At 67.4% G+C, this 54411-nt stretch carries 58 protein-coding genes, 2 tRNA genes and 1 pseudogene (1 of these 61 running past the window's edge); 24 read left to right on the top strand and 37 right to left on the bottom strand.

Annotation, left to right across the window (positions count from 1 at the left end; all coding sequences use genetic code 11):
- Positions 1–430: 430 nt before the first annotated feature.
- Complete coding sequence (locus LU699_RS11880) at positions 431–1024, bottom strand: hypothetical protein (protein ID WP_232137958.1); 594 nt, start codon at positions 1022–1024, stop codon at positions 431–433.
- Positions 1021–1401 (bottom strand): DUF4398 domain-containing protein, encoded by a 381-nt coding sequence (locus LU699_RS11875; RefSeq protein WP_232137959.1) that lies wholly within the window; start codon positions 1399–1401, stop codon positions 1021–1023. The genes LU699_RS11880 and LU699_RS11875 overlap by 4 nt, the downstream gene beginning before the upstream one ends.
- 94 nt (positions 1402–1495) lie before the next feature.
- Here LU699_RS11875 and LU699_RS11870 point away from each other — a divergent pair, with 94 nt between their 5' ends.
- Positions 1496–2605, top strand: a complete 1110-nt coding sequence (locus LU699_RS11870) for a PilT/PilU family type 4a pilus ATPase (RefSeq protein ID WP_232137960.1) — start codon at positions 1496–1498, stop codon at positions 2603–2605.
- A 7-nt stretch (positions 2606–2612) separates the two neighbouring features.
- Here the strand turns inward: LU699_RS11870 and maiA are convergent, their stop codons facing one another.
- From maiA to rplM, 6 genes are all read right to left on the bottom strand, one after another.
- Positions 2613–3272 carry a maleylacetoacetate isomerase gene (maiA, locus tag LU699_RS11865; RefSeq protein WP_232137962.1) on the bottom strand — a complete coding sequence of 220 codons (660 nt, stop codon included), beginning with the start codon at positions 3270–3272 and terminating at the stop codon, positions 2613–2615.
- A 5-nt stretch (positions 3273–3277) separates the two neighbouring features.
- Positions 3278–4270 (bottom strand): fumarylacetoacetate hydrolase family protein, encoded by a 993-nt coding sequence (locus LU699_RS11860; RefSeq protein WP_232137964.1) that lies wholly within the window; start codon positions 4268–4270, stop codon positions 3278–3280.
- Between the two features lie 61 nt (positions 4271–4331).
- Positions 4332–5066, bottom strand: coding sequence for a 2OG-Fe dioxygenase family protein (locus LU699_RS11855; protein ID WP_232137966.1), 735 nt, complete (start codon positions 5064–5066; stop codon positions 4332–4334).
- A 229-nt stretch (positions 5067–5295) separates the two neighbouring features.
- Positions 5296–5370, bottom strand: a tRNA-Gln gene (locus tag LU699_RS11850).
- An 89-nt stretch (positions 5371–5459) separates the two neighbouring features.
- The gene (gene rpsI / locus LU699_RS11845) at positions 5460–5852 is read right to left on the bottom strand and encodes a 30S ribosomal protein S9 (protein ID WP_232137967.1); all 393 of its coding nucleotides are present in this window, start codon (positions 5850–5852) and stop codon (positions 5460–5462) included.
- A 3-nt stretch (positions 5853–5855) separates the two neighbouring features.
- On the bottom strand, positions 5856–6284 hold the full coding sequence (gene rplM / locus LU699_RS11840) for a 50S ribosomal protein L13 (RefSeq protein WP_159677749.1): 429 nt from the start codon (positions 6282–6284) through the stop codon (positions 5856–5858).
- 222 nt (positions 6285–6506) lie between these two features.
- On the opposite strand from rplM, the gene coq7 reads away from it, so the two are divergent.
- Positions 6507–7154 carry a 2-polyprenyl-3-methyl-6-methoxy-1,4-benzoquinone monooxygenase gene (gene coq7, locus LU699_RS11835; protein ID WP_232137968.1) on the top strand — a complete coding sequence of 216 codons (648 nt, stop codon included), beginning with the start codon at positions 6507–6509 and terminating at the stop codon, positions 7152–7154.
- A gap of 105 nt (positions 7155–7259) precedes the next feature.
- Here the strand turns inward: coq7 and speD are convergent, their stop codons facing one another.
- The gene (gene speD, locus LU699_RS11830) at positions 7260–8051 is read right to left on the bottom strand and encodes an adenosylmethionine decarboxylase (protein ID WP_232137969.1); all 792 of its coding nucleotides are present in this window, start codon (positions 8049–8051) and stop codon (positions 7260–7262) included.
- 194 nt (positions 8052–8245) lie between these two features.
- Here speD and crp point away from each other — a divergent pair, with 194 nt between their 5' ends.
- The 3 genes from crp (at position 8246) to LU699_RS11815 (ending at position 10195) form a co-directional block, all read left to right on the top strand.
- Positions 8246–8881, top strand: a complete 636-nt coding sequence (gene crp, locus LU699_RS11825) for a cAMP-activated global transcriptional regulator CRP (protein WP_232137970.1) — start codon at positions 8246–8248, stop codon at positions 8879–8881.
- Positions 8882–8891: 10 nt separating this feature from the next.
- Complete coding sequence (locus LU699_RS11820) at positions 8892–9365, top strand: GNAT family N-acetyltransferase (RefSeq protein ID WP_232137971.1); 474 nt, start codon at positions 8892–8894, stop codon at positions 9363–9365.
- Between the two features lie 80 nt (positions 9366–9445).
- Positions 9446–10195 carry a sulfite exporter TauE/SafE family protein gene (locus tag LU699_RS11815; RefSeq protein WP_232137972.1) on the top strand — a complete coding sequence of 250 codons (750 nt, stop codon included), beginning with the start codon at positions 9446–9448 and terminating at the stop codon, positions 10193–10195.
- Between the two features lie 72 nt (positions 10196–10267).
- On the opposite strand, the gene LU699_RS11810 is transcribed toward LU699_RS11815, so the two are convergent.
- The 9 genes and pseudogenes from LU699_RS11810 to rpe form a co-directional block, all read right to left on the bottom strand.
- The gene (locus tag LU699_RS11810; protein WP_232138067.1) at positions 10268–10996 is read right to left on the bottom strand and encodes a haloacid dehalogenase-like hydrolase; all 729 of its coding nucleotides are present in this window, start codon (positions 10994–10996) and stop codon (positions 10268–10270) included.
- Between the two features lie 141 nt (positions 10997–11137).
- Positions 11138–11920, bottom strand: a pseudogene (trpC, locus tag LU699_RS11805) (indole-3-glycerol phosphate synthase TrpC); the annotation flags it as partial.
- Between the two features lie 78 nt (positions 11921–11998).
- The gene (locus LU699_RS11800; protein WP_232137973.1) at positions 11999–12373 is read right to left on the bottom strand and encodes an antibiotic biosynthesis monooxygenase family protein; all 375 of its coding nucleotides are present in this window, start codon (positions 12371–12373) and stop codon (positions 11999–12001) included.
- Positions 12374–12466: 93 nt separating this feature from the next.
- Entirely contained in the window at positions 12467–13504 is a 1038-nt protein-coding gene (gene trpD, locus LU699_RS11795) for an anthranilate phosphoribosyltransferase (RefSeq protein ID WP_232137975.1), read from the bottom strand.
- A 41-nt stretch (positions 13505–13545) separates the two neighbouring features.
- Positions 13546–14124 (bottom strand): anthranilate synthase component II, encoded by a 579-nt coding sequence (locus tag LU699_RS11790; RefSeq protein WP_232137977.1) that lies wholly within the window; start codon positions 14122–14124, stop codon positions 13546–13548.
- Positions 14125–14173: 49 nt separating this feature from the next.
- Complete coding sequence (gene trpE / locus LU699_RS11785) at positions 14174–15658, bottom strand: anthranilate synthase component I (RefSeq protein ID WP_232137978.1); 1485 nt, start codon at positions 15656–15658, stop codon at positions 14174–14176.
- A 147-nt stretch (positions 15659–15805) separates the two neighbouring features.
- The gene (gene yegS / locus LU699_RS11780; RefSeq protein WP_232137979.1) at positions 15806–16753 is read right to left on the bottom strand and encodes a lipid kinase YegS; all 948 of its coding nucleotides are present in this window, start codon (positions 16751–16753) and stop codon (positions 15806–15808) included.
- Between the two features lie 308 nt (positions 16754–17061).
- Complete coding sequence (rraA, locus tag LU699_RS11775) at positions 17062–17547, bottom strand: ribonuclease E activity regulator RraA (RefSeq protein WP_232137980.1); 486 nt, start codon at positions 17545–17547, stop codon at positions 17062–17064.
- On the bottom strand, positions 17544–18227 hold the full coding sequence (gene rpe / locus LU699_RS11770) for a ribulose-phosphate 3-epimerase (protein ID WP_232137981.1): 684 nt from the start codon (positions 18225–18227) through the stop codon (positions 17544–17546). The genes rraA and rpe overlap by 4 nt, the downstream gene beginning before the upstream one ends.
- Before the next feature lie 273 nt (positions 18228–18500).
- Between rpe and LU699_RS11765 the strand changes: the two genes are divergently transcribed.
- Positions 18501–19346, top strand: a complete 846-nt coding sequence (locus LU699_RS11765; protein ID WP_232137982.1) for an outer membrane protein — start codon at positions 18501–18503, stop codon at positions 19344–19346.
- Between the two features lie 280 nt (positions 19347–19626).
- On the opposite strand, the gene LU699_RS11760 is transcribed toward LU699_RS11765, so the two are convergent.
- A complete protein-coding gene (locus LU699_RS11760; RefSeq protein ID WP_232137983.1) occupies positions 19627–19968 on the bottom strand; it encodes a J domain-containing protein in 342 nt (113 codons plus the stop codon).
- 111 nt (positions 19969–20079) lie between these two features.
- Between LU699_RS11760 and LU699_RS11755 the strand changes: the two genes are divergently transcribed.
- From LU699_RS11755 to LU699_RS11740, 4 genes are all read left to right on the top strand, one after another.
- Complete coding sequence (locus LU699_RS11755) at positions 20080–20976, top strand: phosphoribosylaminoimidazolesuccinocarboxamide synthase (RefSeq protein WP_232137984.1); 897 nt, start codon at positions 20080–20082, stop codon at positions 20974–20976.
- Between the two features lie 67 nt (positions 20977–21043).
- Positions 21044–21409 carry a bleomycin resistance protein gene (locus tag LU699_RS11750; protein ID WP_232137985.1) on the top strand — a complete coding sequence of 122 codons (366 nt, stop codon included), beginning with the start codon at positions 21044–21046 and terminating at the stop codon, positions 21407–21409.
- Between the two features lie 37 nt (positions 21410–21446).
- Entirely contained in the window at positions 21447–21941 is a 495-nt protein-coding gene (locus tag LU699_RS11745) for an Mpo1 family 2-hydroxy fatty acid dioxygenase (RefSeq protein ID WP_232137986.1), read from the top strand.
- 190 nt (positions 21942–22131) lie between these two features.
- Positions 22132–23025, top strand: a complete 894-nt coding sequence (locus tag LU699_RS11740; RefSeq protein ID WP_232137988.1) for a DMT family transporter — start codon at positions 22132–22134, stop codon at positions 23023–23025.
- 25 nt (positions 23026–23050) lie between these two features.
- Here the strand turns inward: LU699_RS11740 and LU699_RS11735 are convergent, their stop codons facing one another.
- On the bottom strand, positions 23051–23947 hold the full coding sequence (locus LU699_RS11735) for an NAD-dependent epimerase/dehydratase family protein (RefSeq protein ID WP_232137989.1): 897 nt from the start codon (positions 23945–23947) through the stop codon (positions 23051–23053).
- 113 nt (positions 23948–24060) lie between these two features.
- Between LU699_RS11735 and LU699_RS11730 the strand changes: the two genes are divergently transcribed.
- From LU699_RS11730 to LU699_RS11705, 6 genes are read left to right on the top strand one after another with little or no spacing between them, the layout of a single operon-like run.
- Entirely contained in the window at positions 24061–26838 is a 2778-nt protein-coding gene (locus tag LU699_RS11730; protein ID WP_232137991.1) for a monovalent cation/H+ antiporter subunit A, read from the top strand.
- A complete protein-coding gene (locus LU699_RS11725) occupies positions 26838–27203 on the top strand; it encodes a Na+/H+ antiporter subunit C (protein WP_232137992.1) in 366 nt (121 codons plus the stop codon). Before LU699_RS11730 ends, LU699_RS11725 begins: the two co-directional genes overlap by 1 nt.
- Complete coding sequence (locus LU699_RS11720) at positions 27200–28729, top strand: monovalent cation/H+ antiporter subunit D (RefSeq protein ID WP_232137993.1); 1530 nt, start codon at positions 27200–27202, stop codon at positions 28727–28729. Before LU699_RS11725 ends, LU699_RS11720 begins: the two co-directional genes overlap by 4 nt.
- The gene (locus LU699_RS11715) at positions 28726–29232 is read left to right on the top strand and encodes a Na+/H+ antiporter subunit E (protein ID WP_232137994.1); all 507 of its coding nucleotides are present in this window, start codon (positions 28726–28728) and stop codon (positions 29230–29232) included. The genes LU699_RS11720 and LU699_RS11715 overlap by 4 nt, the downstream gene beginning before the upstream one ends.
- The gene (locus LU699_RS11710; protein WP_232137995.1) at positions 29229–29498 is read left to right on the top strand and encodes a K+/H+ antiporter subunit F; all 270 of its coding nucleotides are present in this window, start codon (positions 29229–29231) and stop codon (positions 29496–29498) included. The genes LU699_RS11715 and LU699_RS11710 overlap by 4 nt, the downstream gene beginning before the upstream one ends.
- Entirely contained in the window at positions 29495–29872 is a 378-nt protein-coding gene (locus LU699_RS11705) for a Na+/H+ antiporter subunit G (protein ID WP_232137996.1), read from the top strand. Before LU699_RS11710 ends, LU699_RS11705 begins: the two co-directional genes overlap by 4 nt.
- 39 nt (positions 29873–29911) lie before the next feature.
- Here the strand turns inward: LU699_RS11705 and LU699_RS11700 are convergent, their stop codons facing one another.
- Complete coding sequence (locus tag LU699_RS11700) at positions 29912–30571, bottom strand: lectin (protein WP_232137997.1); 660 nt, start codon at positions 30569–30571, stop codon at positions 29912–29914.
- A 150-nt stretch (positions 30572–30721) separates the two neighbouring features.
- Between LU699_RS11700 and LU699_RS11695 the strand changes: the two genes are divergently transcribed.
- The gene (locus LU699_RS11695; RefSeq protein WP_232580177.1) at positions 30722–31267 is read left to right on the top strand and encodes a hypothetical protein; all 546 of its coding nucleotides are present in this window, start codon (positions 30722–30724) and stop codon (positions 31265–31267) included.
- A 16-nt stretch (positions 31268–31283) separates the two neighbouring features.
- On the opposite strand, the gene hmgA is transcribed toward LU699_RS11695, so the two are convergent.
- Both hmgA and hppD read right to left on the bottom strand, forming a co-directional pair.
- Positions 31284–32564 carry a homogentisate 1,2-dioxygenase gene (hmgA, locus tag LU699_RS11690; RefSeq protein ID WP_232138068.1) on the bottom strand — a complete coding sequence of 427 codons (1281 nt, stop codon included), beginning with the start codon at positions 32562–32564 and terminating at the stop codon, positions 31284–31286.
- 192 nt (positions 32565–32756) lie between these two features.
- Positions 32757–33824 carry a 4-hydroxyphenylpyruvate dioxygenase gene (hppD, locus tag LU699_RS11685; RefSeq protein WP_425491151.1) on the bottom strand — a complete coding sequence of 356 codons (1068 nt, stop codon included), beginning with the start codon at positions 33822–33824 and terminating at the stop codon, positions 32757–32759.
- A 132-nt stretch (positions 33825–33956) separates the two neighbouring features.
- Here hppD and LU699_RS11680 point away from each other — a divergent pair, with 132 nt between their 5' ends.
- Positions 33957–34457 (top strand): MarR family winged helix-turn-helix transcriptional regulator, encoded by a 501-nt coding sequence (locus LU699_RS11680; protein ID WP_232138000.1) that lies wholly within the window; start codon positions 33957–33959, stop codon positions 34455–34457.
- Positions 34458–34538: 81 nt separating this feature from the next.
- Here LU699_RS11680 and LU699_RS11675 read toward each other — a convergent pair whose 3' ends face one another.
- The 3 genes from LU699_RS11675 to LU699_RS11665 form a co-directional block, all read right to left on the bottom strand.
- Complete coding sequence (locus LU699_RS11675; protein ID WP_232138069.1) at positions 34539–36116, bottom strand: peptide MFS transporter; 1578 nt, start codon at positions 36114–36116, stop codon at positions 34539–34541.
- Positions 36117–36274: 158 nt separating this feature from the next.
- Entirely contained in the window at positions 36275–37855 is a 1581-nt protein-coding gene (locus LU699_RS11670) for an AbgT family transporter (RefSeq protein WP_232138001.1), read from the bottom strand.
- 129 nt (positions 37856–37984) lie between these two features.
- Positions 37985–41545: a Calx-beta domain-containing protein gene (locus LU699_RS11665; RefSeq protein ID WP_232580176.1), complete on the bottom strand. Its 3561-nt coding sequence runs from the start codon at positions 41543–41545 to the stop codon at positions 37985–37987.
- Between the two features lie 145 nt (positions 41546–41690).
- Here LU699_RS11665 and LU699_RS11660 point away from each other — a divergent pair, with 145 nt between their 5' ends.
- From LU699_RS11660 to LU699_RS11650, 3 genes are all read left to right on the top strand, one after another.
- Complete coding sequence (locus tag LU699_RS11660; RefSeq protein WP_232138003.1) at positions 41691–42563, top strand: tryptophan 2,3-dioxygenase; 873 nt, start codon at positions 41691–41693, stop codon at positions 42561–42563.
- A gap of 146 nt (positions 42564–42709) precedes the next feature.
- Positions 42710–43132 (top strand): hypothetical protein, encoded by a 423-nt coding sequence (locus LU699_RS11655; protein WP_232138004.1) that lies wholly within the window; start codon positions 42710–42712, stop codon positions 43130–43132.
- 60 nt (positions 43133–43192) lie between these two features.
- Positions 43193–43579 (top strand): VOC family protein, encoded by a 387-nt coding sequence (locus LU699_RS11650; protein ID WP_232138005.1) that lies wholly within the window; start codon positions 43193–43195, stop codon positions 43577–43579.
- 154 nt (positions 43580–43733) lie between these two features.
- On the opposite strand, the gene LU699_RS11645 is transcribed toward LU699_RS11650, so the two are convergent.
- The 3 genes from LU699_RS11645 to LU699_RS11635 all read right to left on the bottom strand — a co-directional run bounded on the left by LU699_RS11645 (position 43734) and on the right by LU699_RS11635 (position 46378).
- Positions 43734–44672, bottom strand: coding sequence for an MBL fold metallo-hydrolase (locus tag LU699_RS11645; protein WP_232138006.1), 939 nt, complete (start codon positions 44670–44672; stop codon positions 43734–43736).
- A gap of 78 nt (positions 44673–44750) precedes the next feature.
- Positions 44751–45062, bottom strand: coding sequence for a hypothetical protein (locus LU699_RS11640; RefSeq protein ID WP_232138007.1), 312 nt, complete (start codon positions 45060–45062; stop codon positions 44751–44753).
- The gene (locus LU699_RS11635; RefSeq protein ID WP_232138008.1) at positions 45059–46378 is read right to left on the bottom strand and encodes a tryptophan--tRNA ligase; all 1320 of its coding nucleotides are present in this window, start codon (positions 46376–46378) and stop codon (positions 45059–45061) included. Before LU699_RS11635 ends, LU699_RS11640 begins: the two co-directional genes overlap by 4 nt.
- Before the next feature lie 119 nt (positions 46379–46497).
- Between LU699_RS11635 and LU699_RS11630 the strand changes: the two genes are divergently transcribed.
- A complete protein-coding gene (locus LU699_RS11630; RefSeq protein ID WP_232138009.1) occupies positions 46498–47331 on the top strand; it encodes a hypothetical protein in 834 nt (277 codons plus the stop codon).
- A gap of 103 nt (positions 47332–47434) precedes the next feature.
- Here LU699_RS11630 and LU699_RS11625 read toward each other — a convergent pair whose 3' ends face one another.
- The 7 genes from LU699_RS11625 to birA all read right to left on the bottom strand — a co-directional run bounded on the left by LU699_RS11625 (position 47435) and on the right by birA (position 51836).
- A complete protein-coding gene (locus LU699_RS11625; RefSeq protein WP_232138010.1) occupies positions 47435–47638 on the bottom strand; it encodes a CsbD family protein in 204 nt (67 codons plus the stop codon).
- Between the two features lie 213 nt (positions 47639–47851).
- Positions 47852–48010, bottom strand: coding sequence for an entericidin A/B family lipoprotein (locus tag LU699_RS11620; protein WP_232115549.1), 159 nt, complete (start codon positions 48008–48010; stop codon positions 47852–47854).
- Positions 48011–48166: 156 nt separating this feature from the next.
- On the bottom strand, positions 48167–49090 hold the full coding sequence (rocF, locus tag LU699_RS11615) for an arginase (protein ID WP_232138011.1): 924 nt from the start codon (positions 49088–49090) through the stop codon (positions 48167–48169).
- 122 nt (positions 49091–49212) lie between these two features.
- Positions 49213–49288: transfer RNA gene (locus LU699_RS11610), tRNA-Thr, on the bottom strand.
- Positions 49289–49317: 29 nt separating this feature from the next.
- The gene (locus LU699_RS11605; RefSeq protein WP_232138012.1) at positions 49318–50049 is read right to left on the bottom strand and encodes an SPOR domain-containing protein; all 732 of its coding nucleotides are present in this window, start codon (positions 50047–50049) and stop codon (positions 49318–49320) included.
- Positions 50050–50058: 9 nt separating this feature from the next.
- On the bottom strand, positions 50059–50811 hold the full coding sequence (locus LU699_RS11600) for a type III pantothenate kinase (protein WP_232138013.1): 753 nt from the start codon (positions 50809–50811) through the stop codon (positions 50059–50061).
- Positions 50808–51836 (bottom strand): bifunctional biotin--[acetyl-CoA-carboxylase] ligase/biotin operon repressor BirA, encoded by a 1029-nt coding sequence (gene birA / locus LU699_RS11595; RefSeq protein ID WP_232138014.1) that lies wholly within the window; start codon positions 51834–51836, stop codon positions 50808–50810. The genes LU699_RS11600 and birA overlap by 4 nt, the downstream gene beginning before the upstream one ends.
- A gap of 121 nt (positions 51837–51957) precedes the next feature.
- Here birA and LU699_RS11590 point away from each other — a divergent pair, with 121 nt between their 5' ends.
- On the top strand, positions 51958–52233 hold the full coding sequence (locus tag LU699_RS11590) for a hypothetical protein (RefSeq protein WP_232138015.1): 276 nt from the start codon (positions 51958–51960) through the stop codon (positions 52231–52233).
- A 16-nt stretch (positions 52234–52249) separates the two neighbouring features.
- Positions 52250–53011 carry a M90 family metallopeptidase gene (locus LU699_RS11585; RefSeq protein ID WP_327058801.1) on the top strand — a complete coding sequence of 254 codons (762 nt, stop codon included), beginning with the start codon at positions 52250–52252 and terminating at the stop codon, positions 53009–53011.
- On the opposite strand, the gene LU699_RS11580 is transcribed toward LU699_RS11585, so the two are convergent.
- Positions 53008–54411: the 3' portion of an ATP-binding protein gene (locus LU699_RS11580; protein ID WP_232138016.1), read on the bottom strand. 15 nt of this gene lie beyond the right edge of the window; the window shows 1404 of its 1419 coding nt (coding positions 16–1419); its start codon lies off the right edge, out of view; it ends in the stop codon at positions 53008–53010. The two genes, LU699_RS11585 and LU699_RS11580, sit on opposite strands and share 4 nt — an antisense overlap.

Raw genomic sequence — 54411 nt, 5'->3', positions numbered from 1 at the left:
GACGGGCGGGGCGTTACGTGGGCTGCATCCAGGAACGTGGGGCGGACGATCCGATCAGGTCGCCGTCGCCGCCCTGCGGACGGAATACGGGGACCTCGTGGGGGATCATCTCGGTCATCGGCCTGGCTCAGTGACCGGATGGCGGAAGGAATCGGTGCCACCCGGACAACCGACCCTACTCCTCGGATCAGGGGCCTACAAGGGCGAAAAACCCGATTGCGTGTCAGGCGCCCAGTCAAACGCGAAAACGCTTACAGCCGTCTCATCGACGAACCGCGCCACGACGCGGCGCACGGCCGGAAACGCTCTTAAGTGATTGATTTCAATTGGATTCAGTCTGACGAAAAACTAACAACTATTCGTCGGACGGCGCACTGCCGCACGTCGGCGTGCAGTGCGCGGGCGGGCCGGCGCACGCCGGCCACCGCCATCAGGGCTGCTCGAGACTCTTGAGCAGCTCGGCCTCGCGGCGACGCAGTTCGGCATCGCGCTGGCGAGCGGCACGCAGCTTTGCGGCCTCGCCACTGGCCACGCCCTGCAGCACGGTCTCGGCCTGCTGACGGGCGGTGGTTTCTTCCTCGGCCGCCAGACGCAGGCGCGCGGCTTCCTCGATCTGGATCTGCGCCTGGATGCGCAGGCGCTCGGCTTCCTGGCGGGCGCGCACGGCGTCCGCGCGGCTGGCCTCGACGATCAGCGCACTACGCTCGCGCTCGAGCTGGGTGAGCTCGCGACGCGTGGCCTCGGTGCGCGCAGCCAGTTCGGCCGTCTCCACGCGCCACTGCGCGATCTGCAAGGCTGCGGCCCGCTGGTTGCTGCGGACCGTGGTCAGCGCTGCCAGGGACTGGCGTGCTTGCAGCCGCTCATAGGCAGCGGTGCCGGCCGTGTCGGGATTCGAATCGATCGCCTGCAGTCGCTGCTGCAGAAGTGCGGCCTCGCCTTCCGGCGTGGACTGGGCGCTGGCGGCGAACGGCACCAGCAGCGCGAGCGCCAAGGCGTAGGGCGTCATCGATCGCATCGTGCTCATTCCTCCACCTGCAGCCGCTGGCGCAAGTTGGTGATCTCGGCCCGGCGTGCGGACAGTTCAGATTCGGTTTCCGCCTGACGGGCGCGGGCGTGCGCGAGGTCGGCGAGCGCGCTGGCCGACAGCGCCAGCGTGCGTGCTTCGTCGGCGCGGTCCATGCCCATCGCGGCCTGCGCCTGCGACAGCGCGCGACGCGCCTGGGTAATGTCGGTGGGCGCGTACTGGTCGGCATCGGCGTCGCCAGCACGTGCGATCGACAGCTGCGCGGCGGCGAGTTCCTCGGTCGGCGGCGGCGTACTCGCGCAGCCGGTCAGCGCCAGCACACCTGCGAGCGCGAGGCCCTGCAGCATTGGACGGATGTATGCGAAGCTTGTGTTCATCGAGGAATCGTGCCCGGACGCTTTATCCGGATCATTGTGGTCAGCCGCAGCCGGATGCGCAACGCAGACCGGCGGCACGTTGGGGAGTTCGTACATGGATATCGGCTACTTCCTGAAGCTGATGACCGAGAAAAATGCGTCCGACATGTTCCTGAGCACCGGCGCGCCGGTGTACATCAAGGTCGAAGGCAAGCTGTATCCGCTGGGCAGCACGGGCCTGCCGCCCGGCATGGTCCGCAAGATCGCGTATTCGCTGATGGACGAGAGCCAGATCCAGCAGTTCGAGCGCGATTTCGAGCTCAACATGGCCTACTCGCTGCAGGACGCCGGGCGCTTCCGCGTCAACGTGTTCAAGCAGCGCGGCGAGACGGGCATGGTGATCCGCGCGATCCGCAGCAACATCCCGAGCATCGAAGAGCTGCAGCTGCCGCAGGTGCTCAAGGACATCATCATGGCGCCGCGCGGCCTGGTGCTGATCGTCGGTTCCACCGGCTCGGGCAAGTCGACCACGCTGGCCTCGATGATCGACTACCGCAATGCCAGCACCTCGGGCCACATCCTCACCATCGAGGATCCGATCGAGTACCTGCATCGGCACAAGAAATCGCTGGTCAACCAGCGCGAAGTCGGGCTGGACACGCTGACCTTCCACAACGCGCTGAAGAACGCGATGCGCGAGGCGCCGGACGTCATCCTGATCGGCGAGATCCTGGACGCGACGACGATGGAAGCGGCGATCTCCTTCGCCGAGACCGGCCACATCTGCCTGGCGACGCTGCACTCCAACAACGCCGACCAGACCATCGAGCGCATCCTCAACTTCTTCCCCGAAGCCGCGCACAAGAACGTGCTGATGAATCTCGCGCTGAATCTGCGCGCGGTGGTCTCGCAACGTCTGGTGGCCGGCAACGACGGCCGCCGCCTGCCGGCGACCGAGGTCCTGCTCAACACGCCGATGATCCGCGACCTGCTGCGCCGCGGCCAGGTGCACGAGATCAAGCAGGCGATGGAGGATTCGCTGGAGGACGGCGTCGAAACCTTCGACAAGTGCCTGTTCCGGCTGCACCGGGAAGGCCGGATCGATCGCGAGACCGCGCTGCGCGCCGCCGACTCACGCGATGGCCTGGACCTCAAGTTCCGGCTGTCGGAAGGCGGCTCCGGCAGCCACGATCCCTACGCGGACGTATTCGGCACCGACCACTGACGCGCGATCAGACAGGCGGCGCGTCCGCCTGTCGCTCCGGCGCTGCCGCCTCGAAAGCGGGCAATGCGGCGCAGGCCGCTTCGATCCGCCCGATCACCGGATACGGCGCCAGATCGATACCGAAGCGTCGCGCGTTGTAGAGCTGTGGCACCAGCGCGCAATCCGCGATCGTCGGCGCATCGCCGACGCAGAAATCGCCGGCACCGTGCTGCAGCAGCAAGGCCTCGAACGCTTCCAGTCCATCGCGCACCCAGCGCGCGACCCAGCGCGTGCGCGCATCCGGCGGCAGCTGCAGCTCGTGCTCGAGATACTGGAGCACGCGCAGATTGCCGAGCGGATGGATGTCGCAGGCAACCAGTTGCGCGAGCGCGCGGGCACGTTGCCGCGAGAGCGCGTCGCGCGGCAGCAGCGGCACGCCCGGAAACGCTTCGTCGAGATATTCGATGATCGCCAGCGATTGGGTCAGCACGGCGTCGCCGTGCTGCAGCGTCGGCACCAGCCGCTGCGGATTGCGCGCGGCGAACGCCGGCAGGCGCTGTTTGCCGCCGCCCTGCACCAGATGCACCGGCACGCTGTCGAACGCCAGGCCCTTGAGATGCAGGGCGATGCGCACGCGGTACGCCGCACTGGACCGCCAGTAGGTGTGCAGCGTCAGCGCGGCCGTCATCGATGTTACTCCGGCAGCGCCTGGCGTTCGATCACCTGCTCGATCGCGCCGAAGATGCTCACGCCCTCGGCGTCCAGCATTTCGATCCGCACGGTGTCGCCGAACGTCATGAACGGCGTCTTCGGTGCGCCCTGCTCCAGCGTCTCGACGGTGCGCTTCTCGGCGAAGCACGAGGCGCCTTTCGACGTGTCCTCGTTGGCGATCGTGCCCGAGCCGACGATCGTGCCGGCGACCAGCGGCCGCGTCTTCGCCGCGTGCGCGACCAGCTGCGAGAAATCGAATTGCATGTCGACCCCGGCTTCCGGCGCGCCGAACCACTCGCCGTTGATGTGCGTGAGCAGCGGCAAGTGCAGCTTGTTGTCCTGCCAGGCATCGCCCAGCTCATCCGGGGTCACGAACACCGGGCTCAGCGCCGAGCGCGGCTTGGCCTGCAGGAAGCCGAAGCCCTTCGCGAGCTCGCCGGGAATCAGATTGCGCAAGGAGACATCGTTGACCAGACCGATCAGCTGGATGTGGCCGGCGGCCTGCTCGGGCGTCACCGCCATCGGCACGTCGTCGGTGATCACGACGATCTCGGCCTCGAGGTCGATGCCATGGTCTTCGCTGGTCACCTTGACGGTGTCGCGCGGGCCGTAGAAACCGGCGCTGGTCGCCTGGTACATCAGCGGATCGGTGTAGAAGCTCTCCGGCACTTCGGCGCCACGCGCGCGGCGCACGCGCTCGACGTGCGGCAGGTAGGCACTGCCGTCGACGAATTCATAGGCGCGCGGCAGTGGCGCCGCGAGGCGCGCAGCGTCGACATCGAACACGCCATCGGCGTCGCCGGCATTGAGCGATTCGTACAGCGCGTTGAGGCGCGGCGCGGCGTTCGACCAGTCATCCAGCGCCTGCTGCAGTGTCGCGGCGATGCCGGTGGCGCGCACCGCGCGGCCCAGGTCGCGCGACACGACGATCAGGGTGCCGTCGCGGCCGCCCTCCTTCAAAGAACCCAGCTTCATGGCAACTCCGGTTGGCGTCGGCTATCTGTTGCGATTGTAACGAACTCGCGTGCAGCGACGCTCAGTCTTCGCCCTGGAAGGCGCCTGCGCGATACGTCAGCACCAGCGTGTCGCGATGACCGGTGTCGTCGGCCGGCTGGATCGGCGTGGATTCGTGGATCACGCGATGGTCGTCGAGCAGCAGCACCGCCCACGGTTCGGTCAGGGTGAAACGCTGCCCGGCCGGACCGTCGGCCTCGAACACGCGCGTCTCGCCGCCCTTGATGCCACTGCGGCCGACCAGCAGCACCGCCACGAAATCCACACCATCGCGGTGCGCGCCTTCGGGGGTGGGACGGCCGATGCCGTCGGTGGTGTCGATGCGGAACTGGTGCGCTTCGACATGCCAGTCGCCGTCGTCGCGGACCTGCGCGAACACGCGACCGAGTCCGGCGACGAGCTGCGTCCACGCGGGATCGGCAGCGAGTGCCGGCGCCAGCGGTTCGAACCAGCGATGCATGCCGCCGTGCAGGGCGTTGTAATCCTCGGACTGCCAGTGCGCGCGATGCGCGACCTGCGCGAGCGTGTCGCCCTGCTGCACGAAGCAGCCGTGCCGACGCCGGCGATAGCGGCCGCCGTCCTTGAGATAGGCATCGGGCGGCAGATCGTCCCAGCTTGCGCGCCATGCTTCCAGGTCATCGATGCGCACGCCGCACAGCGCGGCGAGCGTCGACGGTGCGAGCACCGCGCAGCCATGCGTGCGCAAGGCGTCGACCACGGTGTCGGGAGCGGTATACGGCGGCGGAAATGCGTTCATCGCGGAATTCTAGAGCCGCATCGATACGCGCGCATCGCGTCGCCATGCGCAGGCGTGGAATGCAGTCGTCCTGCGAACGGCACGTCGTGAATGCAATCGACATGCGTGCGCAAACGCAAAGACGCCGGACGCGACATTCGAGACTGCGACGCCATGGTCTGCAGCGTGCTCGCCAAAGACGACAGACACAAAAAAGCCCGCGTTTCGGCGGGCTTTTTCGTTTTCGATGTGGCAGCCCCGGAAGGATTCGAACCTCCGAATGCCTGAGTCAGAGTCAGGTGCCTTACCGCTTGGCGACGGGGCTATGAACATATTGTAACGCCGAAACCGCAGTGCTCCGCAAGCTTCGGCAGCACCGGATCCACGCATTCGCGCGGATCCGGCAAAGCGCGATCAGCGCTTCGAGAACTGCGTGGCGCGACGTGCCTTGTGCAGGCCGACCTTCTTGCGCTCGACTTCGCGTGCGTCGCGGGTCATGAAGCCCGCCTTGCGCAGCTCGATCTTCAGCGTCTCGTCGTATTCGACCAGCGCGCGCGAGATGCCGAGACGGATCGCACCGGCCTGGCCGGTCGTGCCGCCACCGGAGGTGGTCACCAGGATGTCGAACGTCTCGGTGTTCTGGGTCAGCTCGAGCGGCTGGCGCACGATCATGCGCGCGGTCTCACGGCCGAAGAACTCGTCGAGCGGACGATCGTTGACGGTGATCTTGCCGCTGCCCTTGCGCAGGAACACGCGGGCGACGGAGGACTTGCGACGGCCGGTGCCGTAATTCTGGGTAATTGCCATGACTTAGAGTTCCAGGGGCTGCGGCTGCTGGGCGGCGTGCGGGTGCTCGGCACCCTTGTAGACCTTGAGCTTGCGGTACATGGCGCGGCCGAGGGTGTTCTTCGGCAGCATGCCCTTGACGGCGATCTCGATCACGCGCTCCGGGTGGCGCTCAAGCGCCTGGCCCAGGGTTTCGGTCTTCAGGTTGCCGATGTAGCCCGTGAAACGGTGGTAGAGCTTGTCCGTCATCTTCTTGCCGGTCACAGCGATCTTCTCGGCGTTGACCACAATGATGTAGTCGCCGGTGTCGACGTGCGGGGTGTAGACGGGCTTGTGCTTGCCGCGCAGACGGTGGGCGATTTCCGCGCTCAGGCGGCCCAGGGTCTTGCCGGAAGCGTCGACGAGGTACCAGTCGCGCTGGACGGTCTCGTTCTTGGCAATAAAGGTCTTCATGGGAATACTCGGTGGGTGACTGGTCGGGCTGGTTTCGCCGGTGGCCGGCGGAACGTCGCCTCGCGTTGTAAAGCGTGCAACACAGAAGCGGAATGATAGCCGCCTGCCCTTCACCACGCAAGCTGGCGGGGCGGTACGCAGCCAGACGCTGGCGCGGCATGGGGCAAGGGCCGAGAATGATACGCGACGCGGCCACCTGCCGCGCTGCAGGAATCCGACCCGATGGCCCTCCCCCGGCCCCGCTTCAATCCCGTCGACCACTTGCTGGTCGAAACCCAGCGCGCGCTCGATACGGTGTTCGGCAATCCGCCGGCCACCCGTCCCAATCCCGCTGTCGAGACGCCCGACGTCGTGCTCAATGCCGCCGAGCGCCGCCACGCCGCAGGCCTGATGCGGATCAACCATGTCGGCGAGATCTGCGCGCAAGGTCTGTATTTCGGCCAGGCGGCAGTGGCCCGCGAGGCCGACACGCGCGCGCATCTGCTCGACGCCGCACAGGAAGAAACCGATCACCTGGCCTGGTGCGCGCAGCGCCTGCGCGAACTCGATAGTCGCCCCAGTGTGTTCAACCCGCTGTGGTACGGCGGCAGTTATGCGCTCGGTGTCGTGGCCGGTCTGCGCGGCGACGGCTGGAATCTCGGCTTCGTCGTGGAGACCGAACGCCAGGTCGAGGCACACCTCGACGAGCATCTGCAGACGTTGCCGGAAGCCGACCAGCGCAGCCGCGACATCCTCAAGCAGATGAAGGAAGACGAGGCACGCCACGCCGAACACGCCGAACAGGCCGGCGCGCGCGTGCTGCCATGGCCGGTGCCGTCGCTGATGGCGACCGCGTCGAGCCTGATGAAGGCGGTGGCGTACCGGCTGTAGAGCCGTGAGGACGTCAGAACGGAAGACGTGAGGGTATGAGTCCTCACGCAAACGGAAAAGGCCCCGCAATGCGGGGCCTTTTCGTCGACCGGCAGCGTGCGCCGGTCAGTCGATCAGATTGCGACCGTGATAGAGCTCTTCGATCTCGCGACGCAGGCGCGCTTCGATCTTCATGCGCTCCTTGAACGAGAGATTGCGGGCCTTCTCTTCGAACAGGTACTGGTCGAGATCGAATTCCTTCAGGTGCATCTTCGTGTGGAAGATATTTTCCTGGTAGACGTTCACATCGAGCGCGTCGTAACGCGACTTGATGTTCTTCGCCAGGTAATCCTGGATCGAATTGATCTTGTGGTCGATGTAGTGCTTGCGGCCCTTCACGTCACGGGTGAAGCCGCGCACGCGGTAGTCCATCACCACGATGTCCGACTCGAGACTCTCGATCAGGTAGTTCAGCGCCTTCAGCGGCGAGATCACGCCGCAGGTGGCGACGTCGATGTCGGCGCGGAACGTCGCGATGCCGTTGTCCGGATGGGTTTCCGGATACGTGTGCACCGTGATGTGCGACTTGTCGAGGTGCGCGACGACGGCGTCGGAGATCACGCCCTTCGCGTCTTTGCGGTCGACCACCGGTTCCTCGGAAATGAGGATGGTGACCGACGCGCCCTGCGGGTCGTAATCCTGGCGCGCGACGTTGAGGATGTTCGCGCCGATGATCTCGGCGACATCGGTCAGGATCTGGGTCAGCCTGTCGGCGTTGTACACCTCGTCGATGTACGCGATGTAGCGCTGACGCTCGTCTTCCGACGCGGCGTAGCACACGTCGTAGATGTTGAACGACAGGGCCTTGGTCAGGTTGTTGAAACCCTGGAGCTTCAGGCGCGGGAGCGGTTTGACCACAGCGGTCGACCCTCGGGGGTTGGGCGAAACGGCGATTATGCGGCAAAGCACCCGCGCGCCGCGACCTTGCCGATCACGCGGGTTTGCCCCGGGCAGCCGGAGCGCCTACTCTGCGGCATTCCCCCGATCCGAAGCCCATGACACCAACACCTGTGGCCCTGATCAATCCTCACGCCCCCCGCCCACCGCACCCGATGGCGCCCACGCCGGCCGCCATCGAGCGCTTTCTTGCCCACTGCCACCGCCGCCGCTACCCGCCGCGCAGCGAAGTGTTCCGTCCCGGTGATCCGGCCGGCACGCTGTACTACGTCGTCAGCGGTTCGGTCAGCATCATCACCGAGGAAGACGACGGTCGCGAATTGATCCTCGGCTACTTCGGGACCGGCGAGCTGGTCGGAGAGATGGGCCTGTTCATCGAGTCCGACGTGCGCGAGGTCATCCTGCGCACGCGTACGCAGTGCGAACTGGCCGAGATCAGCTACGAGCGCCTGTACCAGCTGTTCGACGGCGTGCTGGCCAACGACGCGACCTCGATCATGTACGCGATCGGCGCGCAGCTTTCGCGGCGCCTGCTCGACACCAGCCGCAAGGCCGGGCGTCTGGCGTTCCTCGACGTCACCGACCGCATCATCCGCACCCTGCATGACCTGACCCGCGAACCCGAGGCGATGAGCCATCCGCAGGGCACCCAGCTGCGGATCTCGCGGCAGGAGCTGGCGCGGCTGGTCGGCTGCTCGCGCGAGATGGCCGGGCGCGTGCTTAAGAAGCTGCAGGTGGAGAACAAGCTCACCGCCCGCGGCAAGACCATCGTGCTGTTCGGCACGCGCTAGGAGCGCCGGCATGAGCCTCGGACACTTCGGCCCGCGGGGCGACCTGCCCGACGCCGACCTGCGCAGTGCGTCGGTGATCGACGCCGACGACGTGGCCGCGCTGCTGTCGGAAATGGGCTATCCCTGCACCGAGCGCGAGGCCCGCGATCGCATCCGTCTGATCACCGACAACGACCGCCAGGCGCTGGTGGTCGCGCGCAGCGGCGGTCGGGTCTGCGGCCTGATCGCACTCGACTTCATGTACTACTTGCCGCTCGGCTCGACGACCTGCCGCATCACCGCGCTGGTCGTCACCAGCGATTCGCAAGGCAAGGGCCTGGGCCGCGAGCTGCTCAAGGAAGCCGATCGCCGCGCGCGTTTCGCCGGTGCGGCCCGACTGGAACTCGTCAGCGGTTCGCAGCGCGCCGACGCGCATGCGTTCTACAAGGCCTGCGGCTTCTCCGACGGCACCCTGCGTTTCATCAAGCGGCTCGGCGACGCCTGATCTGACCCGCGCACCGTTCGCGGCCACACGCGCCGGTCACGCGTCCATTGCAGACTGCGCGGGTCTTCGGAGTCTGCCGCATGGAACTTGGTGACCAATTCCTGTTCTTCGTGATGGTCGGCCTGGCGGCGCAGCTGATCGACGGCGCGCTGGGCATGGCCTTCGGGCTGGTGTCGTCCTCGGTGCTGCTGAGCATGGGCGTGCCGCCGGCGGCGGTCAGCGCCAGTGTGCATACCGCGGAGGTGTTCACGACCGGCGCTTCGGGTGCCTCGCATCTGGCGATGCGCAACGTCGACAAACGCTTGTTCCTGCGGCTCGCCCTGCCCGGCATGCTCGGCGGCGCGATCGGCGCCTACGTGCTGACGCAACTGCCCGGCGACGTGATCCGGCCTTTCATCTACGCCTACCTGCTGATCCTGTCGATCGTGATCCTGCTGCGCGCGGCGGGCCGGCTGATGCCCAAGGGCGAAGTGCGCCGGGTACCGGTGCTGGGCTTCTTCGCAGGCCTGCTCGATGCCACCGGCGGTGGCGGCTGGGGTCCGGTGGCCACGTCCACCCTGCTCGCCCGCGGCGGCACGGCGCGTACCACGATCGGAACCGTCAACGCGGCCGAATTCCTGGTCACCGTGTCGATCTCGGTGACCTTCTTCCTGACGATGGGCCTGCAGCATCTCGACGTGATCCTCGGCCTGCTGGTCGGCGGCATGATCGCCGCGCCGCTGGCCGCGCTGTTCGTCAAGCACGTCCGCGAGCGCTGGGTGCTGCTCGCGGTCGGCCTGCTGGTGATGGCGATCAGCCTTTATCAGATCGGCCGCACATTGCTGGCCTGAGACCTCAGGAAGGTCCTGCTGCGCTTGTCCGCTGACGCGCGCGGCCGACGGACCCCAAGCAGGTTGCGAACCTCAGGCCGCAGGCGTGGCGATCGGCTCGCCGCCGCGGTCGGCGCAACCCCAATTGAGAACCGGCGTGCCCGGCGGCAAGGCGCGTCGGAACATGTCGACGTTGGCCGCCTTCGGATTCACCACCACCGGCGCCTTTGCGGCCTTGAGCAGCGGCAGGTCGGCCGAGGAATCCGAGTACGCGATGTCGATCGAGCCGTAGCCGCGCTCGCGCAGCATGCGCATCTTTTCCTCGGCATGGCAGTGGCGGGTCGCCACGACCGCACCGAACTTCGGCCCGACCGCGGTGCCGATCACCGGCACGGATTCGTGCGCGACGAACGCGAGAATCGCGCGGGCGAGCTCCGGCGGCGCGCCGGTCGCGATGACCACGTTGTCGCCGGCGACGCGATGCGCGTGCAACACGTCGAGCGCGATCGGCAGCAGCTTGAGCTTGATCTGCGCAGCGTTGTCGGCGACGTAGCGATCGATCAGCCGGTCCAGCACACCGCGGCTGTGCAGGCCGACGGTGCCGATCCACACGAATCCGGAAATGCCGTAACGCCGCGTCGGCAGGGACGCGATCATCGGTCCGAGCACCGGCGCGGCCAGACACGCCAGCGCGGTGCGCCAGACGCTGCGGGTGATCAGCCAGCGGAACAGATGGGTGCCCGAATCGCCGTCGTAGAGCGTGTGATCGAAATCGAAGACCACGGTGCGCACGGTGTCGTTCGCGGCGGTGTCCTTGAGCAACTGGGCGACGACCGGCGTGCCGGTGTCTGCACTGGTGGTGTCCGTTTCCACCGGCGCCGGCGTGGTTGCGGCTGCGATCGCGATTGCCGAGATGTCGGCAACCGGGCGGCCGTCCCTCGTCGCAGGCGCGCCCGGCATCGCGAACAGCGTGCGCAACGCGGTGCCCGGGTCGGGCTCGCGCATGAAGGCTTCGCCGACCAGGAACGCGTCGACCCCGGCCTCGCGCATGCGCGCGACATCGGCGGCGGTATGGATGCCGCTCTCGGTCACCAGACGTCGGTCGCGCGGCACCGCACTGCGCAGGTCCAGCGTGGTGTCGAGCGAGACCTCGAACGAACGCAGGCTGCGGTTGTTGATGCCCAGCAGCGGCGCAGGCACCTGCAGCGCGCGCTCGAGTTCATCGATGTCGTGCACTTCGACCAGCACGTCGAGATCGATCGACATCGCCAGCTCGGCGATCTCGACCAGCTGGCGGTCGTCGAGCGCGGCGACGATCAGCAGCACGCAGTCCGCGCCGAGTGCACGGGCCTCGTAGACCTGCCAGGGATCGACGATGAAATCCTTGCGCAGCACCGGCAACGCGCAGGCTGCGCGCGCCTGCACGAGGTAGTCGTCGGCGCCCTGGAAGAAATCGATGTCGGTCAGCACCGACAGACAGGCCGCGCCGCCGGCCGCGTAGCTGCGCGCGATTTCGGCGGGCTGGAAGTCGGCGCGGATCACACCCTGCGAGGGGCTGGCCTTCTTGACCTCGGCGATCACGGCGGCCTGGCCGGCGGCGATCTTCGCCTCGATCGCGGCCGCGAACCCGCGCACCGGCGGCGCAGCGGCGGCGCGTGCGGCGATATCGGCCAGCGGCAACGCGGCACGACGTGCCGCGACTTCTTCGTGTTTGCGCGCAAGGATGCGCTGCAGGACGTCGTTCAAGATCTGCACCATTGGCCAGCGCGGCGCGCCGGTCTGGAAGGGCCGCCCACGATAACGCAGGCGACGGTGCGCCGACCGTCAGACCGGCAACGCGGTCTCGGATGCTTCCGGATCGTCGGCTTCGTCGCGCGACCACTCGTAGGCGCGTTCGACGCGCGCGATCTGCAGGGCGTAATGCGCGTACCAGCCACGCCGGTCCTTTTCGCGAATCACGCCCTGGTCGTCCTGCGCGCGCCAGGCGCGGATCGAGGCCTCGTCGGTCCAGTAGCTCAAAGTGACGCCGTCACCGCCCTCGCCGTCTACCGACTCCATGCCGAGGAAGCCGGGCTGCAGTTGCGCCATTTCCACCATGTCGCGCAGCGCTTCGTCGTAACCGGCCGCGTCCTCGCCATTGCGGCGGTAGCGGAGGATCGCGACGTGGTAAGGGGGGCGGGGTAATGCGGGATGACGCATGCAGGGATCGCTTCTTCAACCGAAAGGGCAGCATCCATGCGACGTATTCAGCATACGCGCCCGATGGGGCGCGGGGAACCAGAATCTTCCGATTCAGCTGTGCGCGTGCTGCGTCTGTGCGACGAATGCGTCCAGGCGGCGCAGCGCTTCACCCGAAGCGACGGTCGTGCGCGCGAGTACAACGCCATCGGCGATCGAGTCCGACACGCCGGCCACGTACAGCGCCGCGCCCGCATTGAGGCAGACGATGTCCTGGGCCAGCCCGACGGTGCCGTCGAGCGCCTGGCGCACCAGTGTCTTCGACTCATCGGCGTTCTCCACACGCAGGTTACGGCTGGCGGCCATGGCGATGCCGAAGTCCTCGGGGTGGATCTCGTACTCGCGCACCTCGCCGTCGCGCAGTTCGCCGACCAGCGTGCCGGCGCCGAGCGAGATCTCGTCCATGCCGTCGCGCCCCCAGACCACCAGCGCGCGCTGCGCGCCGAGTTCGCGCAGTACGCGCACCTGGATGCCGACGAGATCGGGGTGGAACACGCCCATCAGGATGTTCGGCGCACCGGCCGGATTGGTCAGCGGGCCGAGAATATTGAAGATCGTGCGCACGCCCATTTCGCGGCGCACCGGCGCGACCGCCTGCATCGCCGGGTGATGCACCGGCGCGAACATGAAGCCGATGCCGGTGGCCGCGATGCAGCGCGCGACGTCGTCGGGCTGCAGATCGATGCGCGCGCCGAGTGCTTCGAGCACGTCCGCGCTGCCGGATTTCGACGACACGCTGCGGTTGCCGTGCTTGGCCACCTTCGCGCCTGCCGCGGCGACGACGAACATGCTCGCCGTCGAAATGTTGAACGTGTGCGCGCCGTCGCCACCGGTGCCGACGATGTCCACCAGATGCGCGCGATCCGCATCGGCGACCGGCACCGGCAGCGCGAACTCGCGCATCACCTGCGCCGCACCGGCGATCTCGTCGACGGTCTCCTTCTTGACCCGCAGACCGGACAAGATCGCCGCGGTCATCAGCGGGGACACCTCCCCGCGCATGATCTGGCGCATCAGTTCGACCATCTCGTCGCGGAAGATCTCGCGGTGCTCGATGGTGCGTTGCAGGGCTTCGTGTGGGGTGATGGGCATGGGGAGACCGATGGTTCGTAACAGCGAATCTTGATGATGCGTCAGCGCTCCAGAAAATTCTTCAACAACGCATGCCCATGCTCGGTCAGGATCGACTCGGGATGGAACTGCACGCCTTCGACGGGATGGCTGCGATGGCGCAGCCCCATGATCTCCTCGACGCTGCCGTCCGCGTTTTCGGTCCACGCGGTGACTTCGAGACAGTCCGGCAGCGACGATTGCTCGACGACCAGCGAGTGGTAGCGCGTAGCCTCGTACCCGTCCGGCAGACCGGCGAACACGCCGAGGCCTTCGTGGCGGATCGCCGAGGTCTTGCCGTGCATGATCCGCTGCGCGCGGACCACCTTGCCGCCATAGGCCTGGCCGATGCCCTGATGCCCGAGACACACGCCGAGGATCGGCGTCGTCGCGCCAAGACGCTCGATGATTTCCAGCGATACGCCTGCCTCGTTCGGCGTACACGGGCCGGGCGAGATCACGATGCGCTCGGGCGCGAGCTTCGCGATCGCATCGACCGTCAAGGCGTCGTTGCGCTCCACCCGCACCTCGGCGCCCAGCGTCTGCAGGTACTGCACGAGATTCCAGGTGAAGCTGTCGTAGTTGTCGATCATCAACAGCATCGTGCGGTTCCGGCGGATCGGGTGTTGAAAGAAGAATCGGCGCGCTGCATCACAGCCCCTTCGCCGCCTGCGCGACCGCGCGAAACAATGCGCGGCCCTTGTTCATGGTTTCGGCCCATTCCATTTCGGGATCCGAGTCGTAGACGATGCCGGCGCCGGCCTGCACGTAGAGGCGGCCGTCCTGGATCACTGCGGTGCGGATCGCGATCGCGGTGTCGGCGTCGCCGTGCCAGCCGATGTAGCCGACCGCGCCCGAATAGACGTTGCGCTTGACCGGTTCGAGGCTGCGGATGATCTCCAGCGCGCGTACTTTCGGCGCGCCGCTGACGGTGCCGGCCGGGAACGTCGCGCGCAGCACGTCGGCATAGCTCAACCCGTCCTTCAGGCGGCCGGTGACTTCGCTGACGATGTGCATGACGTGGCTGTAGCGTTCGATGACGAAGCGCTCGCCGACCTCGACCGTGCCCGCGCTCGACACATGGCCGACATCGTTGCGGCCCAGGTCGATCAGCATCAGATGTTCGGCGCGCTCCTTGGGATCGGCCAGCAGCTCGGCTTCAAGCGCCTGGTCCTGCGCGGGCGTCTCGCCGCGCGGACGCGTGCCGGCGATCGGGCGCACGGTGACTTCGCCGTCCTTCAATCGCACAAGGATTTCCGGCGACGAACCGACAACCTGGGTGCCGCCGACATCGAGGAAATACATGTAGGGCGACGGATTCAACGCGCGCAGCGCGCGATAGACGTCGACCGGTCGCGCCTGGAACGGCACCGACATGCGCTGCGACAGCACGACCTGAAAGGCGTCGCCAGCGGCGATGAATTCCTTGGTCTTCGCGACGGCCTCGATGAAGCCCTCGCGGGTGAAGCCGGACACGAAATCGGATTCGTCGAGCGCGGCCGGCTGCAGCGTTTCCGGATACCCGGCGCCGCCCTGACGCAGGCGATGCGTCAGCGCATCGAGACGGCGGTTCGCGCGCAGCCAGGCCTGCGGTTCACGCGTGTCGGCGTGGACCACGAGATACAGGCGGCCCTTGAGATTGTCGAACACCGCGACCTCGGTGCTCAGCATCAGCAGGATGTCGGGCGTACCGAGCTCGTCGCGCACGTCGGCGCGCTGACCGTTGCGCAGACGCGGTTCGATGTACTCGATGCATTCGAAGCCGAACCAGCCGACCAGACCGCCGGTGAAACCCGGCAGTCCTTCGATCTGCGGCACCGAATGCGCGGTGCGCAGACGCTCGACTTCGGCGAACGGATCTTCGACCTCGCGCGTCTCGATGACCTCGCCGTGCTCGCGCACCGTCAGCGTGTGGCCATGGAATGCGTACACGCGTTCGGCAGGCAGACCGATGATCGAATAGCGGCCGAAGCGTTCGCCGCCTTCCACCGATTCGAACAGATAGGTGTGCGGGCCGTCGGCGAGTTTGAGGTAGACCGAGAGCGGCGTATCGAGATCGCTCAGGACCTCGCGGACCACCGGTACGTGGGTGTGGCCTTCAGCGGCGTAGTGCTGGAACTCGGTGTGCGTGATCACGCGGCATTTCCTGGACAGTCGGACGAACGGGGGCAACGGAGGCAGTACGCCACCATCGCCAGCCGGCGTCGAGCAAACGGAAATGCGGGAGGGCAGACGCGTGCATGGCGGCTACTGTAGCGGCTCGGCCGCGAACGCGCGACAGCCTCAGACGGTCGGGTGCGGCGACGCGACGAGCAGCGGACAGTCCTTCGGCAGGTGCAGCCGCAGGCGTCCCGGCTGGCAGGTGATCGCGAAGCGCCGCGCGCGCGCGGGCTCGCCGTCGAGGTTCAGCACCAGGGGTGTGTCGGACTCGACGACCAGCTCGGTCAGCTGCGTGCGCACGGCCACCTGGTCGAGCGCGGCGACCTTGCCCTCGGTCAGCGCGGTGCGCAGCGTGTTGACGAGTTCGCCTTCGAGCTCCGGGACGATGGTGACGTCGATCAGGCCGTCGTCGATGCAGGCATCCGGGCAGAGCGCCTGCCCGCCACCGGCCTGGCGACCGTTGCCGATGCCCAGCGCGATGAAGCCGCCCGCCCAGGCGAAATCCGGACCGGTGATGCGCGCTTCCAGCGGTTCGATGCGGCCGATGCGCGACAGTCCGGTGATGAAATACGCCAGGCCGCCGAGCACCTTCTTCAGGCCGGCATGTGTTTCCACGGTCACCTGCGTGCCGAAGCCGCCGGACCCGAGATTAGCGCACCAATGCACGCCGTCATCGGTCTCGATGCGCAGCACGTCGATCGGCACGGCCGGCCGGTCGAGCGCCAGGGCCAGTGCGTCTTCCGGCAGCACGGGCACTTCGGCGGCCGTCGCGAAATCGTTGGCGGTGCCGAGTGGCAGCAATGCCAGCGACGGCAGCGCATCTGCATCAGCGGACTGCGCGGCCAGCACCGAGACCACAGCGTTGAGAGTGCCGTCGCCACCGGCGGCGACAATCGTGTCGACCGGTTCGGCCAGCGCCTCGGCGGCGTAGCGCTCGGCATCGCCGGCCTCCCAGGTCACCCGGACGTCGACATGGACGCCGCGCGCGCGGACGGCGGCGACTGCCGTGCGCACGGCCTCGTCACCCGCGGATTTGCCATTGAGGATCAGGCGCCAAAGCGGTGCAGGCATGCGGGTGGTCGTGCGGGTGGTGGAGGTGGCGCGGAGCGTAGCGGATGCCTCACGCGCCGCTGTTAACCGGCCCTCACGCGTGTCATCGGCACGTCATCGAACGCCCGGAGCATGGAAGGCCATAGCAGGGACGACTGGCGGAGGCAGGATCAGCCTCCAGCGAAAACGCACTTCCGCGCAGCGGAAGACGCCGAGGCCCCTCTCCCGCGTGTGCGGGAGAGGGGGAACCGTCCGCAGCGCGGACGGTGAGGTGAGGGCAGCAGGCCGGCAATTCCTCGGAATGCGAACAACGCGCGAATGCGCAGCGCTCAGACCAGCGGTCGATCCGCCACCAGCACGCCATCCGCATCGGCGGCCAGCCAGTCGCCGGGCCGGATCGTCACGCCGCCGAAGGACACCGGCACGTCGCGCACGCCCTGCCCGCGCTTGTCGGTCTTCAACGGCACCGTGCCCAGCGCCTTGACGCCGAGATCGAGCTGGCCGATCGCGAGGCTGTCGCGGATGACGCCATGCACCACCACGCCTGCCCAGCCGTTGGCGACTGCCTGTTCGGCCAGCAGGTCGCCGAGCATCGAACGGCGTGTCGAACCGCCGCCGTCGATCACCAGCACACGGCCCACGCCGGCTTCCGCCACCGCTTCACGCACGCGCGAGTTGTCCTCCAGTGCGAGCACGGTGCTGACGATGCCGGAGAAGGCAATCCGTCCGCCGAAATCGCGCAGCGGCAGATCGAGCACGCGCACCGCATCCGGATGCGCGTCGCACAGATCGCAGGTGACGACGTTCGCGCTCACGCGCGCAGCGAAGTCGCGCGGGCGATTTCGGCGCGCATCGCGTCGACCACGGCGCGGTAGTCCGGCTTGCCGAAGATCGCCGAGCCGGCAACGAAGGTGTCGGCGCCCGCCGCGGCAATCTCGCCGATGTTGTCGGGCTTCACACCGCCATCGATCTCGAGCCGGATCGGCTTGCCGAGCGCGTCGATACGCGCGCGCACCTGGCGCAGCTTGTCGAGCGTCGACGGGATGAAGGCCTGGCCGCCGAAGCCGGGATTGACCGACATCAGCAGCACCATGTCGAGATCCTCGAGCACGTAGTCCAGCACTTCGATCGGCGTCGCCGGATTGAGTACGAGGCCCGCCTGGCAGCCTTCGGCCTTGATCAGCTGGATCGTGCGGTGCACGTGGCGGCTGGCTTCGGGATGGAAGCTGATCAGCGACGCGCCGGCCTTGGCGAAGTCAGGGACGATGCGATCCACCGGCTCGACCATCAAATGCACGTCGATCGGCGCGGTCACGCCGTGCTTGCGCAGCGCCTCGCAGATCATCGGACCGATCGTCAGGTTCGGCACGTAGTGGTTGTCCATCACGTCGAAGTGCACCCAGTCCGTGCCGGCGGCGAGCACGTTGTCGACCTCCTCGCCGAGGCGGGCGAAATTCGCGGACAGGATCGAGGGCGCGATGACGGCGGGCTGCATATGCGATTCCAGGTCGTGAAGTGGGGCGCGGCCTGACGGCCGCAGCGCGACATTCTAAGCGGCGGCGCCCCCGTTGATCTGCTGAAGCGCACTGCCTGCGCATGCACCCGCCTGAATTGAAGCGCCGCATTCATTCACTTTTCCGGTGCGTGCATGCATCCCGATTCACGCCCACTTGCGTATCACTCTCGCGCGGCCACTTCCCCCGGTGACCGTGCCCCGCACCGTGCCGACAGAGTTCGGCCGGCAAAAACAAGAATGGAGAGCTACCCCATGAAAATGATCCACGCCGCATCCGCCAGCATCGCGCTGCTCGCCGCCAGCACCGGCGCCGCATTTGCCCAGTCCACCGACGACACCTGGACCGGCGGCTACGTCGGTCTGTACGGCGGCGTCGTGGACAGCCCCGAAGACAACAGCGACGACCGCTTCGTCTTCGACACCAACCTCGACCGCGTCTACGGCGACACCGTCCGCACCGCCGCCGGCGCCGACGCGTTCTCGCCCGGCTCGTGCAATGGCGCTGCCCAGGGCGCGACCCCGGCCGCAGGCTGCACCAAGAACCGTGGCGGCGCCGATTACGGCGTGCGCGGTGGTTACGACTGGCAGATGGGCAGCTGGGTCTTCGGTGTCGTCGGCGAATACGGCGCGAATGACGTCCGTGATGCCGTGAGCTCGTTCAGCACCACGCCGGCCTATTACACGATGTTCCGCAAGGTCGATCGCGTTGCCGCCCTGCGTCTGCGTTCGGGTTACGCCTTCGGCGCCGACTCGGCGAACCTGATCTACCTGACCGGTGGTATGGCGCACGCCAAGATCGACAACGAGTTCACCACCAGCAACGCCGCCAACTCGTTCACCACCAACGGCGACACCTCCGGCTTCGGCTGGCAGGCCGGCGTGGGTTACGAGCGCAAGCTGGGCGAGAACGTCTCGGTCGGTCTGGAATACCTGTTCACGAGCCTGGAAGCCGACGACCAGCGCGTGCGCACGGGTCCGGGCACCGCGCCTGCGACCAACCCCTTCCTGATCGTCAACCGCGCCGGCACCGATATGCGTCGCAGCGACAAGGACTTCGACTACGGCGCCGCGCGCGCCACGGTCAACTGGCGCTTCTGATCCATCGCGCCTGATTGATTGCGACACCAGGAAGCCGGCGCAAGCCGGCTTCTTTTTTGCGTTCGTGGGATGGGTAGAGCGCAGCGAAACCCCTCGCTTTTACGCGCTAAGCAGTTCGCGTGCGAATCGAAGCGGTAGACAGCGCCCTTGGCCGTGCGCCCGAACTTCCATCCGCTACGCACAGCGTTGTTCCGCGAACTGCTGTCGCGGGCGGCGGGATGGCAATGATGGGTTTCGCTGCGCTCTACCCATCCTACGGTCGCGCGATATGCGCGACGCGTCAGCGGCGGGTTTTGCGGCCGTCGCGGCCCCGACGCAAGCGGTCGTAGGCGGCATTGAGTTCTGCGGCGCGGGCCTCGGCCTGGGCGCGCAGTTCAGGCGCGGCCCCGGCGACGCGGTCGGGGTGATATTGCGAGATCAGCTTGCGATAGGCCTGGTCGATCTCTTCGCGTGTCGCCTCCGGCCCCAGACCGAACACCTTGTGGTCTTTGTAACGCCGCGGCGCGAGCCAGCCGGCATCGAAGGCGTGGCCGATGATCGCGCCGATCACGCCGCCGGCCGGGTGGCGCAGCAGCAGCCATCCGGCGATGAAGCCCAGCAATTTTCCGTACCAGCGTTGCATGGTCGACAGTGTAGCCGGCCGCCGTGATGCCGGTGGTCGCGACTCACTGCAACGCGCTGCGGTTCGCACTACACTTGCCGGCCGCTCGCGATCCACCCGGAAATGTCAACCGTGTCGACGACTCTTCTCGAAGCGAACCTCCCCGGCCTCCACCTGCGTCACCGCGGCAAGGTCCGCGACGTGTTCGACCTCGGCGACGAGTGTCTGCTGATCGTTGCGACCGATCGCCTGAGCGCGTTCGATGTGGTGCTGCCCGATCCGATTCCGGGCAAGGGCGAGATGCTCTGCCAGATCAGCAATTTCTGGTTCGAACAGACCGCGGCGCTGATGCCCAATCACCTGACCGGGATCGATGTCGCCAGCGTGTTGCCCGCAGGCGTCGACCCGGCGCTGTATGCCAAGCGCGCGGTGGTGACGAAGAAGCTCAAGCCGGTGCCGGTCGAAGCGATAGCGCGCGGCTATCTGATCGGCAGCGGCTGGAAGGATTACCAGCGCACCGGTCGCGTCAGCGGCATCGCCCTGCCCGACGGCCTGCGCCAGGCCGAACGTCTGCCCCAGCCGATCTTCACCCCGTCGACCAAGGCCGCCGTCGGCGACCACGACGAGAACATCGATTTCGACACGATGGTCCGCATCATTGGCGCCGATCTCGCCGAGCAGGTGCGCGAGGCCACGCTGCGGCTGTACACGTTCGCCGCCGCGTATGCCGCCGAGCGCGGCATCATCCTGGCCGACACCAAGTTCGAATTCGGCACCGATGCCGACGGCCGTCTCTACGTCATGGACGAAGTGCTGACCCCGGATTCCTCGCGCTACTGGCCGGCCGATGCGTACGAAGTGGGCACCAGCCCGCCGAGCTATGACAAGCAGATCGTCCGCGACTATCTGGAAACCACCGACTGGGACAAGACCGCCCCCGGCCCCAAGCTGCCCGCCGAGGTCATCGAGCGCACCCGCGCCCGGTATGCCGAAGCGCTGCAGAAGCTGGCGGACATCTCGATCGACTGAGCGCGCTTCAACGCGCGCGTGGTGCCGGTATTCCCGAAAGCTGTTCCATTCTGTGGATCGCACGCCCATGCAGATCGAATCCGTATCGCCCGTTTTCACGGTGGACGATCTGGCCGCTTCGCTGGATTTCTACGTGCGGACACTCGGCTTTGAGCTGGCCTGGTCCTGGGGCGAACCCCCGCACATCGCCTCGGTCTGCCGCAACGGCGCCGAGATCATGCTCAGCCAACGCACCGACCCCGGCACGCCGGGCGCCGCACAGATCTATCTGGGCGTGTCGGATATCGATGCTTGGTACAACGCATTGACGTCTGCGGGCGTCGAGGTGCGTGTTCCGATCGGCGACCGCCCCTACGGCATGCGCGATTTCAGGATCGTCGATCCGAGCGGCAACGAGCTCAGCTTCGGAGAGCCGATCGCAGGCGTAACCTAGTCACCGACACGACCGGATCGACCCTCGGGAGGGGCTGATGGACGCAACACACGACGACGCGCAGGTGCGTCCGATCGACCGCTGGTTCGCCAGTTACTCGGCCGACCACCGCGACGACACCAACCAGTGGATCCACGTGTTCGCCGTCCCGGCGATCTTGTGGAGCGTGATCGCGCTGCTGTGGTGCATTCCCACCGGCACATTGTTCAAGCCGGGGTTGTGGGCGGGCCTGGCGATGTTCGGGGCGTGGATGTTCTATTACCGCGCCTCGCGCGCGATCGGCCTCGGCATGCTGCTGGTGTTCGTGGCGATGTCGGCGCTGACGTACTGGTTGCAGCGCGACTTCGGCACGCCGTTCCTGTTCTGGCTGGCGCTGGGCGTGTTCGCGGTCGCGTGGGTGGCGCAGTTCGTCGGCCACAGCAAGCTGTTCGAAGGCCGCAAGCCGAGCTTCTTCACCGACCTGCGCTACCTGCTGGTCGGTCCGGCGTGGGTGCTGTCCAAGCTCTATCGACGTCTGCATCTGACGTACTGAGAACCTGTCCACGATCTTGCTGCGCTTGCCGGATAACGCGCGTGCGGTGTTCGAAATGCTCATGTACCCGCACGTACACTGCGCTTTCTGCGCTCCGCCACGCGCCATCCGGCTGCGCTCGCGACAGATCGTGAACAGGTTCTGAGGCGTCGCACGTGCGATCCTGTCGCGCCACGCTGGTGCATCGCCCGTGTCACCCCGCGATCTCGTTCTGGTTCTCGTCGTCTGTATCGCCTGGGCGCTGAACTTCCTCGTCTCGGCCAATGCGCTGCGCGAGATTCCCCCGTTTCTCTTCACCGCGGTGCGCTTCGCGATGCTGGCGCTGCCGCTGGTGTGGCTGCTGCGACCGCCCGCGCCCGGGCAATGGCCGCGCTTGATCGCGGTGTGCCTGTGTATCGGCGTGGCGCATTTCGGCCTGAGTTTTCTCGCGCTGCGGCTGTCGACGGATCTGTCGTCGCCGGCGATCGTCATGCAGAGCTACATCCCGATGACCGCGCTGCTGGCCTGGGCGGTGCTCGGCGAGCGGTTCGCCTGGCGCACGGGTCTGGCGATCGGCGTGAGCTTCTGCGGCGTGCTGGTGCTGGGCTTCGATCCGGTGGTGCTGGCCAACCCGGCCGCGCTGCTGACGATGCTGGCATCGGCCGCGATGCTCGCGATCGGTACGGTGCTGATGAAGCGCCTGCGCAATGTCGACATGTGGAACATGCAGGGCTGGACCGCGGTCTTCAGCGTGCTGCCGCTGCTGGCGATCAGCCTGGTGTTCGAGCCCGGCGGTTTCGACCAGCTCGGCAACGCCGGCTTCGCCGGCTGGGGCGGCGCGGTCTACGCGGCGTTCGTGTCCTCGCTGCTCGGCCACGGCCTGTACTACGTGCTGATGCAGCGCTACCCGGTCGCGATGGTCACGCCGTGGTTGCTGCTGGTACCGGTGATGGCGATCGGTCTGGGCGTCGCGTTCTGGGGCGACCGGCCGGGGCCGAGGCTGTGGATCGGCGGGGCGATGGTGCTCGGCGGCGTGCTGGTGATCGCACTGCGCGCGCTGCAGAAGTCGCGCAAGCTGGTCGAGGAACCGATGGCAGGGCCATGATCCGATCCGGACAAGACGGCGCGCGTCAGTCGACGCCGAACATCGCCGGCTCCGCGCGGAACGCCCGCGGCGCATAGCCGAATGCCGCCTGCGCAGGCGCGGCATCGAACACCAGATCCTCGCGCATGCGCGTCACCGCGCCTGGCGGCAGGCCCTGCAGGCGACCGGCGCGATGCGCCGCCCACAACGCCGCATCGAACAACGCGCCCGGCAGCACCAGCAGGCGCGGCGCGGGCTGCAGGCAGGCCAGCGTGCGCGCGACCATCGTGCGGTAGTCGAGGGTCTCCCCGCCCGGCAATGCGAAGGCCTGGCCGTACGCTGCGGGCGCATCGACCGCGGCCTGCGCCGCCGCCGCGAGATCGTCGACGTGCACCGGCTGGCGTCGACCGCGCGCGTCGGCAGGCAACACGAACATGCCGCTACGCTGGGCGAGCGCGACGATCAGGCTGAGGTTGCGATCGCGTCCGCTGCCGTAGACCAGCGTCGGCCTCAGCAGCGTCGCCGCAGCGCCACGCGCCTGCGCCGCCGCGAACACGCGCTCCCCCGACGTGCGCAACCGCATCGCCAGCTCGCGCTCGCCCGGATCGCTGGCCGCCTGCTTGGTCGCGTCGCTGGTCGAACCGAACGCGACGACGCGCGGACATTCGATCGAGGCCTCGGCGTACCACAGCGAGAACTGGTCCAGCGGGCCGCAGCTGAAGATTGCATCGGCTTGCGCCGGCAAGGTGTCCGGCATCGTGGCGAACGCACCGGTGTGCCAGCGCAGTTGCGGGCCATCGGCGCGCGACGCGCGCGACAGGGCATCGACGGTCCAGCCCGCGTCGAGCAGTCGCGCCAGCAGGGCCGCTCCGATCGCGCCGCTGGCACCGAAGACCAGCGCATGGCGTGCGTGCGGGGGCGTAGTGGCTGCGATCGACGTCATGGGACATAGCATATCGAGCCGCGACGACGCTCCGTCGACCGGCATCGGTTAAACTGCCCGGCCCTTGCGTGACCCGCCGGCCCTCTGGCCGACCTGCCTCCACAAGGAGCCCGATGCTCGAACTTCTCTTGGCCCTGCCTTTCGCGCTGGCGCTCGTTGTAGCGCTGTCCGCGAATGCGTCACGGCGCACCGTTGCCTGTCTGGCCGGCCTCGTGCCGTTGCTGGGTCTTGGCGTATTGGCTTTTCTGGCCGGTGACGTCTTCGACGGCACCATTCTCAAGACCCAATACGCGTGGATTCCCGAAGCCGGGCTGGATTTCAGCCTGCGTATGGACGGGCTGGCCTGGACGTTCGCATTGATGGTGCTGGGCATCGGCGGACTCGTCGTGCTCTACGGCCACTACTACCTGTCGGCCAAAGACAGTCCGCGACGGTTCTTCACCTATCTGCTGCTCTTCATGGGCGCGATGCTCGGCATGGTCATCGCCGGCAACCTGCTCCTGCTCGCGGTGTTCTGGGAACTGACCTCGATCAGTTCGTTCCTGCTGATCGGCTTCTGGTCGCATCGCCAGGACGCCCGCCAGGGCGCACGCATGGCGCTGACGATCACCGGCATGGGCGGCCTGGCGCTGCTCGGCGGCGTGCTGCTGATCGGCCGCATCGTCGGCAGCTACGATCTCGATGTCGTGCTGGCCTCGGGCGATCTGATCCGCGCGAGCCATCTGTATCCGTGGGCGCTGGGCCTGGTGCTGCTGGGCATTTTCACCAAGAGCGCGCAGTTCCCGTTCCACTTCTGGCTGCCGCACGCGATGGCCGCGCCGACGCCGGTCTCGGCGTACCTGCATTCGGCGACGATGGTGAAGGCCGGCGTGTTCCTGCTGGCGCGCCTGCATCCGGCGCTGGCTGGGACCGATCTCTTCTTCTACGTGGTCAGCGGCGTCGGCGCGACGACGCTGGTGATGGGCGCGTGGTTCGCGATCTTCCAGCACGACCTCAAGGGCCTGCTGGCGTATTCGACGATTTCCCACCTCGGTCTGATCACGCTGCTGTTCGGCCTGTCGACCGAAATGGCCGTCGTCGCGGGCCTGTTCCACATCCTCAACCACGCGATGTTCAAGGCCTCGCTGTTCATGGCCGCGGGCATTATCGACCACGAGACCGGCACGCGCGACATGCGCCGGCTCGGCAATCTCAGACGCCTCATGCCGATGACCAGTGCGCTGGCGATCGTCGCGTCATTGGCGATGGCCGGCATTCCGCTGCTCAACGGCTTCCTGTCGAAGGAAATGTTCTTCGCCGAGGCGCTGGAGATAGGCGGCCACGGCACGATGCGCTGGGTGATCAGCATCGCGGCGCTGCTGGCCGGCGTGTTCGGCATCGCCTACAGCCTGCGCTTCGTGCACGACACCTTCTTCGGCCGCGGCCCGCGTGCGCTCGACGTGGTGCCGCACGAGCCGCCGCGCTGGATGCGGATTCCCGTCGGCGTGCTGGCGATCCTGTGCCTGGTGATCGGCATCATTCCGGCGCTGACCGTCGGCCCGCTGCTGCATACGATGGCGCGCGGCACGCTCGGCGCCGCGACGCCGGAGTTCAGCTTGTCGGTGTGGCACGGCATCAACCTGCCGCTGATGATGAGCGTCGCCAGCCTGGTGTTCGGCGTGCTGCTGTACTTCGGCCTGCGCAAGCTGCTCGACTTCCATGCCGTGGTCACGCGCTCGACCGGCCGTCAGGTCTTCCAGGTCAATCTGGAACGTCTCTTCTCGCTGGCCCGTGCGTTCACCGCGCGCGTCGCCAACGGCAGTCTGCAGCGCAGTCTGTTCGGCCTGCTGCTGGTCGCGCTGGTGCTGGCCGGCTGGCCGCTGCTGGGCAACTTCGCCGAGCTGATCGCCAACGGTCCGGGGCCGCGTCCGCTGCCGGTCATGGGCTGGATGATCTGGGCGGTGATCGTGGCCTCGTCGATCGGCACCGTGGTCGTGCACGGCAAGCGCCTGACCGCGCTGATCGTGATCGGCGGCGTCGGTCTCGCGGTGAGCCTGATGTTCGTCTATCTCTCCGCGCCGGATCTCGCGCTGACCCAGCTGCTGGTCGAGATGGTGACGATCGCGCTGATGATGATGGCGCTGAACTATCTACCCAAGCAGTCGAAGAGCACGCGCCGGCCGCTGCGCAAGTTCCGCGATGTCGCGATCTCGATCGTTGCCGGCGGCGGTCTCGGCGCGCTGGCCTACGCGATGATGGTCTCGCCCGCCGACACGATCTCCAACGAGCTGCTGGTGCGCTCCTTGCCCGAGGCCTACGGCCGCAACGTAGTCAACGTGATCCTGGTCGACTTCCGCGGCTTCGATACCTTCGGCGAGATCACCGTGTTCGGCACGGCCGCGCTGGTGGTGCACGCGCTGCTGCGCTGGGCGCGTCTCAAGCCCGACGAAGTGATGCCCGGCCCGCCGGTGCACCTGCCGATCGCGGCCGACCTGACCCAGCTGCTGTTCCCGCTGGCACTGACGGTGTCGATCTATCTGTTCCTGCGCGGCCACAACGCACCGGGCGGCGGCTTCATCGCCGGCCTCGTGTTCGCAGTGCCGGTGCTGGTGAAGTACGTGCTGCAGGGCGCGCGCGCGGTCGAGGCGACGTTCGGCTTCGACTACCTGCGTGGCATCGGTGTCGGCCTGTTGCTGGCGGTGATCGGCGGCGTCGGTTCGTGGTGGTTCGACGTGCCGTTCCTGACCAGCGGCCATCTCGATGTGGAACTGCCGCTGATCGGCCTGCTGCCACTGGCCAGTGCACTCGTGTTCGACACCGGCGTCTATGTGGTCGTGTTCGCCGGCACCCTGCTGATGCTCTCGACGATGGGCACGGTCAAACAACGTCAGGCTGCGGAGGAGGCGCACTGATGGAACTCGCAATCGCTTCCGCCATCGGCGTGCTCGCCGCCTCGGGTGTCTACCTGCTGCTGCGCGCACGCACCTTCGACGTGATCCTCGGGCTGACGCTGCTCTCGTACGCGACCAACCTGCTGATCTTCTCGTCCGGCCGCCCGGTCGTCGGCAAGCCGCCGGTGCTCAAGGACGGCTTGGCCGAAACCCTCGCCAACTACACCGATCCATTGCCGCAGGCGCTGGTGCTGACGGCGATCGTCATCGCGTTCGCGATGACCGCGGTGACCGTCGTCATCGCGATGCGCGAGCACTCGGACCTGCATACCGACCATGTCGATGGTGAAGAGCCCGACGAAGAACAGCGCGGAGGCCGTCGATGAACCACATCGCGATCGCCCCCGTCCTGGTGCCGCTGGTCACCGGCGCGATCCTGCTGCTGCTCGAGCGCACCCATCGCGCCTCCGTGCTGCGGATGTGGGCGTGGATCGGCATGGCTGCGCTGCTGGTGACGAACGTGGCGCTGCTGCGCGAAGTGCTCGACGGCGACACCGTGGTGTACCTGCTCGGCGACTGGCCGGCGCGTCTCGGCATCGCGCTCGTCGTCGATCGCCTCTCGGCGTTGATGGTCACGACCACGACGCTGCTGGCGATTCCCTGCCTGCTCTACGCGTGCGCTGGTTGGGACAAGCGCGCCCTGCACTTCCACGCGCTGTTCCAGGTGCAGCTCGCCGGCCTCAACGGCGCGTTCCTGACCGGCGACGTGTTCAACCTGTTCGTGTTCTTCGAGGTGATGCTGATCGCCTCGTACGGCCTGCTGCTCAGCGGCGCGCGCGGCGCGCGCATCAAGGCGGGCATGCACTACGTGGTGTTCAACATCGCCGCGTCTACCGTGTTCCTGCTCGCGCTCGGCCTGCTCTACGGCATGCTCGGCACGCTCAACATGGCCGAGATGGCGGTGCGCGTGGCGGCACTCGGACCGGACCAGGCACTGCTGGTGCGCGCCGGCGCCGGCCTGCTGCTGCTGGTGTTCTGCGCGAAAGCCGCCCTGCTGCCGTTGTATCTGTGGCTGCCGGAAGCCTATGCGCGTGCGCCGGCCGCGGTCGCCGCACTGTTCACCATCATGACCAAGGTCGGTCTGTACGCGGTGCTGCGCATCTACACGCTGGTGTTCGGCAGCGAGGCCGGCCTGCTCGCCGATTTCGCATGGCCATGGCTCCTGCCCGCGGGCGCGGCGACGATGGTGCTGGCCGCGCTCGGCGTGGTCGGTGCGCCGCGGTTGCGCATCGGCGTCGCGTATCTGGTGCTGCTGTCGGCGGGCACGCTGTTCGTCGCGTTCTCGCTCGGCAATGCCGGTGCGATTTCCGCGGGCCTGTACTACCTGCCGCAGAGCGTGTTCGTCACCGCCGCGCTGTTCCTGCTGGCCGACATCATCCAGCGTCATCGCGGCGGCACCGGCGACTATCTGATGCCGATCGCGTCGATGCCCGGCAAGACCGTGCCGGCGCTGCTGTTCCTCGTCGCTGCAGTGTCGGTGTCGGGCTTGCCGCCGCTATCGGGCTTCATCGGCAAGCTGCAGCTGCTGAACTCGGTGCCGGAAGACGTGATCGGCTGGGTCTGGGCCGCGATCCTCGGCAGCAGCCTGATGGCGGTGATCGGTCTATCGCGCAGTGGCACGCGCCTGTTCTGGCGTGTCGATCCGGTCGCCGAAGGCGTGGAAGCGCCGCCGCTGCGTCGCAGCGAACTCGCCGCGACGATGCTGCTGCTCGGCTACGGCATCGTCATGACGGTGTTCGCCGGTCCGATCCTGCGCTACACCGAAGCGACCGCCGCGCAGTTGCTGGCGCCGTCCGAGATGATCGAACGCGTCATCGGCGAGACGCCCGTGCTCAGGGAGCCTTCGCGATGACGACCCGACAGCCCTTCATGCGACGTTTCCTGCCATCGATTCCGCAGAGCCTGACGGTCTTCGTCTTCTGGCTGCTGATGGCCGAGGACTACAGCCCCGGCAACATCGTCATGGCGCTGATCCTGGCCTGGCTGATGCCGCAGCTCGCCGCCCGCCTGGAGCGCGAGTTCGCCCAGCTCGGACGCCTGCGCGGCATCTGGACGCTGATCGGACGGCTGCTGTGGGACATCCTGATCGCCAACCTCACGGTGGCGAAACAGGTGCTCGGCCCGAACCACAAGCTGCATTCGCAGTTCGTCTGGGTGCCGCTGGACCTGACCAACATCCACGGTATTTCGGCATTGACCAGCGTGATCACGCTGACGCCGGGCACCGTGTCCGCCGAGTTGTCGGAGGACCGCAAACACCTGCTGATCCACTGCCTCAGTACCGATGATCCGCAGGCGCTCGTCGCCGAGATCAAGACCCGTTACGAGGCACCGTTGCGCGAGGTATTTCCATGATCACGATCGCGATCATCGTCGGCATGCATCTGGTCGGCATCGCCATGCTGCTGTCGCTGTGGCGGCTGCTGCGCGGACCGACCGCGCCCGACCGCATCCTGGCGCTGGACACGCTCTACGTCAGCTCCATCGCCCAGCTGATCCTGTTCGGCATGCTGATGAACACCGAGATCTATTTCGAGGCCGCCTTGGTCATCGCGATGCTCGGCTTCGTCGGCACCGTGGTGCTGAGCAAATACGTCATCCGCCGGGACATCGTCGAATGAGCACCATCCTCGATGCCATCCTCGCGTTCCTCCTCGTCGTGGGCTGTTTCTTCACCCTGCTCGGCGCGATCGCGCTGCTCAAGCTGCGCGACTTCTTCCAGCGTGTACACGGGCCGGCAAAGGCCAGCACGCTCGGCGTGGGCTGCATCCTGTTCGCGTCGATCGTCTATCACTGGGTCAACGGCAGCGGCGTGCATCCGCGCGAGCTGCTGATCACCGTGTTCCTGTTTCTCACCGCACCGATCAGCGCGCATCTGATGTCGCGCGCGGCGCTGTCGCTGATGGACGATCGTCCGCCGCATCCCGATCGCCTGCCCGATGCGCAGCAGAAGGTCGTCGACGACGAAGATCCGGCGCCGCCCGAGCGCCAGTGAGCCCGGGCCGCGGCATGCCGCGACCCGGACATTCATGGATCAGCCGCAGCGTTCGACGTAATCGACCTGCGGCGGCACACCGATCCGCCAGCCGGTGACCTTGCCGGCTGGATCGGTCTCGAACACCAGCGCGGACGTGCCACCACCGGTGTCGGTCACGCGCAGCGTCTGCGCGCCTTCGACGTACTTGTGCGGAGACGCTTCGACGCGACCTGTATACAGGCGCTCGATCTCCGCGCGCTCCATGCCGACCTTGCCGCCGCCCGGCGCCGTGTAGCCGTCGTTGCCGACGTCGATGCGCGCGAACTTGTCGCCTTCGATCATGAAGCCGATGCCGTAGTCGGTCGTCCCCATCTGCGGCGGCGTCAGGTAATAGCAGCCGCCCGGCTCGGACGGCTTGGCATCGCCGAGATCGTTGCCCCAGACCATGCGGACCTGCTCGGCATCGCTGCCGAATGCGGCCGGGCCGAAGCCCTGGAACGTCACGACGCCGTCGACGACCTGGGGCACGTTGGTGCCCATCGCGTTGGCGGGCGGCACATGCGCGTCAGGCTGATCGCCCGGCGGCGCAGGCTCGGCTGCCACGGCCGGTGCGGATGCTGCGGGCACGGGCTCGACGGGCGGCGCCTCGTCGCGTTGGCACGCGGCGAGTGCGAGAGAGAGCACGGCGATGGCCGGCAGGGCGCGATGGAAGTGCATGCGACAACTCCTGGAAGGTGACCGGCGCGAGACTAGCGCGCCCGCGTGAACGAGACGTGGCCCACGCTTCCGCGCACCGCGCCGCGGATTGTCATGGATGTTTCATCGGCGCTTCCCATGCTGCACGCCTGCCGCTGGAAGTCGCCGTCCGTGCCCGCCCGCAAGACCGAACTCGCGCATCGCGCGCTGGCCACTCACGGCACTTCGCTGGACCTGCGGCAGCGCCGTGCGCTGATCCTGTGCGATGGACAACGCACGGCCGCCGAACTCACGCGCATGCTCGGCGCGGACACGCCCGCCCTGCTGCTGCAGTTGCAGACGCTCGGTTATCTGGATGCACTCGATGCGGTGGCATCGACGTCCGCGCCCCTGCCCGCGCACGAAGCCGGCACGCCCGCATCGACACCCGCGGCCACGCGTCGCCGTTCGCTGAGCGCGGCGCGCATCTACGTGCAGGGCATGCTGGAGCTGCAGCGCGCGCCAGCGGCATTGGCGCTGCGAACGCGCCTGATCGGCAGCGCCGACGAAGCCGCGACGGTGACCGCGATTCTCGACGCGATTGCAGGCCTGCCTGCGTTCACCAAGCCCGGTTACGCGGCGCGCATGCGCGAACGCGTGGCGGAAGTGCTGCCGGAACCGCACCTGCCGGCGCTGGCCGCGCTGGTGCTCGAAGGCGAAGCCGACGCGGTGGCCTGACGCCACCGCGCATCACTCAACCGCGCGGCGGCACGAAGTTGCGCTGCAGACCTGCCCAGCAGGACTGGTAATCGCCCTGGCGGTGCACGGCGTCGAGCGCCTGGCGTGTCGGCCGGATCACCGCGCGCGTCTCGAACATGAAAGCCATCGTGCCGCTGATGACGTCGGGCTTCGACAGATCGGCCGCGCTGGCTTTTTCGAACGTCGCCGCGTCCGGGCCGTGTCCGCTCATGCAGTTGTGCAGCGAGCACGCACCGGGTGAGAAGCCGTCGGCCTTCGCGTCGTACTGGCCGTGCACCAGACCCATGAACTCGCTGGCGACGTTGCGATGGAACCACGGCGGACGGAACGTGTCCTGCGCCACCAGCCAGCGCGGCGGAAAGATCGCGAAATCCATGTTCGCCGTGCCGGGCGTGTCGCTCGGCGACGTGAGCACGGTGAAGATGCTCGGATCGGGATGGTCGAAGCTGATCGAGCCGATCGCGTTGAAGCGGCGCAGGTCGTATTTGTACGGCGCGTAGTTGCCGTGCCAACCGACGACGTCGAGCGGCGAGTGGTCGATCGGCGCCTGCCACAGATGGCCCTGGAATTTGGCGATCAGGGTGAAGTCGCCTTCGATGTCTTCGTACGCGGCCACAGGCGCGAGGAAATCGCGCGGATTGGCGAGGCCGTTCGCACCGATCGGACCGAGATCGGGCAGACGCAGCGCGTGGCCCTGGTTCTCGCAGACATAACCGCGGCTCGGGCCATCGGGCAGTTCGACACGGAAGCGCACGCCGCGCGGGACCACCGCGATCTCCTGCGGCTCGACCTCGAGCACACCGAATTCGGTCGCCAGCACCAGACGTCCCTGCTGCGGCACGATCAGCAATTCGCCGTCGGCGCTGTAGAAAAAACGGTCGCTCATCGACGCGTTCGCGGCGTAGACATGGATGCCCACACCTTCGTGCGCGCCAGGTCCGCCGGTGCCAGCCATCGAGAACAGACCGTCGACGAAATCGACCGGCGTTTCGGGGATTGGCAACGGACTCCAGCGCATCTGGTCCGGCGGCACCGGGCCACGATCGAAACCATCGTGGAGTCGCGGCTGCTGGAACGGCGAGAACGTGCCGTGCATCGCTGCGGGCCGGATGCGGTACAGCCAGCTGCGCCGGTTCTCACCACGCGGCGCGGTGAACGCAGTGCCCGAGAGCTGCTCGGCGTACAGACCATGCGCCACGCGCTGCGGCGAATTCCTGCCGATCGGCAGCGTGCCGGGCTCGGCCTCGGTCGCGAATTCGTTGCCGAACCCGGACATGTAACCGCGCGGGCCGCGCACTTGCGTATGGCCCAACGGCAGCGCCGTCACCGTGTCGTCCGTCGATGCGTTCATGGCTTCACCCGAATGAAAGTTCCGCCGTGCATCCCGCGTTCGGGGATGACGGCTGCAGACCCGCTGCCTGCGTCGGCCCGCGCCTTTTTCGACGCGGACCACGACGCTTCGTCGAACTCAGAGCACGCCGCGCTGCATCTGGTCGCGTTCGATGCTCTCGAACAGCGCCTGGAAGTTGCCTTCGCCGAAGCCCTCGTTGCCCTTGCGCTGGATGATCTCGAAGAAGATCGGGCCGAACGCGTTCTTGGTGAAGATCTGCAGCAGCTTGCGCTGCTTGGTCTCCGGATCGGCGTCGATCAGGATCTTGTTGCGCTGCAGACGCGCGACGTCTTCGCCGTGGTTCGGGATGCGCTGGTCGATGACGTCGAAATAGGTTTCCGGCGTGTCGAGGAAGTCGATGCCCTTTTCGCGCATCTGCTCGATCGACGCATAGATGTCGTCGGTGAAACAGGCGATGTGCTGGATGCCCTCGCCCTTGTAGGCGTCGAGGTATTCGTTGATCTGCGACTTCGGATCATTCGACTCGTTGAGCGGAATGCGCACCACGCCGTCCGGCGCGGTCATCGCCTTCGACTTCAGGCCGGTCTTCGTGCCCTTGATGTCGAAGTAGCGGATCTCGCGGAAGTTGAACAGCTTCTCGTAGTAGTCCGACCACTTCTGCATGTTGCCGAAGTAGAGGTTGTGCGTGAGGTGGTCGATGAAGGTCAGGCCGAACCCGGTCGGGTTCTGGTCGGCGCCGTCGATCGCGACATAGTCGTCGTACATCGAACCCGACGCGCCGTAGCGGTCGACCAGATACAGCATGCAGTCGCCGATGCCCTTGACCACAGGCGCGTCGACGGCCTTGCTCGACTCGCGATCACCGATCGCCTCGCCACCGTTGCCCAGCACCTTGCCGTAGACATCGCCTGACGGCTGCTTGAAGCGGATCGCGAAGCCACAGGCGGACGGACCGTGCGCCTTGGCGAAATCGGCCGCGAAGGAATCCGGATCTTCATTGAGCAGGAAATTCACCCCGCCCTGCCGGTACACGGTGATCGCCCGCGTCTTGTGCTTGAGCACCGCGGCGAAGCCCATGTTGCGGAAATAGGTGTGCATGAAATCCGCCTGGCCGGCAGGCGCGGCGAACTCGACGAACTCGAAGCCGTCGATGCCCATCGGGTTCTCGAACGTGGTCACTTCCATGCCGAGATTGGGGGCGGTGTGTGCGTGAGCGCTCATGGGATACTCCGTCGCGATGGGGCCGGCCGGGAACGGGCGGTTTCAGACCTTCCTTTATAGTTACGCATGCAACCTAATTGCAAGGCGCATCGCACCATGACCCAAACCGCGGCCCCTCCTGCTGCCCTGTCCGACCCCGCTGACGCCCACGACGGCTACGGGCATCACCGCCTCGATCTCGAGCAGTTCCTGCCCTACCGGCTGAGCGTGCTGACCAACCGCATCAGCCGCGGACTGGCCGACATCTACAGCGAGCGCTTCGGGATCAGCGTGACCGAATGGCGGGTGATCGCGGTGCTGGGGCGCTATCCGGGTCTGTCGGCGAACGGGGTGGCCGAACGCACGGCGATGGACAAGGTGGCGGTGAGCCGCGCGGTCGCGCGTCTGCTCGAGCGCGCGCTGATCGAACGCGAGATGCACGACAGCGATCGCCGCCGCTCGGTGCTGGAACTCAGCGAGGCCGGCTACGCGGTCTACGACGTCGTCGTGCCGCTGGCGCTGGAATACCAGCGCAACGTGCTGGCGCCGCTGGACGAGGCCGAGCGCGCGACCTTCGCCGCGATGATGGCCAAGCTCGAGGCGCCGCTGAAGGATTGAGTCGGCGCACTGCGCGCATCGCTCGGCCCAAACGAAAACAGCGCCCGAGGGCGCTGTTTTCGTGTCGGAACGACCATCCCGTTACGGGCGGCGCTCCTGGTCGAGCTTGGTGCCAGCCGCGACCGGCTCACCGATTCCATCCTGACCCGCCAGCGACGGCTCGTCGTCCTTGAGCGAATCGAGATGCATCAGGCGACGGATCAGCGGCGCGATCAGCAGCATGACCACGCCCACGCCCACGGCCAGCCAGCCGACGTTGGAGTAGACCTCCATGACACGTGCGACACCACCGCCCTCGCCACCCGTTGCAGCGGAGATCAGACCCGCCGCGAAATTGCCGGTGGCCGAGGCGAAGAACCATGCACCCATGATCAGGCTGGCCATGTTCGCCGGGCTCAGGCGGTTCATCGCCGACAGGCCGACGGGCGACAGGCACAGCTCGCCCAGTGTGTGCAGCAGATAGATCAGGAAGATGAAGATCACTGGCGTTGCGCCCGCGCCTGCGGACTTCGCACCCGCCACCAGCACCAGAAAGCCAGCACCGACGAGGACCACGCCGAGCGCGAACTTGGCCGGTGCCGACGGTTCAAACCCGCGCTTGGCCAGCCACAGCCAGATCATCGCGAAGATCGGCGCCAGGGTGATGATGTAGAACGAGTTCAGCGACTGGAACATCGACGCCGGGACTTCCCATCCGAAGATGATGCGATCCACGGAGCGGTCGGTGAACAGGTTCAGCGATGCGCCCGCCTGCTCGAACAGCGACCAGAACAGCACGGAGCCGACGATCAGGTAGAGCGCCGCCAGGATGCGGTCGCGGTCCTGGCGTTCCAGCTTGAACACCGCGGTCCACAACACGAAGCCGAGCAGCAGCACGCCCGAGGCACCGAGCAGACCGCCCACCAGCTTCTGGTGCTGCAGCAGGAACCAGACCAGGCCGACTGCCGCGACGCCGAGGATGTAGAGCACCCATTCGAACCGCAGGCCGCCCAGGACAGGCGCCGCCAGGCGTTCGGGCACGCGCGATTCACCACGGCCCATCAACAGCGGCTTGCCCAGCACGAACACCACGAGGCCGAGCAGCATGCCAACGCCTGCTGCGCCGAAGCCGTAGGCCCAGCCGTAGGTCTGGCCGAGGTAACCGGCGATGAGCGAACCGAGCATCGCGCCCAGGTTGATGCCCATGTAGAAGATCGTGTACGCGGGATCGCGACGGATATCCGTTCGCGGGTACAGCTGACCGACCATCACCGAGATGTTGGCCTTCAGGAAGCCCGAGCCCACGATGATGAAAGCCAGCGCCAGCCAGAAGATGTTGATCTCGGCTGCGGACTGGCCGCCGTCACCTTCGAACGCCATCAGGAAGTGGCCGAAGGTCAGCAGCACGGCGCCGAACAGCACGGCCTTGCGTTGCCCCAGATACCGGTCGGCGAGATAACCACCGACGACCGGCGCGATGTACACCAGCGCGGTGTAGGCGCCGTAGATCACCGAAGCCTCGGAGTCCGAGTACATCCAGTGCTGCACGAGATAGAAGATCAGCAGCGCGCGCATACCGTAGTAGGAGAACCGCTCCCACATTTCGGCGAAGAACAGCACGAACAGGCCGCGCGGATGGCCGAGGATGGTTTTCTGTTCCTCGGCGGCGTACGGATTCATTGACACGTAGGGCGACTCCTGACGTTGATCGATGCCGCGGACCGGGCCGGGCGACGCGCTAACTTAGCGGCGCCCGCACCACATGGAAAGTGACCTTCGCCATCCCTGGCCCGTGATCCCGTGCCCCTGCGGCGGCGCAGCAGAACGCGTCAGCGCATTCAGCCTGCCGGATAGACGTAGCTCGCGCCGACGCCCAGCGGGATGCCCAAGCCCCAGAACGCCAGCAGGAACAGCGTCCACAGGATCGACAGCGCGATCGAATAGGGAATCATGATCGACACCAGCGTGCCGATGCCGGCCGAGGTCACGTAGCGCTGGCAGAACACGACGATCAGCGGGAAGTACGGCATCAGCGGCGTCAGGATCGTGGTCATCGAATCACCGACGCGGTAGGCCGCCTGGGTGAGATCCGGCGACACGCCGAGCTGCATCATCAGCGGCACCATGATCGGTGCGAGCAGTGCCCACTTCGCCGACGCCGAGCCGATGAACAGGTTCACGATGCCGGTCATCAGGATCAGGCCGATGATCGTCAGCCACATCGGCAGACCGAGGCCCTTGAGGAAATCGGCGCCTTCCACCGCCATCAGCGTGCCTAGGCCCGAGCCGTTGAAGCCGGCCAGGAACTGCGCGATGAAGAACGCAATGACGATGTAGTAGCCCATGCCGCTCATCGACTTGGTCATCGCCGCGATGATGTCGCGATGCGTCTTGACGGTGCCGGCGATGTAGCCGTAGACCACGCCCGGCAGCAGGAACAGCACGAAGATCAGCGCGACGATCGACTGCATCACCGGCGCGGCGGCGACCAGCAGCGGATGTGCGTCGGTCGGCACCATCTCCGGCGGCGCGCGCCACGGCGAGGTCTCGGGCATCAGCGTCAACGCGAACAGTGCTGCGGCCACCAGCATCGCGACCACGGCCCACAGCAGGCCGCGCTTCTCGGCACTGTTGAGCTCATCCATCTTCGGCAGATTCGCCGGATCGCCATCGACGATCGTGCGCTTGAGGCGCGGCTCGACGATGCGGTCGGTGACGAACCAGCCGATCGCAATGATCAGTACGCTCGATGCGCTGGTGAAGATCCAGTTGTTGAGCGGATTGACGATCAATGCCGGATCGAGAATACGGCCCGCTTCCTGGGTGAAGCCCGCGAGCAGCGGATCGAGCGAGGACGGCACCAGCAGCGTGGCCGAGAAGCCACCCGACACACCGCAGAACGCGGCCGCAATACCCGCCAGCGGATGCCGGCCTGCGGCGTAGAAGATCACCCCGCCGAGCGGAATCACCAGCACATAGCCGGCGTCGACCGCGACATGGCTCAGCACCGCGACCGCGACCAGCGCAGGGGTCAGCAGTTGCTTCGGCGTCACCGACAGCACGCGACGCAGCGCGGCGTTGATGAAACCGGTGTGCTCGGCGACGCCGAGTCCGAGCATCGCCACCAGCACCACGCCCAGCGGCGCGAAGCCGAGGAACACGCGAACCATGTTCGCCATGAAGGCGGTCAGCGATTCACCCGAGAGCTGGTTGACCACCTGGATCGGCGTGCCGGTGCGCGGGTCGATCGCCTGGAAATCCACACCCGACAACGCCCACGACAGCGCCCACACCGCGAGCATCAACAACAGAAACAGCATCGCCGGATCCGGCAGTTTGTTGCCCACGCGTTCGACCGTATCGAGGAACCGGGCGATGGCGCCGCGTGGCGCTGCGGTGTCCGGAGAAGGCTGGCTCATGCGGTGTCGTCCCCTGTTTCGTCAGCCCCGCATCCTAGCAGCCGGGCGCCGCGCGAGGCTCCGCAGCAGGCCCGGAAACGAAAAACCCCGGCACGTGGCCGGGGTTTTCCTTCGCAACTGCAATCGCGATCAGGGCGTGTAGCTGGCCCGCACCGTCAGGCGACCGAAGGCGCGTTCGCCCAACACGCGCACGTACCACGTGCCCGCCTGCGGCGCCGCGAGCGTCACCGTCTCGTTGTTGCCCGGACGCTGCGAACGCAGCTGCCACGCATCGACCGTCGGCAGCACGTCGCGACTCGCATACAGCGTCACGTCGCCGGTGCCACCTGCCGTGAGGATGCGCAGGTTGCGCGCACCTGCCGGCACGTCGATGCGGAACAGACGCGATTCGCCCGTAGCACCTTCGATGCCGCCGAGCTGCACGCCATTGACCAGCGGCTGCGCCGCCGTTGCCGGATCTTCGACGATCGACACCGCGGCGACGGCGCTGTCGTTGGCCGCATTCGGATCCTGCGTCTGCGACGTGGCAGCGACCGTCAGCGTCACGGTCTCGTCGATCAGTGCATCGGGTGCAACCGCCGAAAGAGCGAACACCGCCTGCGCCGCGTTCGCCAGCGTTTCGCTGCTGCACGACAGCGTGGTCTTGCCGTCGGCCACGGCCGGCGCATCGCAGCTCCAGTCGGCAGGCGGCGTGACCAGCAGATCGTCGAGCTCCGCATCCAGCACCGCGCCGAAGCCCGGGAACTGCGCGGCATCCGGACCGGCGTTGGTCAGCGTCGCCGTGAACGCGAGCGTGTCGCCAGCGAAGACTTCCGCATTCGCAGCGGCGACCGTGATGCCGAGATCGGCGACCGTCGCCGGCTGCAGGCGCACCAGCAGCACCGTCGGATCGTGATCGGACAGACGCGTCGGTGTGTTCGCATCGTTACGCGCGACTTCGGAGAAGTCGGCATTGATGCGCGCGTGGCTGACATCGAGACCCACGACCAGCGGCGAATCCACCAGCGCCTGGTTCACCAGCACGTGGTCGAGCGACTGCGCCTGGTAATCGAAGACGAAGGAGTAGCGCTCCTCAGCGGACGCTTCCAGGGTCATGTTGAGCAGCGACGGTGCGATCAGCACCGCGCCGTCGTTGTCCACCGCGGTTTCGCCGTCGGGCGACGGCAGGCCGGTGACCGTGCCCATCGCGTCGACGTAGCCGTCGTTGAACTCGAACGCGTTGAAATCGCCGAGCACCACGATCTGGCGCGTCGCATCGTCCTTCTGCATCCCGTCGATCAGCCTGGCCAGATACTCGGCCTGCTTCTGCCGCTTGTCGCGCACGCGCTGGCCACCGGTGGCCCAGCCATTGGTGCCGGCCGTGTCGGCTTCGATGCCGCTCAGCGAACGCTGGTGCACGACGATCGCGGTGAACGGATAGCTGCGGCCGTCGGTGAAGTGCGCCACGGCGTCGAGCACCAGCGGCGGACGGTCGTTGAGCACACTGGTCGAACCGTTCGGATTGACCAGCACTTCTTCGCCACCTTCCTGCACCACCGTGTTCACCGCGATGCGGGCGACGCTGCCGACCGATGCGGTCTTGACCAGGAAGCCGACGTCGATGCCGCCGACGTCGAAGCCTTCTTCCAGATACGCGACGTACGCAGGATCCGGCTGGCCGGCGGCAATCGCATCGGCGTTGATGCGGTTGGCGAGCGTGGTCAGCACCGGCAGGTTCTCGACCTCGGTGACACCGACGACGTCCGGCGTGTGCAGATACGCGCGGATGCCGATCGAGGCCTTCGACAGACGACGCTCCAGTGCGGCCGGCGTCAGCGTCGGACCGCTGTTGGCATCGTTCACCGTGTCGAAGAAACGCTGCAGGTTGTAGGTCGCGAAGGTCACGTGGTCGGGACCCGGCAGCATCGACGGACGCGGTTCACCCGCGCCCGTGCAGTCGCTGGTGAGCGCGCCTTCCGGATAGATCGTGTAGCGGCGGAAGGTGTAGTCGAGCGGACCGGTCAGCGAACCACCGGTGATGCGGCAGCCGGCGGCGAGATCGGCGGTCGGTGCACCGATCGTGGTGCTGTTGACCGCGATCAGTTCCGGGTTGTAATCCCAGCGCGGGATGTTCGGCGCAACGCTGCCCAGCGGATCGGGATCCGGAATCTGGATGCCGGGCTCGCGGAACGGACGCGCCGTACCGGTGACGACGACGGCGAAGCGGCCGTTGCTGCTGCCGGTCGCCTGCGCTTCGTTGGTGTTGCCCGTGGTCGGCGCGACGACCGTGAAGCTTGGCGCGGTGACGCGCATGCCTTCCAGATGCTCCAGCTGCTCGAGGCCGCCGGTGGCATTGGGCATGTCGTTGGTGAGCACGATCGCAGCCGGCAGCGCGTGGCCTTCCGACAGCTTGACCACCGATGCATTGGTGATCTGTGTCAGCGGCAGTTGCAGCGGATCGGCAGTCGGCACGTACTCGGTCACCGTGCCCTGCACCAGCACCTTGTTGCCGACGGCGACATCGGCCGACGGCGCGCTGTTGGTGAAAACGAACAGGCCTTCCGATGTCGCCGGATCACCATCGTCCTCGCCGTCCGGCGTCTGGATGAAGAAGCCGCTGTTCTTGCGGCCCGTGACGATGCCCGAGGTCGCGACCGGCTGACCCTCGACCGGCGAACGCGCACCGCGGCCTTGGATCTCGTGGATCGGAAGCGTGGTCACGTCGTCGTTGAGGATCGTGACGGTGGCCTGGCCTTTCGCCACTTCCGCGCCCGACACATCGCTGAGGTTGATGTAGAAGACCTCGTCCGGCTCGACCGTCTCGTCGCCGACGACTTCGACGCTCAGGCTCAGCTCGCGCTGGCCTTCTTCGAAACTGATCGTGCCCGAGCGCGCGATGTAGTCGTTGTCGGCGACGGTCGCCATGCCATCGGCGGTCGTGTAGGTGAAGCTCACACCTTCCGGGCCGGCTGGCTGGTTCAGCGACACGGTCACGAAGAACGGCGTTCTGCCGCTGTCGCCTTCGGCGCCGCTGGTGTCGGTGATGCTCAGATAGAGCGTGCCGCCACCGCTGCAGATATTCGGAATGCTGGCGGCGTTGCGTGGAGCGGGTGCGCCGGTCGCGAAGTCGGCGGCGTTGTTGTTCGTATCCGTGCAGCCGTCGCCGGCGCGCAGGATCGAGGTGCTGTTGCTCGGTGCCGGTGCGGGCGCGCTGCCTTCGAAGAAGTTGGCGCTGCCGAATCCGACCAGATCAAGGATCAGCGCCAGCTGCGCGGAGGTGCAGGCGGTGCTGCCGCCGTTGCAGCCCAGGCTGGTGGTGGTGTTCGCAAGGACGATCTTGCCGGCCGTACCGGACATGTTGATCGTGCCGGTGGCATCTGGCGTCGGCAGCGGCCCCCCGGTCGCGCCGCCGGCCAGGCCGACGAGGAAATAACCGCCGGCCGGGATCTCGACATCCGGCAACACGACGATCTGGGTCGCGCTGGAGCCGAAATTGCCGGTGCCGGTGGCGCTGGCGTACTGGACCGACTTTCCACCGAGCGAAACCGGCAGATCGCCGGTGTTGAACAGTTCCACGAAGTCCGCGTTGTAAGGCGCGCCACTGTTGCCGCCGCCGCCATAGGCCTGGCTGACGACCACATCCGCCTGCGCGGCGCCTGCGCCGCAACACAGCAACAAGGCCGACAACAGCCGGCTGGTTGTTCGAGTCATGCGTGAATCCCCAAGAGTCCCCGAGCGACAGCGCCCCACGCCCGATTGTGCCGGGGTTGGATGGCGATTGCATGACGCCTGCCGGCACTTGTCGCCGCACAGCGTCAGCGCGCCCGGAGCCAAGGGCCTGCGGTACCCTGCGCCGATGACGATCGACCGCAACCAGCGCCCTCTCGAAGACGGCATCCACCGCGACCTGTCCGGCCGCATCACCTACGGCGGTTACCTGCGTCTGGACCTGCTGCTGGCCGCGCAGCAGCCGCTATCGCAGCCGCCGCACCACGACGAGATGCTGTTCGTCGTCCAGCACCAGGTGTCCGAGCTCTGGCTCAAGCTGCTGATCCACGAACTGGCGGCGGCGATCGGCCACCTGCAACGCGACGAGGTCTGGCGCTGCCGCAAGGTGCTGGCGCGCTGCAAGCAGGTGCTGCGGCAGCTGACCGAGCAGTGGTCGGTGCTCGAGACGATGACGCCGGCCGAGTACATGGAGTTCCGCGACGTGCTGGGCCCCTCGTCCGGCTTCCAGTCGCTGCAGTACCGCACCGTCGAGTTTCTGCTCGGCAACAAGAATGCGGCGATGCTCGACGTGTTCGCGCATGAGCCCGACGGCCAGGCGGCGCTGCAGACCGTGCTCGACGCGCCCGGCCTTTACGACGAGTTCCTGTGCTATCTCGCCCGCTGGGGCCATCCGGTCGATCCGCGGCATCTGCAGCGCGACTGGCGCCAGCCGCACACCTTCGATGCCACGCTGGTACCGGTGTTCGAATCGATCTACGAGGACACCGAACGCCACTGGCGCGAGTACTCGCTGTGCGAGGACCTGGTGGATCTCGAATCCCAGTTCCAGCTGTGGCGCTTCCGCCACATGCGCACGGTGATGCGCATCATCGGCTTCAAGCGCGGCACCGGTGGATCGAGCGGCGTCGGCTTCCTCAAACAGGCGCTGGAGCTGACCTTCTTCCCCGAACTGTTCGAAGTCCGCACGCACGTCGGACCGGGACGCGGCAGCGACGCCTGAGCCACCTTGCGCTGCGCGATCGATCCATCACGTGATCGACGACCCTCGACGCTCCCGCGAGCGCAAGCTGGGGCCAGCCCCAGCATCTCCCTCACGTCACACGGTCTACAGTCCGCGCCCATTCATCAAGAAAGAAAGGCGGCGTAATGTCGATCATGGTCTGGGCGATTGTTGGTGGTCTGGTTGGATTCGGTGCACTCGTGTTCACCGCGAACCGGGCAAAGAGTGCGAATAACCCCTGGGACGAGCGCACCTTCAACGCAGAAGGCGATGTACTCGCACGCATCGACGCCTGGGCGTCCGCCAACGGCTACAAGCTGCGCAGCGATGACGGCCGCCGCCGCGTCTACCAGAAGGGCGTCAACTTCCTGACCGCGCCGATGCGCTTCGAAGTGGACCGCGATGGCGACCGCTACACCACGCGCAGCTACGTGCACGTCGACGCGCTGGTGATGCAGGGCAATCTGGCGCTCACGCATCCCGGCGTGGTCGCCAAGGTGCCGCGCTCGAATGCGCGCAAGGCGCAGAACCTGCTGTTCGCCGATCTGGGCCAGCCGCTGCTGCCCTGATCACATCGGCTGTGCGATCAGCGCGCGATCCTCCGGTGCATCCACATCGGAGGATCGGAGATGCCGCACCACAGCCGCCTGTCCACGTTCGTCCTCGACTGCCAGGTCGAGGATCTCGCGCCGCACGTCGAATTCTGGCGCCAGGCGCTCGGCAAACCGCTCAAGCCGCTGCCGCCCGAAGACGATGACGGTCGCTACGCGGTACTGGACACCGCCGACGACGAGCCGGTGCTGATGCTGCAGAAGGTCGACCACGCGTCGCGCATCCATCTCGACATCGAAGCCGACGACGTCGACGCCGAAGTCGCACGCCTGGAACAGCTCGGCGCCGTGCGCGTCGAACAGGTGAAAACCTGGTGGGTCATGCAGGCGCCGAGCGGGCACCGCTTCTGCGTCGTACGCCCGCAGCGCACGCCGATGGGCCCGCACGGCAACACCTGGGACTGACGACCGGTCTCAGAACCTGTTCACGATCTGTCGCGAGCGCAGCCGGATGGCGCGTGGCGGAGCGCAGAAAGCGCAGTGTACGTGCCGGTACATGAGCATTTCGAGCACCGCGCGCGCGTCATCCGGCAAGCGCAGCAAGATCGTGGACAGGTTCTCAGCCGGCGCGTGCCTGCCGGTCAAGCCACACACCGAGCCCCTGCGCATTGATGACGATGTCGCCGCCGAGGATGTCCTGTACGCGCGCACCCGCGTTTTCGATGCCGTGCGCGAGCGCGCGACCGGTATAGAGTCGCGTCAGTCCCTCGACGATGCGCTCGTGGCGATCGGCATGGCCGTGCGCATCGCGCGCGATCACGACCATCGCATCGATCTGCGCGTGCAGATCGGCCGCGAGCCGGGTGCACTCGGTGACTTCGCCGTAATGCGCGATGCGGATCGACACCGGCGACTTCGCGAGCAGCGTGTCGATCGAGGCGTGCATCTGTTCGGGATCGAACTGCACCGGCGAGGTCGTCGGCAGGACGAAGGCACCGTTCGCGGTATCGAGTTCGCGATACGACAGCCCGAACGTGTCGCCCGCGAACCAGCTGCGTGTCGCGGCGTCCCAGACGCTGTAGTGATGCAGCGCGTGGCCGGGCGTGTCGATGCACAGCAGCGGGCGCCCGGCGAGTTCGACGACATGACCGTCGTCGGCGATGACCACGCGGTCCTCGGCGACCGGCAGCATGCCGGCATGGTCGCGTTCGAACATCGCCTCGCCGTAGACGGCCTTCGCACCGGCGATGAGTTTCGTGGGATCGATCATGTGCGGCGCACCGCGCGGATGCACGACGAGCTTCGCGTTCGGCAACGCGCGGATCAGCGGGCCCGCTGCACCGGCGTGATCGAGATGCACGTGCGTGACCATCAGCCAGTCGACCGCGCCGCGCGGCACGCCGGCCGCGTCGATCGCATCGAGCACGGTCTGCGCGCAGGTCGCAGTGCCGCAGTCGATCAGCGCCGCGCGTCCGCCGGATTCGACGAGGTAGGCCGCGCACAGGCCCGGGCGCACGTAGCCGGTGTCGATGATCGTGATCGCGTGTTGATCGTGCATCGCGCGTCTCCCGTTGGACAGAACCGCCAGTCTAGGGCGCGCGGTGTCGACGCCCGATACGGCCTTGGTCGAAGCCGCTCAGCCGCGGCGGCGCAGTACCCGCATGCGCAACGCGAATGCGGTGCCGAGCACCGCGAGAAACACGCCGTAGCCGAGGGCCGTTGCCAGGATCTGCGCCCACATGCTGCCGTGGCCGTGGTCGGCGACCTCGTGCGCCCAGTGGATCGACAGCAGGAATGCGACGACGGACGCGGCGAGGCTGACGAGATCGAACACGATACGGCGCGCACCACGCGGCTGGCGCGGGTACACCCAGAACAGCACGCCCAGAATCAGGAACCACGGCAGGAACAGCAGCAGCGCCAGATTCTGGGCGACGGTGGGGTTCACGAGGCGGCCTTCTCGGCATCGGCGGCGGCCAGTGCATCGAACGCGGTCTGCACGGTGGCGGCGTCGATGCCGTCGCCGAGGGTGGCCGGTGCGTCGGCGAGCGCGAGTTCACCGCGGCGCAAGCGGGCGATGGTCTGGCCCGCATCGCGTGGCGCATCGAAGGCCGCGCTCTGCAGCAGCACGCGTTCGCCGTCGACCAGCTTGAAATAGAACTTTCCATCGGCTTCGCGGTACTGCTTGAATGCCGGCGGCGCGGCCTTGGCGGACGCAGGCGCATCAGACGGAATCGACGCCGCGCTGCCGAGGTTGCGCAGGCCGACCGCGTCACGCAGTTCGCGCAGCAACGGAATCGCATAACGCTCGCGCAGACGCTGACCGCCATCGCGCAGGGTGTCTTCGATGTCGCCCGGGCGGGCAATCAGATCTTCATAGCGTTCGCGCATCGGCGCGATCTCGCGCTCGACGACATCGAACAGCTGCTGCTTCGCATCGCCCCAGCCGATGCCGTCGGCGAATGCAGCCGCGAAACCCGCGGTCTCGTCCGGTGTCGCGAAGGCCTGGTAGAGCTGGAACAGCGCGGAGCCGTCGGTCGACTTCGCTTCGCCCGGCATCTTCGAATCGGTGAGGATCGAGAACACCAGCTTCTTCAGCTGCGCCTGCGGCACGAACAACGGAATGGTGTTGTCGTAGCTCTTGCTCATCTTGCGGCCGTCGAGACCCGGCAGCGTCGCCACGTTGTCGTCGATCGCCGCTTCCGGGAGGTTGAACCAGTCGCGGCCGTAGACGTGATTGAAGCGCTGGGCGAAATCGCGCGCCATCTCGATGTGCTGGATCTGGTCGCGGCCCACCGGCACGCGGTCGGCGTTGAAGATCAGGATGTCGGCGGCCATCAGCACGGGATACATGAAGAGACCGGCCGTCACCGCGGCATCGTCGTCCTCGCCGTCGGCGCGGTTCTTGTCGACCGCCGCCTTGTAGGCGTGCGCGCGGTTGAGGATGCCCTTGCCGGCCACGCAGGTCAGCAGCCACATCAGCTCGGTCGTCTCCGGCACATCGCTCTGGCGGTAGAACCACACCTTCGACGGATCCAGTCCGGCCGCGAGCCACGTCGCCGCGATTTCCAGCGTCGAGCGCTGGGTGCGCGCCGGGTCCTGCGCCTTGATCAGGCTGTGCAGGTCGGCGAGAAAATAGAAGCTCTCTGTGCTCGGCGCGCGGCTGGCGGTGATCGCCGGACGCACGGCGCCGACGTAGTTGCCGAGGTGCGGCGTGCCGGACGTGGTGATGCCGGTGAGGACGCGCTGGGGACGCTGGGACATGGGCTGCAGGCTGCGGAAAACAGGCCACCAGTCTAACCGCTGGCCGTCGTGCGGCTGGCCGTAACCCCGTTCTCGATGCGGGGCCGTTCGCCAGTACACCACCCCGCGAGAGACCCGCCATGCACGCACCCCGCCCCGCCCGATCCATTGCCGCCTGGCTGCTGCTGGGCAGTCTGCTGGCGATGCCCGCCGTGCACGCGGTCCGCGCCTGGAAGGCGCAGGAGCGTGTCCGCATCGAAGTCGTCGATCGCGACACCGGCAGCACGGCCCAGCCCGTGTCGCATCGTGGCGACAGCTGGATCGCCGGCACACCCGGCGCGCCGTACGCGATCCGCCTGACCAATACGACCGGCGCGCGCGTCCTCGTCGTGCTGTCGGTCGACGGCGTCAATGCGATCAGCGGCGAGACCGCCGCGCCATCGCAGACCGGCTACGTGCTCGCGCCCTGGCAGACCACCGAGATCACCGGCTGGCGCAAGTCGCACGACGATGTCGCACGTTTCGAATTCGCCGCGCTCGGCGACAGCTATGCGGCGCGCACGGGCCGTCCGGACAACGTCGGTACGATCGGCATCGCCGTGTTCGGCGAACGCGAACCGCCTCCGCCCGTCGCAGTGTCCCGGGCGCCCTACCCGGCACCGCCGTCGCCGCCCGCGCCCGTTGAACGCGAACGCTCGGCGTCAGCCGCTTCCGATTCGGTCGCGTCCGAATCGAACGCGTCGAGAATGCGCGCCGAGCGTCAGAGCATCGGCACTGGCCATGGCGCACGCGAATGGGCGCCGGTGTCGTCGACCGCATTCGAGCGCGCGACGCGTACGCCGGTGCAGGTCTCCACGCTGCGCTACGACAGCGTCGATGCACTGGTGGCGCGTGGTGTCCTGCCCCGCCATCGTGCCTGGGCGCAGGCACGTCGCCCCGAAGCGTTCCCGGGCGGCTTCGTGCCGGATCCCTGATCCATCCTGATTCTTCGACGCCGCACACGCGAACGGACCGGCGTAAGCCGGTCCGTTCTCCTGTTTCTCTGGCGCCGTGCATCGCAACGCACGCGGCGCGGTATCAGCTGTCGAGCGTCTTCTCAAAGTCTTTGACTTCCCGCTCGGCGCGATCGCGTTCCCAGCCGTACTTCTCCTGCAACTTGCCCGCGAGATATTTGCTGTCACCGGCCGCGACATCGAACACGTCGTCGGTCAGGTCGCCCCATTTGGCCTGCGCCTTGCCCTTCACTTGGGTCCACTTGCCGGCAATGATGTCTTTGTTCATGGCGATCGATCCTGTCTTCGGGTGGATGCGGCGCGGATGCTTGGCGCGTGCGTTCCGGTTCCGCGAAGCCAGGTTCGCATCGCGGCCATCAAACCCGGGTCGAGATTTCGTAAGCCGCCTCGTCACGTCGCTGAGCAGACGTGCGTCGATCGTGAACTCCACGCATAAAAAAGGCCGGCAATGCCGGCCTTTTCGTGCGATGGACTGCGTGGATCAGGGACGCGTGGTGGTGCCGCCGGTCTTGTTGGCGCTGTCTTCCACCTTCTCGCCAACCTTCTGCACGTCCTGGCCGGCACCCTTCATGGTGTTGCAGGCGGTCAGGGTGCCAACGGTGAACATGGCGAGCAGCATCAGTGCGGTCAAACGCTTCATGGGATTCTCCAGGGATTCCGGTTTCGTTGCGAACAGCTGCGGACCTCCGCAACCATGGCGCGACTATAGAAACCTGCCTTGTGAAAGCCGTGTGCACCGGTTCGAGCGGCCGCTCCACGCGTTCAACGATGCGCGCATGGCGTGAAGACGTACGATTCAGTCGCGCATCAACGTCGACTTGCCGAACAGGCTTTCGACCAGATCCACCGCGAGCTCCGCGGTCGTGTTGCCCTGGTCCAGCGCGGTATTGACCTCGACGATGTCCAGCGAGCCCAGACGCCCGCTGTCGGCGATCATCTCCATCACCAGCTGCGCCTCGCGGTAGTTGATGCCACCCGGCACCGGCGTGCCCGTGCCGGGCGCGATGGTCGGGTCGAGCACGTCGACGTCGAAGCTCACATGCAGATGCGTGTCATCGTCGAGGCCGTCCAGCGCTTCCTCGACCACCCGGCGCATGCCGACCTCGTCGATGTAGCGCATGTCGTAGATGTCGAGGCCATGTTCCTTGACCAGACGCTTCTCGTCGGGATCGACCGAGCGGATGCCGATCTGGCGGAACTGCGCGACCTGCATCGACGGCGACACACCGCCCAGGCCGGTCAGTTCATCCGGACCGATACCGCACAGGCAGGCGACGGGCATGCCGTGCACGTTGCCCGACGGGGTGATCTGCGAGGTGTTGAAGTCGGTGTGTGCGTCCAGCCACAGCACGCGCAGCTTTCGGCCCGTCGCGCGGCAGTGGTTGGCGACCGCCGCGATCGAGCCGATCGCCAGGCAATGATCGCCGCCGAGCATGATCGGCATGCGCCCGCGCGCGAGTTCGGCGCTGGACGCCTCGAGCACCGCGCGGTTCCAGGCGACCACCTCGTCCAAATGGCGATAACCCTCTCGAGGTCCGGTCCAGGGATTCTTCGGGCCCTTGAGATCGCCGAGGTCGTCGACGTCGACGCCGCGCGCGATCAGCGCCTCGACCAGCCCCGCGACGCGTAGGCCCTCGGGGCCCATCGATGCACCGCGGCGGCCGGCCCCCACATCGGTGGGCACGCCGAAGATCGACACCTGGGAATTCGTCTGCTGCATGACCTCTCCTGAGCGAATGCGCGGCCATCGCGCACAGGGCGACGGCGGATGTGGCATCGACGCCGGGGTGGCCGTGGGGAGGCGCCGGGCAGGCGCGGGCGCACGCAGAACGACATCGGAACTGGTGCCGGCACCCGGATTCGAACTGGGGACCTACCGCTTACAAGGCGGTTGCTCTACCAACTGAGCTATGCCGGCATGGCATGCGGCGGGGCCGCGGCGGAATTCTAACCTGCAACCTGCTGCGCGTTGCAGTCGCGCGTTTCGACGCGGGCCGCGCCGACGCGCGCGCGCAGGGCATCGCCGGCGTCGCCTTCGGCCAGCGTCGCGTCGATCCAGTGGCGGGTGAGCGTGCTGCCGAGCGGCGCGGCATCGGCGTCGAAGCCGGCGTCGCGAAGCGCCTGCGCGCGCGCGTTGGCGGCCGGCTCGCTGCCGAACCGGCCCAGCGCGATGCCGTTGGCCTCGGCGCCGTCGGCGATCACGTAGTAGTCGTTGAAGCCGGCAGCCAGCAGGCGCGCGACCATCGCGTCGGCCGCCGCGCGGTCCGGCAACGGCGCCATCCAGACGCGCCAGCCGCGCGGGGTTTCACCAATGTCGCGCGCGGCGACCGTCACGGTCACCGGCGACAGCTGCGCCAGAGCCGCGTCGCGGGTCGGCGCATCGGCGAATGGTCCCAGCGCAACGCATTGCGCGGGATCGGCCGCGCGCAGCGCGGTGTCGACGGCCGTGTCTTCCGCTGTTCCGGCAGATGCCGCAGTCGCGTCGGGTTCGATGGAGTCGAGCGCGACGGATGCAGGCGCATCGACGCCATCCGCCGCCGGCTCGCCGACCAGCCGCAGCGTCGACGGTCCCGTGTCGACCAGCGCGGCGGCATCGCCCGGTTCACCGCGCACGGCCCACCACACCGCAACGCCGAAGTTGAGGATCACCAGCAGGACAACGGTCGCGCGGAGCAGCATGGCGCGATCCTACCCTTCCGGCGACGCGATGCCGGCACTCGCACGGTGCCAGCGCGCGAGTCCGTGCAGCACCAGGTCGGCGCGCCAGTGCGCGTCAGGCAGGCGGCCGCGCAAGGCCTCGCCGCCACCGCCGTGCAGCAACAGGCGCGGCCGCGTGCCGAGCCGGGCAGTCGCTTCCGACAGGCTGCGCTCGACCAGACCCAGCGCGGCGCCTTCGCAGCCGGAGACCAGCGCGTCGTCGGTGTCGTCGGCGAATTCCGCATAGTCGCCGCCGCTCGGTGCGAGCTGGGCCACGCGCCGGTGCAGGGCCTCGCGCATCAGCGTCGGCGACGGCGCGATGCGGCCGCCGAGGTGGCGCCCTTCGCCATCGATCAGATCGACAGTCAGCGCGGTGCCGACACCGACGACCAGCGCCGGCGCGCCATCGGCATGCGCGGACAGCAGGGCGAGGAACCGGTCGACGCCGAAGCGCGTCGGATCCGCGTAGGCGATCGTCAGGCCGTCGAGCGTAGGCAACGTGTGCGCCAGCTGCACCTGCGCGCCGCGTGCGGCCAGCGCATCGAGCAGGATCATCCGCAGCGCCGGCGAGGCGACGCTGGCGACGATCGCGACGTCGATGCGCGCCGGCAGCTCCTCGAGCCACTCGGGATCGAACCCGCCTTCCACATGCGAGGTGCCCTGCACCGCGCCGATGCGGCCATCGCCGTCGAGCGACGCGAATTTCAGCCGGGTATTGCCCAGATCGAACAGCCAGGTATTCATGCGATGCCCTCCCTGCGCACGCTGACTTCGCCCGCATGGAAGACGCGCAGCGCGCCGTCCACGTGGACGCGCAACGCGCCATCGTCCTCGATGCCCGCGGCGATGCCGCGCAGCGTGCCGTTGCCGGTATGGATGTCCACTGCCGCGCCGTCGAGCGCGTCGATGCGTGCGTAGCGATCGCGGAACGGTGCCAGACCTTCGCGATCGAACAGGTCCAGCGCCTGCAACCAGGCACCCAGCAGCGCGGCGGCGAGCGCATCACGCGTCGGCGGCGCGTCCGCGCAGCAGCTCGCCAGATCGGTCCACGGCTGGTCGATCGCCGCGGCCTGCGCCTCGGGCATGCGCACATTGACGCCGATGCCGAGGACGGCGCGGACCGGACCGGCATGTTCGCCGCCGCCCTCGACCAGAATGCCGCCGAGCTTGCGCAGCCCGTCCGCATCGACGACGACCAGATCGTTCGGCCATTTCAGTCGCACGGCCTCGATGCCGAGCGCGCGCAAAGCCTCGACCGCGGCGACGCCCGCCACCAGGCTCAGTCCGCCGAGACGCGCGAGACCGCCATCGAAGCCGCGCTGCAGCGACAGGTACAGATGCGCGGCCAGCGGCGATTGCCAGCTGCGCCCGCGACGGCCGCGGCCGCCGGTCTGGCGTTCGGCCAGCAGCACTTCGGCATTCGCGCCCGGCATCGGCCGGCGCAGCAGTTCGGCATTCGTCGAATCGATGGTCCACGCGATCTCCAGCGACGCCATGCGTGCGCGGTCCGCTGGGCCGAGCGCATCGAGGATCGCGTCGGCATCGAGCAGTGCCAGCGGCTGCGCGAGTGCGTAGCCGATGCCGGGCCGCGCGACAATCGGCACGCCGGCCTCGCGCAGCAGCTCGATGCGCTTCCACACCGCGGCCCGGGTCTGTCCCGACGCCTGGGCCAGCGCATCCCCGGACACCGGACCTTCGATCAGACGTTGCAGCAGCGCGCGTTCGGGCGACTGCGTCGTGGGGCGCGGGGGAGCTGGGGACGAAGACATCGCCCGATTATCGGCGAGCCCGGCGCCGGGTGTCGCCCATTGCCGCGACGCAGCGTCGCCGCAGCGGAACGTGCGCTATGATCCGCAGGCTGTGCGTCCTGCTTCCTTCCAGGGTGATCCGATGTCCGCACGTCTGATGGTCTGCTTGCTGATGCTGGGCGCGAGCCTGCCCGTCTTCGCGCGCGACGCGCTCACGGACACGGCCGCCGATACGCCCTGCCCGCCTGCGGCCAATGCGCCCCAGAGCGAGCCATCGCTGGACACCGCCAACGTGCGCCGTGCGCCCGCGGCAGGCAGCGCGTCCAAGGTCCGCCCGGCCGTCACCGGCGGTGGCGAGACCGAGGGCCCGGCCCGCGGGCCGCGCTGGCACAGTTTCCTGCCGGGCATGTTCCGCTGACGGAATCGCCAGGCACGTGCGTTCGCTGATCCGCCGCCTGTTCGCAGGCGCGCCTCCACAGATTCCCGATGCCGACTGGTCGGCTACCGTCGACCGGCTGCCCTGGGTGCGCTCGCTTGATGCGCCGTCGCAGGCGAAGCTGCGCACCCTGGCCGCGTTGTTCCTGCATCGCAAGACGATCACGCCAGTGGCCGGTCTGGAACTCGACGACCGCGCCCGCCTCGCGCTGGCCGCGCTGTGCTGTCTGCCGCTGCTCGCATTCGGCGAAGAAGGCCTGCACGGCTGGTCGCAGCTGATTGTCTATCCCGACGCGTTCCGGGTGAACCGGAGCCACGTCGATGCAGCGGGCGTGATGCACGAGTGGGACGACGAACTGATCGGCGAATCCTGGGACAGCGGCCCGCTGGTGCTGTCCTGGGCGGATGTCGAGTCCGACATCGCCGAGCCCGATGCCGGCTTCTGCGTGGCGGTGCACGAGATGGCGCACAAGATCGATGCGCTCGACGGCCTGCTCGACGGCACACCGCCATTGCCGCGCGACTGGCAGCGCGCGTGGGCGGCGGATTTCCAGCGCAGTTTCGATGCGTTCGTCGAACGCGTGGATGCCGGCGAAGAGATGCCGATCGATCCTTATGCGGCCGAAGCGCCGGAAGAATTCTTCGCCGTGTGCAGCGAGTACCACTTCAGCGCGCCGGCGCTGCTGCGTGAGGTGCTGCCGGATGTCGCCGCGCACCTGGCGCGGTTCTACGGCGTCTCGCCGTTCGACGCCAAGATCTAGAAGCCCGGCGGCAGGCGTACCGAAAAACAGGCGCCGCCGAGTTCCTCGGAGCGGCCCACATGCAGTTCGCCGCGGTAGCTGTGCACGATGTCCTGCACGATCGACAGGCCGATGCCGTGACCCTGCACGCGCTCGTCGCCGCGCACGCCGCGCTGCAGGATCGACGCGACACGATCGGCAGGAATGCCCGGGCCGTCGTCCTCGACGATCAGCACCAGGCCCGGACGGCGGTTGGGCGCGGTCTCGCCCGGCCGCACGGTCAGCAGCACGCGCGACTTCGCCCACTTGAACGCGTTCTCGAGCAGGTTGCCCAGCAGCTCCTGCAGGTCGCCCTGCTCGCCGTGGAAACGCGCACTCGCATCGATCTCGAATTCGCAGACCGCGCCCTTGGCCGCGTAGATCTTCTCCAGCCCGCGCACGATCTGCTCGGCGCTGGGTTCGATCTCGATCGCGGCGGAGAACAGCTGATGACCACTGGATGCCGCACGCGCGAGCTGGTAGGTCACCAGATCATTCATGCGCTGCAGCTGCGTCTCCACTTCCTCGCGCAGTTCGGCATCGCCACTGCCCGCATCCAGACGCGAACGCAGCACCGCGAGCGGCGTCTTCAGACTGTGGGCGAGATCCGACATCGTGTTGCGCTGGCGCGCGAGATGCTCGCGCTCGCTCTCGATCAGCGCGTTGATGCTCTCGGTCAGCGGCTGCAGCTCGTGCGGATGCTGCACGCCCATGCGCTCGGACTGGCCACGCTGGACGCGCACGAGTTCCTGCTCCACGCGGCGCAACGGCCACAGGCTCCAGCGCACGATCAGACCCTGCAGCAGCAGAAGAATCACGCCGGCCACGCCGAGATTCACCCACAGCGCGGCACGGAACACGCGCACCTGACGCGGGACGATGCCCGCGTCTTCCATCACGTAGATGGTGTAAGCGAACTCGGTATCGCTGCGGCCATCAGGCGACCAGACCAGACCGAGACCATAGCGATACGCCTCGCCGGGCGTGCCATCACTGCGCACCATCGGCAACGGGCCGTCGAACTTCTCTTCCCGCGCCGAGAGCATCGTTGCTTCCGGCAGCTGCGGCCCGGAAGCCGATTGCGACGCCCAGGACTCTCCGGACGGCAGCACGACTTCCGCGTACAGCCCGCTGCCGGGACGCAGAAAACGGTCGTCGGGTGGCGATTCGGACGGGTAGATGTCGCCGCCGCGCAGGAACTCGATATCGCCCGCATAGGCGTAGACGTAATTGCGCAGACGCTCGCGCTGGCCTTCGCTGGCGACATCGATGAAGGCGCGGTCGAGCGCGTAGCCGGCGAGTGCCAGAAACGCGAGCAGACCGATACTCGCGGCCAGCAGCTGGCGCGCCCGCAGGGAACGCGGACGCAGACGGGCAGTGAG

Source organism: Luteimonas fraxinea, assembly GCF_021233355.1.
In the GTDB taxonomy this organism is placed as follows: domain Bacteria; phylum Pseudomonadota; class Gammaproteobacteria; order Xanthomonadales; family Xanthomonadaceae; genus Luteimonas; species Luteimonas fraxinea.
This window is presented reverse-complemented; position numbering and strand designations above follow the sequence as displayed.

Excerpts from the sequence above, each read along its gene's own strand:
- LU699_RS11880 (WP_232137958.1), bottom strand. The coding sequence starts at position 1,024 with ATGAGCACGATGCGATCGATGACGCCCTACGCCTTGGCGCTCGCGCTG.
- LU699_RS11875 (WP_232137959.1), bottom strand. The coding sequence starts at position 1,401 with ATGAACACAAGCTTCGCATACATCCGTCCAATGCTGCAGGGCCTCGCG.
- LU699_RS11870 (WP_232137960.1), top strand. The coding sequence starts at position 1,496 with ATGGATATCGGCTACTTCCTGAAGCTGATGACCGAGAAAAATGCGTCC.
- maiA (WP_232137962.1), bottom strand. The coding sequence starts at position 3,272 with ATGACGGCCGCGCTGACGCTGCACACCTACTGGCGGTCCAGTGCGGCG.
- LU699_RS11860 (WP_232137964.1), bottom strand. The coding sequence starts at position 4,270 with ATGAAGCTGGGTTCTTTGAAGGAGGGCGGCCGCGACGGCACCCTGATC.
- LU699_RS11855 (WP_232137966.1), bottom strand. The coding sequence starts at position 5,066 with ATGAACGCATTTCCGCCGCCGTATACCGCTCCCGACACCGTGGTCGAC.
- rpsI (WP_232137967.1), bottom strand. The coding sequence starts at position 5,852 with ATGGCAATTACCCAGAATTACGGCACCGGCCGTCGCAAGTCCTCCGTC.
- rplM (WP_159677749.1), bottom strand. The coding sequence starts at position 6,284 with ATGAAGACCTTTATTGCCAAGAACGAGACCGTCCAGCGCGACTGGTAC.
- coq7 (WP_232137968.1), top strand. The coding sequence starts at position 6,507 with ATGGCCCTCCCCCGGCCCCGCTTCAATCCCGTCGACCACTTGCTGGTC.
- crp (WP_232137970.1), top strand. The coding sequence starts at position 8,246 with ATGGCGCCCACGCCGGCCGCCATCGAGCGCTTTCTTGCCCACTGCCAC.
- LU699_RS11820 (WP_232137971.1), top strand. The coding sequence starts at position 8,892 with ATGAGCCTCGGACACTTCGGCCCGCGGGGCGACCTGCCCGACGCCGAC.
- LU699_RS11815 (WP_232137972.1), top strand. The coding sequence starts at position 9,446 with ATGGAACTTGGTGACCAATTCCTGTTCTTCGTGATGGTCGGCCTGGCG.
- LU699_RS11800 (WP_232137973.1), bottom strand. The coding sequence starts at position 12,373 with ATGCGTCATCCCGCATTACCCCGCCCCCCTTACCACGTCGCGATCCTC.
- trpD (WP_232137975.1), bottom strand. The coding sequence starts at position 13,504 with ATGCCCATCACCCCACACGAAGCCCTGCAACGCACCATCGAGCACCGC.
- LU699_RS11790 (WP_232137977.1), bottom strand. The coding sequence starts at position 14,124 with ATGCTGTTGATGATCGACAACTACGACAGCTTCACCTGGAATCTCGTG.
- yegS (WP_232137979.1), bottom strand. The coding sequence starts at position 16,753 with ATGCCTGCACCGCTTTGGCGCCTGATCCTCAATGGCAAATCCGCGGGT.
- rpe (WP_232137981.1), bottom strand. The coding sequence starts at position 18,227 with ATGCAGCCCGCCGTCATCGCGCCCTCGATCCTGTCCGCGAATTTCGCC.
- LU699_RS11765 (WP_232137982.1), top strand. The coding sequence starts at position 18,501 with ATGAAAATGATCCACGCCGCATCCGCCAGCATCGCGCTGCTCGCCGCC.
- LU699_RS11760 (WP_232137983.1), bottom strand. The coding sequence starts at position 19,968 with ATGCAACGCTGGTACGGAAAATTGCTGGGCTTCATCGCCGGATGGCTG.
- LU699_RS11750 (WP_232137985.1), top strand. The coding sequence starts at position 21,044 with ATGCAGATCGAATCCGTATCGCCCGTTTTCACGGTGGACGATCTGGCC.
- LU699_RS11745 (WP_232137986.1), top strand. The coding sequence starts at position 21,447 with ATGGACGCAACACACGACGACGCGCAGGTGCGTCCGATCGACCGCTGG.
- LU699_RS11735 (WP_232137989.1), bottom strand. The coding sequence starts at position 23,947 with ATGACGTCGATCGCAGCCACTACGCCCCCGCACGCACGCCATGCGCTG.
- LU699_RS11730 (WP_232137991.1), top strand. The coding sequence starts at position 24,061 with ATGCTCGAACTTCTCTTGGCCCTGCCTTTCGCGCTGGCGCTCGTTGTA.
- LU699_RS11725 (WP_232137992.1), top strand. The coding sequence starts at position 26,838 with ATGGAACTCGCAATCGCTTCCGCCATCGGCGTGCTCGCCGCCTCGGGT.
- LU699_RS11720 (WP_232137993.1), top strand. The coding sequence starts at position 27,200 with ATGAACCACATCGCGATCGCCCCCGTCCTGGTGCCGCTGGTCACCGGC.
- LU699_RS11715 (WP_232137994.1), top strand. The coding sequence starts at position 28,726 with ATGACGACCCGACAGCCCTTCATGCGACGTTTCCTGCCATCGATTCCG.
- LU699_RS11710 (WP_232137995.1), top strand. The coding sequence starts at position 29,229 with ATGATCACGATCGCGATCATCGTCGGCATGCATCTGGTCGGCATCGCC.
- LU699_RS11705 (WP_232137996.1), top strand. The coding sequence starts at position 29,495 with ATGAGCACCATCCTCGATGCCATCCTCGCGTTCCTCCTCGTCGTGGGC.
- LU699_RS11700 (WP_232137997.1), bottom strand. The coding sequence starts at position 30,571 with ATGCACTTCCATCGCGCCCTGCCGGCCATCGCCGTGCTCTCTCTCGCA.
- hmgA (WP_232138068.1), bottom strand. The coding sequence starts at position 32,564 with ATGTCCGGGTTCGGCAACGAATTCGCGACCGAGGCCGAGCCCGGCACG.
- hppD (WP_425491151.1), bottom strand. The coding sequence starts at position 33,824 with ATGGAAGTGACCACGTTCGAGAACCCGATGGGCATCGACGGCTTCGAG.
- LU699_RS11680 (WP_232138000.1), top strand. The coding sequence starts at position 33,957 with ATGACCCAAACCGCGGCCCCTCCTGCTGCCCTGTCCGACCCCGCTGAC.
- LU699_RS11675 (WP_232138069.1), bottom strand. The coding sequence starts at position 36,116 with ATGAATCCGTACGCCGCCGAGGAACAGAAAACCATCCTCGGCCATCCG.
- LU699_RS11670 (WP_232138001.1), bottom strand. The coding sequence starts at position 37,855 with ATGAGCCAGCCTTCTCCGGACACCGCAGCGCCACGCGGCGCCATCGCC.
- LU699_RS11665 (WP_232580176.1), bottom strand. The coding sequence starts at position 41,545 with ATGACTCGAACAACCAGCCGGCTGTTGTCGGCCTTGTTGCTGTGTTGC.
- LU699_RS11660 (WP_232138003.1), top strand. The coding sequence starts at position 41,691 with ATGACGATCGACCGCAACCAGCGCCCTCTCGAAGACGGCATCCACCGC.
- LU699_RS11655 (WP_232138004.1), top strand. The coding sequence starts at position 42,710 with ATGTCGATCATGGTCTGGGCGATTGTTGGTGGTCTGGTTGGATTCGGT.
- LU699_RS11650 (WP_232138005.1), top strand. The coding sequence starts at position 43,193 with ATGCCGCACCACAGCCGCCTGTCCACGTTCGTCCTCGACTGCCAGGTC.
- LU699_RS11645 (WP_232138006.1), bottom strand. The coding sequence starts at position 44,672 with ATGCACGATCAACACGCGATCACGATCATCGACACCGGCTACGTGCGC.
- LU699_RS11635 (WP_232138008.1), bottom strand. The coding sequence starts at position 46,378 with ATGTCCCAGCGTCCCCAGCGCGTCCTCACCGGCATCACCACGTCCGGC.
- LU699_RS11630 (WP_232138009.1), top strand. The coding sequence starts at position 46,498 with ATGCACGCACCCCGCCCCGCCCGATCCATTGCCGCCTGGCTGCTGCTG.
- LU699_RS11625 (WP_232138010.1), bottom strand. The coding sequence starts at position 47,638 with ATGAACAAAGACATCATTGCCGGCAAGTGGACCCAAGTGAAGGGCAAG.
- LU699_RS11620 (WP_232115549.1), bottom strand. The coding sequence starts at position 48,010 with ATGAAGCGTTTGACCGCACTGATGCTGCTCGCCATGTTCACCGTTGGC.
- rocF (WP_232138011.1), bottom strand. The coding sequence starts at position 49,090 with ATGCAGCAGACGAATTCCCAGGTGTCGATCTTCGGCGTGCCCACCGAT.
- LU699_RS11605 (WP_232138012.1), bottom strand. The coding sequence starts at position 50,049 with ATGCTGCTCCGCGCGACCGTTGTCCTGCTGGTGATCCTCAACTTCGGC.
- LU699_RS11600 (WP_232138013.1), bottom strand. The coding sequence starts at position 50,811 with ATGAATACCTGGCTGTTCGATCTGGGCAATACCCGGCTGAAATTCGCG.
- birA (WP_232138014.1), bottom strand. The coding sequence starts at position 51,836 with ATGTCTTCGTCCCCAGCTCCCCCGCGCCCCACGACGCAGTCGCCCGAA.
- LU699_RS11590 (WP_232138015.1), top strand. The coding sequence starts at position 51,958 with ATGTCCGCACGTCTGATGGTCTGCTTGCTGATGCTGGGCGCGAGCCTG.